Below are 57671 nucleotides of genomic sequence, written 5' to 3' on the forward strand. Positions count from 1 at the left end.
GGGCCTCTCTTCACGCCGCATCATCTTCCGCCACGCCCTGCCAAACGCCATCCTGCCGATCATTGCGATGATCGGCATCGATATCGGCCAGTTCATGGGCGGCGTGGTCGTCGTCGAGGCCGTCTATGGCTGGCCGGGTATCGGCCAGCTTGCCTGGCAGGCAATTCAGCAGGTCGACATCCCGATCATCATGGGCGTGACGCTGACATCGGCGCTCGCCATCGTCATCGGCAACCTGCTCGCAGACCTCATCGCGCCGGTCATCGACCCGCGTATCCGTACACGTTGACAGCAACCAAAGAAGGGGAACCAATATGTTCAAAAGCTGGCTTCGAATGACGACCATGGCAACGGTGGTGGCGCTGGCGCCGCTCTCCGTCATGGCACAGGATGCTCCCAAGCAGGGCGGCGACATTATCGTCACCTACAAGGACGATATCGCCACCCTGGACCCGGCAATCGGTTACGACTGGGTCAACTGGTCGATGATCAAGAGCCTCTATTCCCGCCTGATGGACTACGAGCCCGGCACGCCGAAGCTTGTTCCCTCGCTGGCGGAAAGCTTCACCGTTTCGGATGACGGCCTCACCTACACGTTCAAGCTCCGCAAGGGCGTGAAGTTCTCGAACGGCCGCGAAGTCGTCGCTTCCGACGTCAAGTATTCGATCGAGCGCGCCGTCAACCCGAAGACGCAGGGCCCGGGCGCCGGCTTCTTCGGCGCCATCAAGGGCTTCGAAGACGTCACCGGCGGCAAGTCCGAGACGCTTGCAGGCATCGAGACGCCTGACGCGGGTACCGTCGTCTTCACCCTGTCGCGTCCGGACGCAACCTTCCTGCACGTTCTCGCCATCAACTTCGCCTCCGTCGTTCCGAAAGAGGCCGTCGAGGCAGCAGGCGGCGATTTCGGCAAGAAGCCTGTCGGCTCCGGCACCTTCATCCTGAAGGACTGGACGATCGGCCAGAAGCTCGTCTTCGAACGCAACAAGGACTACTTCGTCAAGGACGTCCCGCATGTCGACAGCTTCACGGTCGAAGTCGGCCAGGAGCCGCTCGTCGCGCTCTTGCGTCTGCAGAAGGGTGAAGTCGATATCGCAGGCGACGGCATTCCGCCGGCAAAATTCCTCGAGATCAAGAATTCGGCCGATGGCCCGAAGATGATCGTCGATGGCGAGCAGCTGCATACCGGCTACATCACGCTGAACACCAAGGTGAAGCCCTTCGACAACGTCAAGGTTCGCCAGGCCGTCAACATGGCCATCAACAAGGACCGCGTCACCCGTATCCTGAACGGCCGCGCAACGCCTGCGAACCAGCCGCTGCCGCCGCTGATGCCGGGCTATGACAAGTCCTTCACCGGCTATACCTACGACGTTGCCAAGGCCAAGGCGCTGCTTGCCGAAGCTGGCTTCCCGGATGGCTTCGAAACGACGCTCTACTCGACCAACACCGATCCGCAGCCGCGTATCGCCCAGGCGATCCAGCAGGATCTGGCCGCCGTCGGCATCAAGGCTGAAGTCCGCGCACTCGCACAGGCAAACGTCATCTCTGCCGGTGGCACGGAAGGCGAAGCACCGATGATCTGGTCGGGCGGCATGGCCTGGATCGCCGACTTCCCGGATCCGTCCAACTTCTACGGTCCGATCCTCGGTTGCTCGGGTGCGGTTGCTGGCGGCTGGAACTGGTCGTGGTACTGCAACAAGGATCTCGACGCCCGCGCGGTCGCCGCAGACTCCATGTCCGACCCGGCCAAGGGCGCAGAGCGCACCGCTGCCTGGGGCAAGATCTTCACCGACATCATGGCCGATGCGCCGTGGGTTCCCGTGATCAACGAGCGCCGCGTCGTTGCCAAGTCGCTGCGCATGGGCGGTGCCGACAACGTCTATATCGATCCGACCCGCGTCATCAATTACGACGCCATCTACGTCAATCAATAAGCCCTGACGGGTGAACGCCCTCCCGGTTCTCCGGGAGGGCGGCCATAAGAACGAGGGAGACACACAAGATGTGCATTGCCTGCACCCACACCATTCACCGCGCCCAGCACAATTTCGGCTGGAACAAGGATTTTGCCCCGGCGGTCGTCGCCAAGCCGGGCGAGACGATCCATTTCGAATGCATGGATTCCTCGGGCGGCCAGCTCGGCCGCGATGCAACGCTCGATACGCTGCGCGATCTCGATTTCGGCAAGATCAATCCGGTTTCCGGCCCGGTCTACGTCGAAGGCGCGAAGCCGGGCGATGCACTGAAGGTGACGCTGCGCAAATTCATTCCGTCGGGCATCGGCTGGACGGCCAATATTCCGGGCTTCGGCCTGCTCGCCGACCAGTTCAAGGATCCGGCCCTGCATGTCTGGTCCTATGATGCGAACTCGATGGTTCCGGCACTCTTCGGCCCTGGCGGCCGCGTGCCGTTGAAGCCCTTTGCCGGCACGATCGGCGTTGCTCCGGCTGAACCAGGCACGCACTCCGTCGTTCCACCGCGCCGCGTCGGCGGCAACATGGACATCCGCGACCTGACGGCCGGTGTCACGCTCTACCTGCCCGTCGAGGTCGAAGGTGCGCTGTTCTCGATCGGCGATACGCACGCCGCACAGGGTGATGGCGAAGTCTGCGGCACGGCGATAGAAAGCCAGATGAATGTCGAAGCGACGATCGAGCTCGTCAAGGACGCCAAGCTTCAGACGCCCCGCTTCACGACCACCGAGCCGGTCACCCGCCATCTCGACAGCATGGGCTACGAAGTCACCACCGGCATCGGCCCCGACCTGATGACCGGCGCACGCGAAAGCGTCATGCGGATGATCGACCTGCTGACCGCCGAACACGGCCTGAACCCGGTCGATGCCTATATGCTCTGCTCCGTCTGCGGCGATCTGCGCATCAGCGAAATCGTCGACATGCCGAACTGGGTCGTTTCCTTCTACTTCCCAAGGATCGTATTTTCGTGACATCGCCTATGAACACCGCGCCGGTCCTTTCCGTCCGCAATCTCAGCGTCGATGCCCGCACGCCCGAGGGTCTGAAGCCGGTCCTGAGGGATGTCGGCTTCAGCCTCGCCAGCGGCGAAACGCTTTGCATCGCGGGCGAATCCGGCTCGGGAAAATCGGTCACCTCGCTCGCCATCATGGGTCTGCTGCCGAAGGCGTCGCTGCGCGTCACCTCGGGCAATATCCTGCTTGGCGAGCGTGACCTGCTGACGCTGTCGAACCGCGCCATGCGCGACGTTCGCGGCGGCGAGGTCGCCATGGTCTTCCAGGAGCCGATGACCTCGCTGAACCCGGTCATGTCGATCGGCGCGCAGCTGACCGAGGCGATTCGCGAACACCAGGGCAGCGAGAATGCCGAGGCGACGGCGCTGCAGATGCTCGACGCCGTGCAGATCACCGATCCGGCCCGCCGTCTCAAGCAATATCCGCATGAACTCTCCGGCGGCATGCGCCAGCGCGTGATGATCGCCATGGCGCTTTCCTGCCGCCCGAAGGTGCTGATCGCCGACGAGCCGACGACGGCGCTCGACGTCACCGTCCAGGCGCAGATCCTCAAGCTGATGCGCGAGCTGAAAACCGAGTTCGGCACCTCGATCGTCCTGATCACCCATGACATGGGCGTCGTCGCCGAAATGGCCGATCGCGTGCTGATCATGCAGAATGGCCGGATCGTCGAGCAGGGTCCGTCGCTTGATATCTTCAACCGGCCGCAGGAAAACTATACCAAGCAGCTGCTCGCCGCCGTGCCGCGTCTCGGCGCACTGGCCGGCACCGACGGCCCGCCGCGGATCACCCCGCGCAAGATCGAGCCGGAGCGCACGGGCCAGGCGCCGGTGATGAGCGTGCGCGATCTCAACGTTCACTATGGCAGCCCGGCAGGCCGTTTCTTCAAGGGCAAGCCGCAGGTTCAGGCCGTCAGCGGCGTCTCCTTCGACATCCAGCCTGGCCAGACGCTCGGCCTCGTCGGCGAAAGCGGCTCCGGCAAGTCGACGACCGGCAAGGCGGCGCTCGGCCTCATACCCTTTACCGGTGACGTGTTGATCGACGACCGGAATATCGCCGGCCTCGGCCAGCGCGAGATGCGCCCGGTGCGCCGTTCGGCGCAGATGATCTTCCAGGATCCCTATGCCTCACTCGACAGCCGCATGGCCGTCGGCGCCGCCATCGCGGAACCGATGGTCATCCACGGCATCGGCAACAAGAGCGAGCGGCAGGATCGCGTCGCCGAACTGCTGCGCCGCGTCGGCCTGACGCCGGATGCGGCAACCCGCTATCCGCACGAATTCTCCGGTGGCCAGCGCCAGCGCATCTGCATCGCGCGCGCCCTTGCGGTCGGCCCGAAGCTGATCGTCGCCGACGAGAGCGTTGCGGCACTCGATGTCTCGGTGCGTGCCAAGGTGCTCGACCTGATGCTGGAACTGCAGGAGCAGATGGGGCTTGCCTATCTCTTCATCTCGCATGACATGGCCGTCATCGAGCGCATGTCGCACCACGTCGCCGTCATGCGCGGCGGCAAGATCGTCGAGCACGGAACGCGCCGCGAAATCTTCGAGAACCCGCGGGATGAGTATACGCGGGCGCTGATTGCGGCCGTGCCGATCCCCGATCCCGAGGTCTACCAGAAGCGGGCACAGGCCCACGCCTGAAAATTCGCCGGGGTCTTTCGACCCCGGCGTTTTTCTTTCCGGTTACTGGCGCGAGGTCAGATCGTCGGGCAGTTCGGCATTGTGGTATTTGCGGTAGATGTCGCGCAGCACCTTGTTGTCGAAGTTGGTCTTGACCCATCCGTCGAGCCAGCCCTTCAGAGCGGTCTCACCCTTCGGGATGCCGATGCCGAGATTGGTTTCCTTCTGGGTGAACTTCACCTGCAGCGGATTGGCGGTCATCTTCTTGTTGATGCCGTTGATGACGGCCGACTGGCTGGACAGGATATCGACCTGGCCGGAGACGACAGAGGTGATCAGCGTCGCATCATCCTCGAAGCGGACGATATCGGCACCCTTGGCCTTGGCGGTGATGTCCTGGTCGTTGGTGGTGGCGCGCGTCACGCCGATGCGCTTGCCGTCGAGATCGGCATAGTCCTTGATCGCGGCGTCAGCCGGACCGGCAACCACGAGAGCGAGCGTCGCGTAGGGAACCGAGTAATCGATCGCCTTCTTGCGCTCTTCGGTGATGCCGAGCGACGAGACGACCATGTCGGCCTTGCCCGTCTGCACCGAGGGAACGCGGGCGGCGTTGGTGATTTCCACCAGCTCCAGCTCGACGCCGAGATCCTTGGCGATCAGCTTGGCGGTTTCGACATCCGAGCCGGTCGGCTTCAGGTTTTCGTCGACGAAGGAATATTCCGGAATGCCCATCGCCACGGCGATGCGGACTTTCCCGGCCTTCTTGATGTTTTCAAGCACGTCGGCATTGGCAACCGATGCAAAGGCCAGCAGGCTTGCTCCGGCGATGAGCGCCAGTTTCGAAATCATTCTCGTCGGCATATGAGTCTCCTCTCTCGTTTACCCGACCCCGCGGTTTCGCGCAGGTACTCCTCCTTGAGATCACAGCTCTTCGGCCATGAACTCCTTCAGTTCCGGCGTCTGCGGATTGGAGAGGATGTCTGCCCCTCCGGTCTCCCAGACCTTGCCGGTATGCATGTAGATGACGCGATTGGCGGCCCGCTTGGCGAAGCCCATCTCATGAGTGACGACGATCATCGTCATGCCGCCGCGGGCGAGATCTTCCATGACGCGCAGCACTTCGCCGGTCAGTTTCGGATCGAGCGCCGAGGTCACTTCGTCAAACAGCATCACCTTGGGCTGCATGGCGAGCGAGCGGGCGATCGCCACGCGCTGCTGCTGGCCGCCGGAAAGCTGTTCCGGATAGTTGTCGATCTTCTCCGACAGGCCGACCTTGGCGAGGACCTGCTTGGCGATCTCATGGGCCTGGTCCTTGCGCATGCTTTTCACGCGGCGCAGCGCCAGCATGATGTTTTCGGCGACGGTCATGTGCGGGAAGAGATTGTAGCTCTGGAACACCATGCCGATATCGCGGCGCAGCGCGCGCAGATCGAGCTTCGGATCCTCGACGCGGTGGCCGCAGACTTCGATCGTGCCGTCCTGGATCGTCTCCAGCCGGTTGATGCAGCGCAGCGCCGTGCTCTTGCCGGAACCGGATTGGCCGATCAACGCGACGACCTCGCCGGTATTGATCTCGAAGGACACGCCCTTCAGCACCTCGAGGGCACCGAAACGCTTGACAACATTGGTGAGTTTAACGGCGGCCGGCATTGAGTTTCCTCTCAAGCGAACGGCTCCAGACCGACAGCGGATAGCAGACGCAGAAGTAGAAGAGCGCTGCCACGCCGAAGACCAGGAACGGCTGGAACAGGGAGTTGTTGATGACCTGCGCGGCGCGCGTCAGCTCCAGGAAGCCAACTACGGATGCGAGCGAGGTGTTCTTGACGAGCTGGACGAGAAACCCGACCGTCGGCGGCGTGGCGATCTTCAGCGCCTGCGGCAGGATGACGTCGCGCAATGCCTGCCAGCGGGTGAGGCCCAGGCATTCGGCCGCCTCGAACTGCGTCTTGGCGATCGATTCCACCGCGCCGCGCCAGATCTCGCCGAGATAGGAGCTCGAATAGACCATCATGCCGAGACCGGCAGCAACGAGCGGCGGCACCGAGATGCCGAAGACGCCGAGGCCGAAATAGAGCAGGAACATCTGGATCAGCAGCGGCGTGCCCTGGACGATCTGGATGTAGACGAGCGCCGTGCGCCGCAGCCAGCGGAAGCGCGAGATGCGCGCCAGCATGACGAAGAAGCCGGCAATGCCGCCGAGAACGAAGGCCAGCGCCGAGAGCACCACGGTCCAGAGCAGGCCGTCCAGCAGGTAGAAGAGATGATTGGTCGAGAATGCGCCGAGCATCGTCACCTCACACGCCAAGCCCGAGCCGGCGGCGGCGCGGGAATGCAATGAGGCCGAGCCCGAAGAAGGCGGCGCGCATCAGATAGGTGATCGCGATATAGAGAAGCGCGACGACGAAATAGGTTTCGAGCGATCGGAAGGTGTTCGACTGGATGTTGTTGGCAACCCCCGTCAGCTCTTCGGCCGAAATCTGCGAGCAGATCGACGTCGACAGCATCATCAGGATGAACTGGCTGGAGAGCGAGGGATAGACGCGCTCGATCGCCGGCAGGAGGATGATGTCACGGTAGATCTGGAATTTCGAGAGACCGAGTGCCTCGGCCGCCTCGATCTGGCTCGGATGGATCGAATCCATGCCGGCGCGGACGATCTCGGCCGTATAGGCGCCGACATTGATGACCATCGCGAAGACCGACGCCGCGATGATCGGCAGGCGGAAGCCGATCGACGAGAGGCCGAAGAAGATGAAGAAGATCTGCACGATGAACGGCGTGTTGCGCACCGTTTCGATATAGACGCTGACGATGCCGCGCAGGATGGCGGAGTTCGAGCGGCGGGCGATCGCGCAGGCGACGCCGATGCCCATGCCGATGATCACCGAGAAAAGCGTGATCTCGATCGTCGTCAGTGCGCCGGACAGGAAATCCTGCCAGTAGGGCAAAAGCGCCCCGAAATCGAACTGATACTGCATAACTCCTCCGTGCGCGGCGGGTCAGGCCGGCGCCAATGCCTTATCGTGCGAGCCAGCCGCCATCGACGGGGATGACGGTGCCGTGGACGTAGTCGGATGCTGCCGATGCCAGGAATACGGCGGCACCGCCGAGTTCCGATGGCGTGCCCCAGCGTCCGGCCGGAATGCGCGCCAGGATCGCGGCGTTGCGATCCGGGTCTTCGCGCAGCGCCGTCGTGTTGTTGGTCGAGAAATATCCGGGCGCGATCGCGTTGACGTTGACGCCCTTGCCGGCCCATTCGCAGGCAAGCAGCCGGGTGATCCCGGCAAGGCCGCTCTTCGATGCGGTATAGGACGGGATGCGGATGCCGCCCTGGAAGGACAGGAGCGAGGCGATGTTGACGATCTTGCCGCTGCCCTTTTCCAGCATGTGGCGGCCAGCCGCCTGCGACAGGAAGAAGGCCGTCTTCAGATTGGTATCGATGACCGCATCCCAATCTTCCTCGGTAAAGTCGATCGCATCGGCGCGGCGGATGATCCCGGCATTGTTGACGAGGATATCGAGAGAGCCGAAGACCGAGGTGGTCTCGGCAACGATATCCTTGACCGGGGCGATCGTCCCGAGATCGGCCTTGATCGCGTGAAAACGCACACCTGCCTTGGTGACCAGCGCTTCGGTTTCCTCCATCGACGAGCGTCCGACGGCAGCGATTGAGGCGCCTGCCTCGGCGAGCGCGACGGCGATGCCCTGACCGATGCCGGTGTTGGCGCCGGTGACGATGGCGGTGCGCCCCGAGAGATCGAATGGATTGGCCATCGTTCTACCTCAGGTCTGCGATGGCGATATGGTCCATGTCGGTGAAGCTCTTGTTGTCACCGGCCATCGCCCAGATGAAGCTGTAGTTCTTGGTGCCGGCACCCGAATGGATCGACCAGGGCGGCGAGATGACCGCCTGCTCGCTGGCAACCAGCATGTGGCGGGTCTGCTGCGGCTCGCCCATGAAATGGAAGACGCGCTGATCGGCCTCCAGATCGAAATAGAGATAGGCTTCCATGCGCCGGTCATGCGTATGGGCCGGCATGGTGTTCCAGACGCTGCCCGCATCGATCATGGTGAAGCCCATGGTCAGCTGGCAGGACTGACAGACTTCCGGATGGATGAACTGGTAGATAGAGCGCTTGTTGGCGGTCGCCGCTTCGCCGGGCGTCAGGTGGCGCGCCTTGTCGCGCGTCAGAAGCACGGTCGGATGAACCTGATGCGCCGGAGTCGAGACCAGATAGAACTTGGCGGGCTTTGCGGCATCGGCGCTTTCGAAGCGGACATCCCCGGCGCCCTTGCCGACATAGAGGCAATCGTATTTCTGGAGCTCGTAGCTCTTGCCGTCGACGACGACGCGGCCGGCGCCGCCGACATTCAGCGCACCGAGTTCGCGTTCGGCGAGGAAGGTTTCCTGGCCGATTTCCCTCGGCGCGCCGAGCGAAAGGCCTTCGCCGAGCGGCGTCGCGCCGCCGATGACCATGCGGTCATAATGGGAATAGGTGAGCCGGATTTCGCCGCCCGCAAACACCGTCTCGACCAGGAAATGGCGGCGCAGCGTTTCGGTGTCGTAGCCGCGGACGGCTTCCGGATGGGAAGCGTGACGGACATCGATCTTCATTGATTTTTTCCCTTCTCTTCAATGGATGCCAAGGGAGATTTTGCATCCTCGATGAAATAGTTCGGATCCCAGATCTCGGCCTTCTCGACTTCGCCGAGCAGCTTGCCGAGATGGAAACCCATGGCGGCGGCGGCACCCGCCTTGTCGCCCGCCTTCATGCAGTCGATCACCGCCGAATGCTCCTCGATGACGCGGGCAAGACGGCCTTCCTGCGGCAGGGTCAGCAGGCGGTAGCGATCGGAATGGACCTTCACCTGCTGGATGATCGCCCAGATGCCGGGGAAGCCGGAGATATCGCTGATCAGCTTGTGAAAATCGTTGTCGACCACATGGAAGGCCGCGACATCGTCGTCGCGCACGCAAGCGCTGAGATCGGCCAGATTGCGCTCCAGCGAACGGATGCCGGCAGGCGTGATCTTCTCGACGGCGATCGAGACGGTCGTATCCTCCAGCGCCTTGCGCACCAGAATCGCCTCGTAGAGCGCCCGGCGCGGAATGCGCGAGACGAAGGTGCCGGACTGCGGAAAGACATCGACGAGGCCATCGTCGGAGAGACGCAGGATCGCCTCGCGGATCGGCGTGCGGCTGACGCCGAACTGCGCCTCCAGTTCCTTCTCGTTGAGCAGGTCCATCGGCTTGCGGCGCAGGGAAATGATGTCGTCGCGCAGCGCGTTGTAGACAAGCGTTGCGGCACGCGGGGCAGCCGCGCGCTGATGCGAGAGATGGGTGACGCCGGCGAGCGAGCGCTTCTTGCGGGCTTCGCTCATCGCGCCGCGCTCCGCATGCCAACAATCCTATGCCCGAGATTTTTCTCCACCCGTCGCCACCTCCCGTTGGCTTGGTAAGAAGTAGTATATTAGTATCCAACTTAGCGCAAGCGGGCGAAGGCAAAGACTTTTCCACAACGAAAAAGCCGCGGAGATCGCTCTCCGCGGCTTGGCTTTGCTATTATTTTTCAGGTACTTAAATTTCGGAAAGCCGGAAGCGGGCGACAATGTCGCCCTCGCACCACATCGGGAAATTCGTGCCCCACTTGTTGTTGTGGAGATTGAACCGGATGCCTTCCGCGAAGTCCGGGCGGGTCTTGCAGAAGGTCATGAAGTCCCAGCTTGCGGGTGCGGCGAGCGGCGTATCCAGAGGCTCGATCTGCAGCGCGCCGGAGCGTGCAGCGCCGACGGCCTGCAGCTGCGCCCCGCCGCTTTCGGCGATCGCATCCGAGTGATGCCAGAGCCCCATCTTGCGGAAGCTCCACTCCGTCTCGCCCGCGGGCGTGACGAAGAAGAAGCTTGCCTCCGGCATGCGGTTGGCGGGCTTGGCATGCAGCGTTAGCTGAATGGAAAGCGCACCGCCCTCATCCGAGAACCGCAGCGAAACATGCTTTGGCGACCCGTATGAAGCCGATGCGCGCTCGGGCAGCGAAAGCAACATCATGTTGCCCGTGGCCGCCTCGAGAACCGGTGAGAAGGATTGCGACAGCGCAGCGCCCGACTGGCCGAGCCCTGGCTTGTCATGATCGAGCACCGCCCATTCCTGCCGGTGCGTCAAATAGGTGTCCATATGCCTGCCGACATCGGCGGCATCGTAGCTTTCGTAGCGATAGCCGAGCAGAGCGCCGCCGCGGCCCGGAATCACCTTGCCCGAAGGCGTCCCGATCGAGGTGATATCGCCACTTTCGCTTTCAAGCTGGATCGTCCAGCCGCCAACTTTCAGCTCACTCTCTTTGCCCGAGATCGCAGGCAATGCAGGCGCAGCAAGTTCGCCAATCGCCTGCGTGGCTGCGGCAGCATCTTCGGGTTCCAGCATCGACACAGCCTTGCCGAGGTAATCGCGCTGCTCCTGCCAGGATTGCTCGGCATAGGCAAAGCGGTAGTCGTTCTTGCGCGCCGCCTCGAAATCCGGCCGCGACCAGGCCTTGTCGTCGCGCAGATAGGATTTGATATCGACTCCGCAGGTGTGTTCGGCGACCATCGCCAGCTCGCGGCCGAAGGCGAGCCGGCTTTTCGTCAGGCCGTCAGCGGCGAAGCGGTCGTAAAGCCGCTGTAAGGCGAGGAACTGCGCTGTCTTCTGCGGGTCGGTGGCGCTGCCGTGGATCCAGCTGTCGCCGAGCTCGATATCGACGACCGGAAAGCGCTGCCGCGCCTCCCAGAGGAGTGCGCCGTAATCTTCAAGTGTTGCCGCACGGATCACCGCATCCGGCTCTCGATGGCGGATTTCGCGCAGCGCTTCGGCCGTCTGCGGCACGCTTTGCGGGCCGATATTGTCGTTGGTATGGGCAAAGCTCAGCCCGTCCGCAAAGCCTTCCGGGAAATAGGTTTCGCCATAGGAGCGCTGATACATGACGACGACTTCCTCGCCGCCCGGCGCGCGCCAACGGAAGACGTCAGGCACTTCAGGCGGCGGCGAAGCAGTGTTGACGCCGAGATGCAGGAAGCGGATCCCGGCTTCGGCAAGCAGCGGCACCATGCCGAGCGTGTGGCCGGGCACATCGGTCATCTTCGCCGCAATCGTCTTCTTGCCGAAGCGCCGGTCGAGCTCCTGCGAATAGGAGAGCCCGGCGCGGAAAAGGTCGGGCGACATCAGCTCGGTATGCGTCGTGAACGGCAGGCCGTGCCAACGGATCAGCCCGCGCTCGATCGCCTCTTCGAGCTTCGCCACTTCGGCCGGAGAGCGCGAATTCAGATGATCCCAGATCAGCCAGGCGCCCGTCGTCCAGATGAACTTCGGCTCCTCGGGGTTCTCGGCATGGAAATGCGCGCCCGTCTCGATCGCCTGCGGGATGAACCGCTCGTGATACTGGCGGCGAACCTTCTCCGCGTGATCCGTGAAGCCGATATCCAGATGGGTCTTGAAGACCAGATGCACGCGCTTTTCTGACATGTCCATTCCGCTCGCTGGCCTCGGCAACCGCACCGGCCGCCTCGACATCTACGAGACAATGTAAACGTGTTCAAGCTGACTTTTGACGCAGGCTGCCGTGGCGATCGGTTGCGGAACCGCTTCTTTCATTGGAACAGACAAAATATCTTAGAATTACAGCGAAAGTGGCGCTCTAGCACACATAAATCCGCCTTTCGAAAATCTGTGTAATCGTATGCACAAAGCTCCGGGACGCTGTCAGCCGCCGCGGATCGAGCCACGCCAGACGAGCTCCGCGTGAAGCTTCAAGGTCTGCACTTGTGCCTCCTCGTCGGCCGCCCCCGGCGCCGCAAGGAAGGCAACCGCCTCCCGGGCGATGGCTTCGACGGGCTGGGCGAAGGTCGTCAGATCGTAGGAGGACCATGAGGCCTGCTCGATGTCATCGAAACCGGCAACGCAGAGCTGGTCGGGAACCGACATCATGAACTGATGGCGCGCCGCGTCCATCACGCCGCAGGCGAGGAGGTCGTTGGCGCAGAAGATCGCGTCTGGGCGCTCCTTGCGGGTCAGCAGGCGCTGGGCGACGACCTTGCCCGCCTCATAGCCGGTCGAACCAAAACGCTCGACGGCGACCTCCATGCCGAGTGCCGCCGCAGCCGCGACGAAGCCATGCTCGCGGGCCATCAGGCTCGGCGTTCCCACTTCCGAATTGGCGAAGGCGAGCCGCCGGCAGCCGGCGCGGACAAAGGCCGTCAGGATGCGGCCGGCCGCTTCCTGGTCGTCAAGATTAATCCTGAGCGGCCCCGGCTGGTCGTCGTCGCGGTTGATCAGCACCAGCCGCTGGCCGTTCTTCAGGCAGAGCTGGGTGATCGACTTGTCGGGCAGGCCGGAGAGAATGATCGAGGCATCGGCGCGGTAGCGGATCGCCTGCCGCAGCGCCCGGTCGACACTGCCGTCGGAACGGTCGGTATTGATCAGCATGGCGATCTTGCCGGAATTCTGCAGGTGCTGCGTCACGGCGCGGATCAGCGACGAGCGGTAGGGCGTACCCATTTCCGAAACGATGAGGCAGACGATACCGCTCTCGTTGCGCATCAGCCCGCGGGCGAGATGGTTGACGTGATAGCCGAGCGCCTCCGCGGCCTCCATCACCCGCTTGCGGGTTTCCGGCGCGACGCTTGCTCCCGGCGTAAAGGTACGCGACACCGCCGAGCGGGAAACGCCCGCCTTTTCCGCAACTTCCTGCGCGCTGACAAAGACTTTCGTGACCACCTGAATCTCCCCTTGCACGCGACTGTGCACGATATTGCAATTGCGTGCAATATCCACCTCCAGGACTTTTATGACAGTTTTGTGACAAAAGTGGTTGACAGGGTTTATTAGGTCATGCAGCATTTGCACACGCTTGCAAAGGCGATCGGCGTGGAGGCGCCGCCACATCCAGGAGGAAATAATGCGTTCAGCTAAAATTGCGGCAGCGATGCTCGCCGCGACTGTGTCTTTTGCTGCCTTTTCGGCCCATGCCGCCGGCAATCTCAACGTCATCTGCTCGGCCGACCAGGAAGTTTGCGACCTGATGAAGGGGCTGTTCGAGAAGCAGTCCGACATCAAGGTGAACATGGTGCGCCTGTCCGCCGGCGAGACCTATGCCAAGATCCGCGCCGAGGCCCGCAATCCGAAGACCGATATCTGGTGGGCCGGCACCGGCGACCCGCATCTGCAGGCAGCAGCGGAAAACCTGACGCTCGAATACAAATCGCCGCTCTTCGACCAGCTGCAGGACTGGGCCAAGAAGCAGGCCGAAAGCGCCAAGTACCGCACGGTCGGTGTTTATGCCGGTGCGCTCGGCTGGGGCTACAATACCGACATCCTGAAGCAGAAGAACCTCAAGGAGCCGAAGTGCTGGGCCGATCTGCTTGACCCGTCCTACAAGGGCGAAATCCAGATCGCCAACCCGAACTCCTCGGGCACGTCCTACAACACGCTGGCGACGCTGGTGCAGATCATGGGCGAGGACCAGGCATTCGATTATCTGACGAAGCTGAACGCCAACGTCTCGCAATATACCAAGTCCGGCTCGGCGCCTGTAAAGGCGGCTGCCCGCGGCGAATCGACGATCGGCATCGTCTTCATGCATGACGCCGTCGCCCAGACCGTCGAAGGCTTCCCGATCAAGGCGGTCGCGCCTTGCGAAGGCACGGGTTACGAGATCGGCTCGATGTCGATCGTCAAGGGCGCCAAGAACCTCGAAAATGCCAAGAAGTGGTACGACTGGGCACTCAGCGCCGAGGCGCAGTCGCACATGAAGGACGCCAAGTCCTTCCAGCTGCCGTCCAACAAGTCGGCCGAGGTGCCGAAGGAAGCGCCGAAGTTCGAGGACATCAAGCTGATCGACTACGACTTCGCGAAATACGGCAACCCTGACGTCCGCAAGGCGCTTCTCGCCCGCTGGGACAAGGAAATCGGCGCCAAGGCGAACTGATCCTCCTGAAACCGATGGCCGGGAGCCCAAAGCTGCCGGCCGCCATGCCTATACCGTGCTCAAGCGGGAGCGACCCCATGAAGAACCACAATCGCAGACTGGATATCGCTCTCGTCTTCGCCATTGCCGCCCTGATACTGCTCCCGTGGTATCGGATCGAAGGCGGCTTCTTCGGCCTTGGCTGGCTGTCTGATTTCCTGGGCGATCCCTCCACGGCGCCCGGCATCCTGCAGATCACCACCTATGGCCGATGGTGGCTCGCGATCGCCGTCGTCTTCGTTCTGCTTGGCGGCATCGCGCGCTTCCTTCCCGATCCGAAATCCCGCGCCACGCTGCTTGCCTGGGCAGGCGGCCTGGGAGTTCTTTTCCTGACGCTCGAAGGACTGGCGATCAACCTCTCCGGCTGGAGCTGGACATTCGCCGAAAACCTGTTCGGCGCGCTGCCTGACGGCCAGCCGTCGATGGGTGCGGGGGCCATCATCACCGGCCTCGTCTTCGTGTTCTTCTTCGCCTTCGGCCTTGCCGAACGCGGCGTGATGAAGGGCGACGCCTTCGTGGTCGGCGCCATCGCCATGCTGGTGTTCCTCGTCGCCATCTTCGTCTTCTATCCGGTCGGCAGCATGTTCGTCGGCGCGTTTCAGGATTTCGACGGCTCGTTCAATCCCAACGGCTTCCTGACCAATATCCAGGATTCCTCCGTCTGGAGCCTCGGCTGCGTTGTCGGCGGCGAACGCTGCGGCGTTGCCTGGCGCACCCTCTGGCTGGCGATCATGACGGCCGCCGGTTCGACGACGCTCGGCCTGTGCTTCGCGCTCGTCGCCACCCGCACCCGCTTTCCCTACAAGAAGGGTCTGCGGCTGCTGACGATCTTGCCGATCATCACGCCGCCCTTCGTCGTCGGCCTGGCGCTGACCCTGCTGTTCGGCCGCTCAGGTGTCGCGACACAGCTCATCTCCTCGCTGCTCGGCATCGAGCCCGGCCGCTGGCTCTATGGCCTCACCGGCATCTGGATCGCCCAGGTCCTCTCCTTCACGCCGATTTCCTTCCTCGTGCTGATCGGCGTCGTCGAGGGCGTCAGCCCGTCGATGGAGGAAGCGTCGCAGACGCTGCGCGCCGACCGCTGGCGCACCTTCTGGCGCGTCTCGCTGCCGCTGATGAAGCCCGGCCTCGCCAACGCCTTCCTGATCGGCTTCATCGAAAGCATGGCCGATTTCGGTAACCCGATGGTGCTCGGCGGAAGCCATGGCGTGCTGTCGACAGAGATCTTCTTCGCCGTCGTCGGCTCGCAGAACGATCCGGCCCGTGCTGCGGTGCTCGCCATGATCCTGCTCGTCTTCACCATGTCGGCCTTCATCGCCCAGCGCTTCTGGCTGCAGGGCAAGAGCTACGCGACGGTAACCGGCAAGGGCGATTCCGGCCAGCATATCGCGCTGCCGCGCGGCGTCTCGATCGCTGTTCACTCGCTGGTCATCCCCTGGGCGATTTTCACCATCGTCGTCTATGCGATGATCCTGTTCGGCGGCTTCGTGCGCACCTGGGGCCTCGATAATACCCTGACATTCGAACACTACATTCGCGCCTTCTCGATCGGGTTCCGTGATGACGGCGGCCTGGCGTGGACGGGGGTCGCCTGGAATTCTTTCTGGACGACAATGGAGATCGCCCTGATCTCCGCCCCGCTCACGGCCGCTGTCGGCCTGCTGACGGCCTACATCATCGTCCGCCAGAAGTTCGTCGGCCGGAACGTCTTCGAGTTCGCGCTGATGCTGAGCTTCGCGATCCCCGGCACGGTCATCGGCATCAGCTACATCATGGCCTTCAACCTGCCGCCGCTCGAAATGACCGGCACGGCGCTGATCCTGGTTGCCTGCTTCGTGTTCCGCAACATGCCGGTCGGCGTGCGCGGCGGCGTAGCGGCGATGAGCCAGCTCGACAAGAGCCTCGACGAGGCCTCGCTGACGCTGCGCGCCAACAGCTTCCGGACGATCCGCAAGGTCATCCTGCCGCTGCTGCGCCCGGCAATCACGGCGGCGCTCGTCTATTCCTTCGTGCGCGCCATCACCTCGATCAGCGCCGTCATCTTCCTCGTCAGCGCCGAATACAACATGTCCACGGCCTATATCGTCGGCCTCGTCGAGAATGGCGAATACGGCGTCGCGATCGCCTATTCCTCGGCGCTGATCGTCGTCATGGTCACGGTCATCGCCGGCTTCCAGTTCCTCGTCGGCGAACGCCGCCTGCGCCGCGAAAACCGCGTCGCGATGGCAGCGCCGGCCGCTACCGCATCCGCACCTCTCGGTCAGGAGAAAACCGCATGAGCAGCAACAAACCCGGTTCCGTCGTCTTCGAGAACGTGCGCAAGACCTTCGGCGCCTTCACCGCCATTCCCAACCTGTCGCTGACGATCGAGCCCGGCACGCTGGTGACCCTGCTCGGCCCGTCCGGCTGCGGCAAGACGACGACGCTGCGCATGCTTGCCGGTCTCGAGCACCCCTCGTCCGGCCGCATCCTGATCGGCGGCAAGGATGTGACAATGCTGCCGGCCAACGAGCGCGACGTCTCGATGGTGTTCCAGTCCTATGCGCTCTTCCCGCACATGACCTCGCTCGACAATGTCGCCTACGGCCTGGAATCGTCAGGCATGAAACGCAAGGAGGCGCGCGAGCGCGCCGAGGAAGGCCTGAAGCTCGTCGGCCTCGCCGGCATGGGGCAGCGCCTGCCCGCCGAACTCTCCGGCGGCCAGCAGCAGCGCGTCGCCGTCGCCCGCGCTCTCGTGCTCGAGCCCCAGGTTTTGCTGCTCGACGAGCCGCTGTCGAACCTCGACGCCCGCCTGCGCCGCCGGGTGCGCACCGAGATCCGCGAGCTGCAGCAGCGGCTCGGCTTCACCGCAGTCTATGTCACCCACGACCAGGACGAAGCGCTTGCCGTCTCCGACCAGATCATCGTCATGAAGGACGGCGAAATCGCCCAGAAGGGCGCGCCGCGCGATCTCTACGACCAGCCGGTCTCTGCCTTCATTGCCGACTTCATGGGCGAGGCGAATGTCGTGCCCTGCGATGTCATCGGCATCGACGGCGATCACGCGACGATCAATGTCGAAGGTCTCACCCATCGCATATCGGGCCGCAACATGCGCCCCGGCCCGGCACAGCTGGCGGTGCGCCCGAACGCCATCACGCTGGCGCCGAAGAATGGCGGCGCCTACAGCGGCAAGATCACCCACGCCGCCTATCTTGGCGACCACGTGGAATATGAAGTCAAAACCAGTAACGGCACGCTGTTCGTCGTCGACCCCGCAGTGGAAAGGGCCTTTGCGCCTTTGACAGAGGTGGAGATCGGCTTCAAGGATCGCGGCATTGCCATCATCGGCGGCTGAGTCCGCATTTCATCAAGGGAAGATTTTCATGACGTCGCATGTCGTACCCGGGCTCGAAGCGCGCCTCGCGCTGGCCGAAGCCGTGGCCCGTGAAGCGGGAGCCGTCGCGCTCGATTATTTCAAGCGCCGCGAAACGCTGGTCATCGAAACCAAGCGCGATCCGCAGGACGTGGTCTCGATTGCCGACCGCGAAGTGGAAAACCTGATCCGCAAACGCTTCAATGAGGCCTACCCCACCGATGGCGTTCTCGGCGAGGAATATGGCCTCGAATCCGGCACATCGGGCTTCACCTGGGTCGTCGACCCGATCGATGGCACCAGCCCCTTCGTAAACGGCATGCCGAACTGGTGCGTCTCGATCGGCCTGTTGCATGACGGCGTGCCCGTCGTCGGCGTCATCTCGGCGCCCTGCCACGACGAACTCTATGCGGCAGCGCTGGGCATGGGCGCGACGCTGAACGGCAACAAGCTCTCGCTCGATCCGTCCCGCACGATCCGCAACGCCGTGACCGGCATCGGCGCCAACAACCACGTCACGCCTGCCTTCGTCGGCAAGATGGTGGAAAGCCTGCTGGAAGCCGGCGGCAATTTCATCCGCAACGGCTCCGGCGCCCTCATGCTCGCCTATGTCGCGGCCGGCCGCCTCGTCGGCTATTACGAGCCCTATATGCACGCCTGGGACTGCATGGCCGGCTACTGCCTCGTCAAGGAAGCCGGCGGCTGGTACCATCCCTTCCCGACCGAAGGCGAACGCCTGACCAAGGGTGCGCCGGTTCTGGCAACGGCACCCGGCTCAACCGACGATCTGCGCAAAATCGCCGGTATTTAAGCGTTTTTGCATCTTTATCTGCCCAATCCGGCGTCATCGGCGCCGGATTTTTTGTGCGTAGCGAAATCCACAGCCCATCTTTTGTGCAATGCAAAAATTGCACAAAAAACCGCTTGACGATGCGAACCAATATGGTTTTGGATTGGACCAATAAGAAATTGGTTCGGACCATTCGACATGGATGAGACCACGGGGAACTCCAATTACGCTCTCGACAAGCTGCGTGCGCTGCTGCGCTCGGACAGCCTCGATGCCGACGGCAAGCTGCCGACTGAACGGGCTCTCTCGGAGATGCTCGACGTCAGCCGCCGCGCCATCCGCCGTGCCTTGGAAGTTCTGGAAGCCGAGGGACTGATCTGGCGCCGCCAGGGATCCGGCACGTTTGCCGGAAGGCGCCCCGACGGCTGGAGCGAGCATGTGGATTCGATCGTCGCCGGCACGGACCTGATGGAAATCATGGAAGTGCGCCTGCGCATCGAGCCACAGCTCGCTCAGCTTGCCGCCATCCGCGCCAAGAAGGCCGATGTCGAGCGCATGTATGAGCTCGTCAAGAAGATCTACGAAAGCACCGATGCCGATGGCCGCGAGCTCTGGGACGGCGCGCTGCACCGCCATATCGCCCAATCGGCCGGCAACCAGTTCTTCCTGACGATCTTCGACGTCATCAACCGCGTGCGCCAGGACGAAGCCTGGCAGACGATCCGCGAGCGGGCACGCGCCGCCAGCAAGACGCGCACGGTGACCTATGGACAGCACACCGCGATCGTCGACGCGATTGCCGCCCGCGACCCCGCGAGAGCCGGCGAAGCCATGCGCCAGCACCTGCTGACGCTGCAGGAGAGCCTGGTCCGCATGACCTCGCTCGACCACCAGATACCGGAGACCAAAGAAGAGCTCACCTGAAGAGCCGCCGGCAATGAAGCAAAAAAGAACCAGAGGAGAGTGAAATGAAGACCGCCAGTTTTGTGACGACCCTTCTAGCCGGGGCGCTCGTTGCCCTCCCATCCTTTGCCGCCGAGCTGAAGATCGGCCTGCAGGACGATGCCGACGTGCTCGATCCCGCGCAGTCGCGCACCTTCGTCGGCCGCATCGTCTATACCGCGATGTGCGACAAGCTTGTCGACGTCACCCCAGACCTGAAGATTGTGCCGCAGCTCGCCACCGAATGGCACTGGTCGGATGACGGCAAGGCGCTGACGATGAAGCTGCGCGAAGGCGTCAAGTTCCACGACGAAACGCCGATGAATGCCGCTGCCGTCGTCGCCACCATCGAGCGCAACATGACGCTGCCGGAATCGCGCCGCAAGAGCGAGCTGACCTCGGTCGAGAAGGTCGAAGCGACCGGCGAATACGAAGTGAAATTCACGCTGAAGAGCCCAGACGTCACGCTGCTCGCCCAGCTTTCCGACCGCGCCGGCATGATTGTTTCGCCGAAGGCCGCCAAGGAGCTCGGCGCCAATTTCGGCAATCACCCGGTCTGCGCCGGCCCCTTCAAGTTCGTTGAGCGCGTCCAGCAGGACCGTATCGTGCTTGAGAAGTTCCAGGACTACTGGAACAAGGACAATATCTTCATCGACAAGGTCACCTACCTGCCGATCCCGGATACGACCGTGCGCCTCGCCAACCTGCGCTCCGGCGATCTCGACATGATCGAGCGTCTGGCGCCGACCGACGCCGCATCCGTGAAGGAAGATTCGACCCTCACCTATGCCGACGCGATCGGCACCGGCTACATGGCGCTCTACGCCAATATCGGCAACGGCGCGCGCGCCGACAATCCGTTCGGCAAGGACAAGCGCCTGCGCCAGGCATTCTCGCTGGCGATCGACCGCGAAGCGCTGAACCAGATCGTCTATGAAGGCACGTCCGTTCCGGGCAACCAGTCCTTCCCGCCGAACAGCCCGTGGTTCGACAAGGACGTTCCGGTTCCGGCCCGCGATCTCGACAAGGCCAAGGCGCTCGTCAAGGAAGCCGGTTTCGATCGTGTGCCGATCGAGCTGCAGGTGCAGAACAACCCCGTGGCTTCGCAGATGATGCAGATCATCCAGTCGATGGTGGCAGAAGCCGGTTTCGACGTGACGATCCGCTCGACGGAATTCGCGACGCTGCTTTCGGAACAGACGGCCGGCAACTATCAGCTCAGCCGTTCCGACTGGTCGGGCCGCATCGATCCTGACGGCAACATCCATCAGTTCATCACCTGCAAGGGCGGCATCAACGATACGAAGTATTGCAATGCCGAGGTCGACAAGCTGCTGAACGAGGCCCGCGCCTCCACCGACGATGCGGTGCGCAAGCAGAAATACGACGCCGCCGCCGTGATCCTCAACGACGACCTGCCGATCATCTATCTCGGCCATAACTCGTGGATCTGGGCGCTGCACAAGAACGTCACCGGCTTCGTCGCCTCGCCGGATGGCATGATCCGCCTGACCGGCGTCAAGAAGGAAGGCTGAGCCTAGCAACCGCGGCGGCGGGTCCCTCCCGCCGCCTCTTGAGGCCCGTTCAGGATCGCTCACCATGTACACCTACATCGCCAAGCGGCTTCTCGTCGCCATTCCGACGCTGCTGATCATATCGGTCTTCGTCTTTTCGCTGCAGAAGCTCCTGCCCGGCGACCCCATCCTCGCCATGGCCGGCGAAGAGCGGGATCCGCAGGTCATCGAATATCTGCGTGAGAAATACCGGCTGAACGATCCGGTTCCCTACCAGTATGTCTCCTGGCTGGGCTCGGTGCTGCAGGGCGATCTTGGTATCTCACTCAGAACCAATCAGCCGGTTCTCGAGCTGGTCGCCGAGAAGCTTCCGGTGACGATCCAGCTCGCCATCATGTCGATGATCTTCGCCTTCGTGATCGGCGTTCCCATGGGCATTCTCGCGGCGGTGAAGAAGAATACGCTCTTCGACTATCTCGCAAACCTGATCGCGCTCTCCGGCCTCTCGATCCCGAATTTCTGGCTCGGCATCATGCTGATCCTGCTTGTCTCGGTGAAGCTCGGCTGGCTGCCGGCTTCGGGGTACGAGCCCTTCTTCAACGATCCGCTCCGTTCGATCCAGACGATGCTGATGCCCTCCTTCGTGCTTGGCAACGCGCTGGCGGCGACGCTGATGCGCCACACGCGCTCGGCGATGCTCAGCGTCCTCAGCGCCGACTACATCCGCACCGCCCGCGCCAAGGGGCTTTCGGAGCGCTCCGTCGTTCTCGAACACAGTTTCCGCAATGCCGTGCTGCCGATCGTGACGCTGAGCGCGCTGCTCTTCGGCGAGCTCTTGGCCGGTGCCGTCCTGACCGAGCAGATCTTCACCATTCCGGGCTTCGGCAAGCTGATCGTCGATGCCGTCTTCAACCGCGACTACGCCGTCGTCCAGGGCGTCGTGCTCTGCACCGCGATCGGCTTCATCATGATGAACCTCATCGCCGATATCCTGTTCGTCCTTCTCAATCCGCGCATGAGGGCCTCGCTATGACCGCCATCGATCAGGTTGCCGTCGCCACCGAGCAGCGCGTACCCAGCCGCGCCTGGCGCAAACTGAAGGCCAACAAGGGCGCGCTTGTGGGCCTCTGCATCATCGCCTTCTTCGCGATCCTGGCGGCCGCCGCGCCAATCCTGCCGATCCCGGATCCCAACGCCACCAGCTGGTCGGCGATCCGCAAGGCGCCATCGGCCGCCCACTGGCTTGGCACCGACGATATCGGCCGCGATATCCTCTCCCGCATGATCTGGGGAGGAGCGCAGGCCTCGCTGATGGCCGGCGTCTTCTCGGTAGCGATCTCCGTTTTCATCGGCGTACCCTTCGGGCTGCTTGCCGGCTATTTCGGCGGCTGGGTCGACCAGATCATCTCGCGCATCACCGAGGCCTTCCTCGCCATGCCGTTCCTGATCACCGCGATTGCGCTCGCCGCCTTCCTGGGGCCGAGCCTGACCAATGCGATGATCGCCATCGGCCTGTCGGCCATGCCGATCTTCATCCGGTTGACACGCGGCCAGGTTCTGGCGGTCAAGACCGAGGATTATGTCGAGGGTGCGCGCTCGATCGGCCTTCGCCATTTCAGCATCATCACCCGCTACATCCTGCCGAACGTCGCGGCACCGATCCTCGTCCAGGCAACGCTGACGGTCGCCACCGCGATCATCGCCGAGGCCAGTCTTTCCTTCCTCGGTCTCGGCCAGCAGCCGCCCGCCGCCAGCTGGGGCTCGATGCTGAACGTTGCCAAGAATTTTCTCTCCCAAGCCCCATGGATGGCGATGTGGCCGGGGGCGGCGATCTTCCTCGTCGTCATCGGCTTCAATCTCCTCGGCGACGGCCTGCGCGATGCGCTCGATCCGCGCGAAGCATGATCTCCTGAAAGGACATATGAAATGACCGCATTCACGACCCGTCCCGAAATCCTCGGCACATTCGGCGTCGTCACCTCGACCCACTGGATCGCCTCCGCCGTCGGCATGAGCATCCTCGAAAAGGGCGGCAACGCCTTCGACGCGGCTGTCGCCACCGGCTTCGTGCTGCAGATCGTCGAGCCGCATCTCTGCGGCCCGGGCGGCGACATGCCGGCGATCCTCTATTCGAAGAAGAAAGACAAGGTCGAGGTCATCTGTGCTCAGGGACCGGCACCGGCAGGCGCCACGATCGAGCATTACACATCCGAAGGCCTGAAGCTGATCCCCGGCGACGGGTTGCTCGCGACCGTCATCCCCGGCAGCTTCGACGGCTGGATGCTGATGCTGCGCGACTATGGCCGCCTGACCGTCCGCGAGGTTCTCGAGCCGGCAATCTATTACGCCGAAAACGGCCATCCGATGCTGCCCCGCGTCTCGGCCACCATCGCCGGCCTCGCCTCCTTCTTCGAGAAGGAATGGCCGACCTCGCACCAGACGTGGCTGCCCGGCGGCTCCGTTCCCGAGCCACTCTCCAATTTCAAGAACCCGGTTCTCGCCGAGACCTGGAAGCGGATCGTCGCCGAGGCGGAAGCCAAGCGCGATCGCGAGGAGCAGATCCAGGCGGCCCGCGACGCCTTCTATCGCGGCTTCGTGGCCGAAGCGATCGAGCGTTACGCCGGTTCGACCGCGGTGATGGATGCCAGCGGCACCAAGCACAAGGGCGTCATCACCGCCGATGACATGGCGAACTGGTCAGCGACAACAGAAGCGCCGCAGACCTACGACTATCACGGCTGGACGGTCGCCAAGATCGGCCCCTGGGGCCAGGGACCGGTCTTCCTGCAGACGCTGGCGCTCTTGAAGGGCATCGATATCGCCTCGATGGATCCGGCCGGTGCCGATTTCGTCCATACGGTCACCGAAGCGATGAAGCTCGCCTTCGCCGACCGCGAGATCTATTACGGCGACCCGAATTTCTCGAAGATCCCGGTCGAGTATCTGCTGTCCGACGCCTATAACGACGAGCGCCGCAAGCTCATCAAGCCAGAGGCATCGCTGGAGCTGCAACCCGGCATCGTGCCCGGCTTCGAAGACCAGTATGCACTGACGATGGACATGCTCGGCGTCACCTCGAAGACCGGTGCGGTCTATGAGCCGACTATGGCGCATCTGTCTGAAAAGCGTGGCGATACCGTCCATATCGACGTCATCGACCGCGAGGGCAACATGGTGTCGATCACCCCGTCAGGTGGCTGGCTGCAATCGTCGCCGATCGTGCCCGGCCTCGGCTTCTGCCTGAATTCACGCGCCCAGATGTTCTGGCTGAAGCCCGGCCTGCCGACCTCGCTTGCACCCGGCAAGCGGCCGCGCACGACGCTGACGCCGTCGCTGGCGCTCTACGAGGGCAAGCCGACGCTGGCCTTCGGCACGCCCGGCGGCGACCAGCAGGAACAGTGGCAGCTCTCCTTCTTCCTGCGCTATGTCCATCACAAGATGAACCTGCAGGCGGCGATCGACCAGCCGCTGTTCCACACCTCGCATTTCCCGGGCTCCTTCTACCCGCGCACCCGCGAACCGGGCAGCCTGATGGCCGAAGCGAATTTCGGCGAGGACGTGCTGGAGGCGCTGCGCAGGAAGGGCCACAAGCTGACGGTCGCCGATCCCTGGACGGTCGGCCGCCTGACCGCCGCGCGCCGGGATGCGGATGGCCTGTTGCGGGCAGCGGCAACGCCGCGGCTGATGCAGGCCTATGCGGTGGGGAGATAACCGTGACCTACTCGATCGTCGCCCGTGACCCCGATAGCGGCCATCTCGGCATCGCCGTCGCCAGCCGCTTCTTCGCCGTCGGCGGCATCGTCCCGCATATCCGCGGCGGCATCGGCGCGGTGGCGACGCAGGCCTTCGTCAATCCGCTGAATGGCGTCGACGGTCTTGCGATGCTCGCCGCCGGTCAGGCGCCGGAGGCGATCGTTGCCGAACTTGCCGCGCGCGACGAAGGCCGCGACCAGCGGCAGTTCCACATGATCGACGCGACGGGGCGCAATGCCGCCTTTACCGGCGAGAAATGCATCGACTGGGCCGGGCATCTGGTCGCCGAAAATGTCTCGGTGGCCGGCAACATGCTGGCCGGTCCGCAGGTGATCGCGGCCACGCTCGAGACCTTCCAGGAGACTGCGGGCAAGCCGCTCGCCGAAAGGCTGCTAGAAGCCATGCAGGCCGGCGAGGGTGCCGGTGGCGACAAGCGCGGCAAGCAATCCGCCGCGCTCGTGATCTATCGCGACCAGGATTATGCCTGGCTCAACATCCGCGCCGACGACCATGCCGATCCGCTGGAAGAGTTGCGGCGGCTCTATGCCGTCGCCGGTGAACGCTATCTGCATGTCGCCGAAACGATGGCGACCCGTGAAAGACCGAGCGGCATGATCGACCGTCGCGAGATCGACGCGAAGATCGCCGCACTGGAAGCCGCCCGCCTTGCCGATGGCCGACCCTCGGCCTCCTTTGCCACACCGCTCAAGAGCTAAGACCGAACCATGAAGCAGGAACAGGATATGGGTGAAGCTGCAAAACCGGTGCTTTCGGTCAACAACCTGACCACGTCGTTTCTGGTCGATGGCGCCTGGAGGCCGGTCGTGCGCGACGTCTCCTTCGACGTCATGCCCGGCGAGACCGTGGCGATCGTCGGCGAAAGCGGCTCGGGCAAGAGCGTCACCTCGCTGTCGATCATGCGCCTGCTTGCCAAGAAGCAGAGCCGCATCGAGGGCAGCATCCTCCTGAACGGCAAGGATATCCTGTCGCTGTCCGAGAGGGAGATGCGCCGAGTACGCGGCAACGATGCGGCGATGATCTTCCAGGAGCCGATGACATCGCTGAACCCGATCTTCACGATCGGCCGCCAGATCTCCGAAGCGCTGACCTGCCACGGCGAGATGACCAAGAGCGAGGCGCGCGCGGAGACCATCCGCCTGCTCGAAAAGGTCCGCATCCCCAATGCCTCGTCGCGCTTCGACGAATATCCGCACCAATTCTCCGGTGGCATGCGCCAGCGCGTGATGATTGCCATGGCGCTCGCCTCGCGCCCGAAACTCCTGATCGCCGACGAGCCGACGACGGCGCTCGACGTGACGATCCAGGGCCAGATCCTCGACCTGATCAAGCTGTTGCAGGAAGAGGAAGGCATGTCCGTTCTCTTCATCACCCACGACATGGGCGTCGTCGCCGAGATTTCCGACCGCACCATCGTCATGTATCGCGGCGAGGCTGTCGAAACCGGTGCGACCGACGACATCTTCCATCGCGGCAGGCATCCCTATACCCGCGCCCTGCTCTCGGCGGTGCCGCGGCTGGGCTCGATGACCGGCCAGAAATGGCCTCTCCGCTTCCCCGTTGTCGATACCGCGACGGGCGAGCGCAGCGAACCGGTCGCCGTTGCCGACACCGTCGATCGCGGCAAGACACCGATCCTCGAAGTCAAGAACCTGACGACGCGCTTTGCCATCCGCGGCGGCATTTTCGGCAGCCGTACGGGCGCGATCCATGCCGTCGAGGACGTGTCCTTCGATCTCTTCCAGGGCGAGACGCTGTCGCTGGTCGGCGAATCCGGCTGCGGCAAGTCGACGACGGGACGCTCGATCACCCGGCTGATCGAGCCGAATGCCGGCAAGGTCAATCTCGACGGCTACGACGTCACCGGCCTCGATTCCTCGAGCCTCCGGCGGATGCGCCGCAGCATCCAGATGATCTTCCAGGATCCCTTCGCCAGCCTCAATCCGCGCATGACCGTCGGCGCCACCGTCAGCGAGCCGATCGTGGCGCACGGCCTCGGCACGCGGGCGCAGGCGCGGGAAAAAGGCCGCCGATCTCCTCGAGCGCGTCGGCCTGAAGGCCGATATGATGGAGCGCTACCCGCACGAATTTTCCGGCGGCCAGCGCCAGCGCATCTGCATCGCCCGCGCGCTTGCGCTCGATCCGAAAGTCATCGTCGCCGACGAGAGCGTTTCGGCGCTCGACGTGTCGATCAAGGCGCAGGTCTGCAATCTCCTGATGGACCTGCAGCAGAGCCTCAACCTCGCTTTCCTGTTCATCTCGCATGACATGGCGGTCGTCGAGCGTGTCAGCCACCGCGTCGCCGTCATGTATCTCGGCGAGATCGTCGAGATCGGGCCCCGCGGGGCGGTGTTCGGCAATCCGCAGCATCCCTATACGAAGAAGCTGATTTCGGCGGTCCCGGTTCCCGATCCGGCGCGCCGCGGCATCAGGCGCGGCCTCTCGACGGACGAGCTGAAGAGCCCGATCCGGCCGCTTGGCTATGTGCCGCCGAAGCGGTGCTACAAGAGCGTCAGCGAAGGCCATCTGGTTCAGGTCGAGGCCTGAACCAGCGGGTTCCGGCCCCGCCCGGATTTGTTCCGGCCTCCAAATATTAAATCCCTGTAATGCTTACGGTTTTGCAATGAAACCGTAATGAACATTTAATTTGTAAAGTGACGTCAGGCGGCGCATATCAGTTCTCAAGCGCTAATTCTTCACGAAGCCTAGTAAACACCGCCAATAATGGCGATTTTATCTTCGATCGCGAAGAATTCGTGTATTTCGCCCGACGCCCGCGTTCCCGGCATGGAACCAAGACGCCGCTTAGCAACGATTTGCAAGGGACCATTCGCCATGTCCAAGATTCTCCTCAAGCACCGCACAGCAGCGCTTCTGGGTGCAGCCCTGATTGCAGGCACCGCAGCGCTTCCCTTCACCATCAATGCCGCGACCGCTGTCGCAGCACCGGCCGAAATCGGCGGCACGCTTGCCTCCGGCGGTTCGTTCGCGCCGATCGTCGATGCCGACAAGCCTGCCGTCGTCACCGTCACCACGACCATGAAGGCGACTGACGCCAGCGACCAGCAGTCGCCGATGGACGAGCAGTTCCGCCAGTTCTTCGAGCAGCAGGGCATCCCCTTCCCGCACCAGGCACCGAAGAATGAAGGCGGCCAGCATGCGATGGCTCTCGGCTCCGGCTTCATCATCAGCCCTGACGGCGTGATCGTTACCAACAACCACGTCATCGACAATGCCATGGACATCAAGGTGACGCTGGATGACGGCACCGAACTGCCGGCCAAGCTGGTCGGCACCGATCCCAAGTCCGATATCGCCGTCCTGAAGATCCAGGCGCCGAAGCCGCTCGCCACCGTCGCCTGGGGTGATTCCGACAAACTGAAGCTCGGCGACCAGATTCTGGCGATCGGCAACCCATTCGGCATCGGCACGACCGTGACTGCCGGTATCGTTTCGGCCCGTGGCCGCGACCTACATAGCGGCCCCTATGACGACTTCATCCAAATCGACGCACCGATCAACCATGGCAACTCCGGCGGCCCGCTCGTCGACCGCGACGGCCATGTCGTCGGCATCAACACCGCCATCTACTCGCCGAATGGCGGCAGCGTCGGCGTCGGCTTTGCGATCCCCTCCGATGAAGCCAAGATGATCGTCGCCAAGCTGCAGAAGGATGGCTCGATCGAGCACGGTTATCTCGGCGTGCAGATCCAGGCCGTGACCAAGGATGTTGCCGATGCCGTCGGCCTCAGCGATGCCCAGGGCGCTCTGGTCGCCGCCGTCTCCGGCGATACGCCTGCCGCCCGCGCCGGCATCAAGACCGGCGACATCGTGACCGCCGTCGGCGGAGAAGCCGTCAAGACGCCGAAGGACCTGTCGCGCCTCGTTGCCGACATGAGCCCCGGCGCCAAGCAGACGATGACCGTCTGGCGCGATGGCAAGAGCACCGACCTGAACGTGACGATCGGCGGTAACGACGACGGCCAGAAGCAGGCCGCAGCCGACGAAAGCGACGGCAAGACCCAGAGCGGCCCGAGCATCGGCGTCGGCCTTGCCGACCTGACGCCCGATGCCCGCCAGGAACTGAACCTGCCGCGCAGCATCAACGGCGCCGTCGTTGCCAGCGTCAACCCCGACAAGCCGGCCGCTGCCGCCGGCATCCAGACGGGCGACGTGATCGTCTCGGTCAACGACAAGCCGGTGCACGACGCCAGCGATGCCAAGGCCGCCGTTGCGAGCGCCGCCAAGTCGGGCCGCAAGTCGGTGCTGCTGCTGATCGAGCGCGGTGGCAACAAGACGTTCGTGGCCGTGCCGTTCTCCGCCGCCTGAGAGGCGCCAAGCCGCGACGAGACGCCCCGCACCCTCATGCGGGGCGTCTCACTATTCCACAGCTTCCCCACCTCGGCGCTTGACAGCGCCGTTTTGTGACCGCAATATGAAACCGGTTTCAATCGTGCTTGGGGGAGCGATCGTGCGGTTCGACCTTTCGATCCTTTTGCCGCATCTCGGCTTTCTCGGCAAAGGCGCGTTGCTGACGGCGGAAGCCTGCGCGCTGGCGCTGCTCGGCAGCGTCATCATGGGCGCCTTCGTGGCGATCGCCCGCACCTCGTCGTCGCAGACGCTGCGCCGCGTTGCCTTCGTCTATGTCGACATCTTCCGCAACGTGCCGTTCATCGTGCAGCTGTTCTTCTTCTATTACGGCCTGCCGGAACTCGGAATTTATATCGATGCCTTTACGACAGGCGTCGTGGCCCTATCGATCGCCGGCGGCGCCTATGCCTCCGATGTCATCCGCGCCGGCATCCTGGCGATCGATCCCGGCATCATCGAGGCGGCCGAAGTCAGCGGTCTGTCGCGCCGCGTCACCTTCACCAAGATCGTCCTGCCGATCGCGCTCAGAACCTCGATCCGCCCGCTCGGCTCGGTGCTGATCAACCTGATCCTGACCTCCTCGATCCTCTCGACCATCACGCTGAACGAGCTGACCGGCTCGGCGCAGATCGTGGTATCGCAGACCTACCGCCCGTTCGAGGTCTATGTCGTACTGCTCGTCGCCTATGCCGTCCTGACCTACCTGGTGTCGCTCGGCATCACCCTTCTTCACCGCCGCCTCAACCGCGACATGCTGGAGGCCGCAAGCTGATGCGCTATACAGATTTCACCTCCTTCGATCTCGTGCTCCTGGCCCAGGGCCTCGGCGTCAGCGTCGCGCTTTTCCTCGGCACCTCGCTGATCGGCCTGCTGATCGGGCTACTGTGGGCCGTCGTGCGCTTCTACCGCGTGCCGGTGCTGATGCCTGTCGTCACCTTCCTGGCCGAACTCCTGAAAAACTCGCCGGTGCTGGTGCAGCTCTTCCTGGTTTTCTTCGGCCTGCCGGCGCTCTTCCATATCCGCATCACGCCGGTCACGGCCGCGACGATCACGCTGTCGGCCAATACCGCCGCCTTCGTCTATGTCATCGCGGTCTCGGCGATCGAATCCGTCGGCCGCGACCAGATCGAGGCCGCCCGCGTCTTCGGCCTGACGCGCTGGCAGGTTCTGCGCCATGTCGTGGCGCCGCAGGCGATGGCCTTCGCGATCGGCCCGCTTATCGCGCTGCTCGTCAACCAGCTGCAGGTGACATCGCTGATCTCCGTCATCGGCGTCGTCGATCTCACCAAGATCGGCAATATCCTGAACCTGCGCACGCTGAAGCCGTTCATCGCCTGGACTGCCGTCGGCCTGCTCTATTACGCGACGGCAAAGCTGGTCGCGCTTCTCGGCACCCGTTTCGAAAACCGCCTCAGGGCCCATAGCGCCTGGAGAGGGCTCTGACATGCTCAAAGTAGAAAACGTCAAGAAAGCGTTCGGCTCGACCACCGTCCTCGACGGTGTGGACCTGACGATCAATCCAGGCGAAGTGGTCTCGATCCTGGGATCATCGGGTTCCGGCAAGTCGACGCTGATCCGCTGCATCAACGGACTGGAAAAGCTGAACGCCGGCCGCATCCTCGTCGACGACTTCGATGTCGGCAAGCCGAAGGAACTGACCGAGGCCCGCAAGCGCTCGGCCACGGTCTTCCAGCTCTTCAATCTCTATCCGCATATGACCGTGCTCGGAAACGTCACGCTGGCGCCGATCGAGGTCCTGAAGAAGCCCCGCGCCGAAGCCGAGGCGACCGCCCGTGCACTCCTGCAATCCGTCGGCCTCGGCGAGCGCGCCGATGCCTATCCGGCCCAGCTTTCCGGCGGCCAGCGCCAACGCGTCGGCATCTGCCGGGCGCTTGCCATGCAGCCGCGCTACCTCTTGCTCGACGAAGTGACGAGCGCGCTCGACCCGGAGATGACGGCAGAAGTTCTGGCGATCCTCGCCAAGCTCGCCGAAGAGGGCACGACGATGCTCTTCGTCACCCACGAGATCGAATTTGCCCGGCAGATTTCCGACCGGATCGTCTTCCTCGACAAGGGCAAGCTGCTTGTCGACCTGCCGACCGAACAGTTTTTCGCCGCCGATGGCGGCATGGCGCAGCCCCGCGTTGCCCAGTTCCTTTCCAAGATGCGTAAAGATTAGAGGTTTTTCATGCTGCTCATCGCCAACAAAGAAGCCTGGCCGGGTTTTGCCCACACGGTCGACATGCTGCGCAGCGGCGCCAACAGCCTCGACGCCATGGTCGCAGGCATCGGCAAGGTCGAGAGCGAAGTGAAGGTCCGCAGCGTCGGCTACGGCGGCTGGCCGAACATGATCGGCGACATGGAGCTCGATGCCGCCGTGATGGACGGCACGACGCGCGATGTCGGCTCGGTCGGCGCCGTGCCGAACACGTTGCCGGTCGCCAAACTCGCCCATGAAGTCATGAAGCGCCTGCCGCATGTCATGCTGACCGGCAACGGCGCCCGCCGCTTTGCAAGTGAAATCGGTTTCCCGGAAGACGACGTGCTGTTCGAAGACAGCAAGCGCGTCTGGTGGGAGCGGCTGGAGAAGGAAGTCGCGCCTGAAGACCTCGCAAAATTCCCCAACATTCCCCTGGCGCCGCTCAGCAAGGCGATCACCGATCCCGAGCGCGTCCGCGACACCACCGTCTTCCTCTCCGCCGATGCCGCCCGCGGCATTCACGCGGCAACCTCCACCTCCGGCTGGGCCTGGAAATATCCGGGCCGCCTCGGCGACTCGCCGATCCCGGGCGCCGGCTTCTATGCCGACAGCCGCTATGGCGCCGCCGCCTGCACCCATACCGGCGAGATGACGATGCGCTGCTCAACCTCGCGCACCATCGTTCTCGCCATGAAGCTCGGCTATTCGCTGTCCGACGCAATCGCGCTCGCCGTCGAGGAGCTTAACGAACTGGATACCGGTTTCCTTGCAGGTGTCGTCATTCACGCGGTTGACGCAAAAGGAAATCATGAAGTGGTGAATTTCAGATGCGAGGGCGAAATCAGCTACTGGCTCTGGGAGGATTCGATGTCCGAACCGGAATTGCGGGCGGCGAAACAGGCATAATCAACGAAGAGGGAATGGAACAATGAAACGCTTACTCACCGCGATCGCTGCGATCGCCGTCGTCGCAGGCTCGGCTCTGCCGTCCTTCGCCGGCATGCTCGATGATATCCGTTCGCGCGGTACGATCCGCATCGGCGTCTCGCTCGGCGGCGAGCCGATCGGCTTCCGCGACGACCAGAACAATCCCGTCGGCTACGACGTCGATGTCGCCAAGCGCCTGGCCGAGAAGATCGGCGTTCCCGTCGAATTCACCGACGTTTCCGGCGATGCACGCATCTCGATGCTCGTCTCCGGCCAGATCGACGTGGCGATCGCCAATACCTCGGCAACGCTCGAGCGCGCCAAGGTCGTCAATTTCTCGATCCCCTATAACCGCGCTGGCCTGCGCATCATCGTGCAGAAGGATGCTGGCATCAAGGATCTGAAGGATCTCGCCGGCAAGAAGATCGTCGTCGGCCGCGGCACGACGGGCGAAACCTTCCTGAAGACAGCCGTTCCGGATGCCGAACTGGTCTATGTCGACCAGTTCGCGCCTGACGGCGTGCTGCAGCTGCAGCAGAAGCGCGTCGACGCTGCTATCGAGGACTCCTCGCTGCTCGATTACCTCGCCACGAAGAACCCGGCGCTGGTCACCCTGGCAGGCCTCTACTCGAACGACCCGATCGGCATGGCCGTCGCCAAGGGCGACCCGGAATTCGTCCGCTGGCTCGACATGTTCGTCTCCGATTACATCCAGTCGGGTGCTTACGAAGCGAACTACAAGAAGTGGTGGGGTCCCGAAGCCAACCCGCCAGCTCTGAACCCGCAGTGGTAAAGCAGGAAGGCCGCCCCTCGGGGCGGCCTTTCTCGTTACGACGTCGCCCGCAGCACGAAGCGGGTGGGAACCGAGATTGGCGGCTGGCCGGAGCGGAAGCCTTCGGGGTCGGCGATGAAATCGACGACGTGGCGGACATAGTCGGATTTGTCGTAGCCGATCGAGGAAATCGGATAGGCGTCAAAATCCGTCAGCGACAGGTTGTCGAAGCCGTAGAGGCGGAAGCGTGGCGGCTTGTTGCCCGGAAAATCGGACCGGCAGACATCGAGGATGCCCATCGCCATGGCATCCGATGTACAGAAGATCGCGTCCGGACAGTCGTTACCCGTCAAGACGGCCGCCGCCGCATGGCCGCTCGCATAGGAATAATCTCCCTGGACGGTGCGCACGAGCTCAATCTTGTGCTGCTCGAAAGCCTTCTGGTAGATGCCGATACGGCTGTGCTCGACCGGCGAGGAGGCGCGGCCGGTGACGAGGCCCGCGGTCCTGACCCGCTTGCTGGCAGCATCTGCCACCGCCTGGAATATCCCCGTCGCCTCGTCGGGCATGACGACGGGCGAGAGATGGTCGTGCAGACCGTTCAGCATCACGACGAGATCCGAACGGAACATCTTCCGCACCGTCACTGCATCGGCGAAATCGGAAAAGACCAGCGCGGCATCCACATGATAGGCGACGCCGTTGCGCAGGAACTCCTCGACGCGCGCCACCGAGCCGATGCGGATCAGGATCACCTGCTTGCCGATCGACTGGATCTGGTCGATCAGCCGGTCGAAGAGATCGAGGTCGGAAAGGTCGTGGATGTGGTTGACGACCACGGCGACGAGATTGACGGTCTTGGTCGTCAGGCTCTGGGCCAGCAGATTGGGCTTGTAACCGAGGGTGTTCGCCGCCTCGATCACCCGCTCGCGCTTGTCTGCCGAAACCGGCCTTGGCTCCGTCGACAGCGCCCGGCTTGCAACCGCTCGGGAGACCCCCGCCAGCCGCGCCACATCGGCAATCGTCGGAGCAGCGTCACGGCCGGTCGGTGCTTTCATCGTCAATCGCTTCCCCGCATTTTCGTATCGGCGCCACCGAAGATGGCGACCATTTCCGGCAAACTGCCAGATTGCGCCGTGCTTCGCAATCATGCCCAAATGGGTCAGGCCGCCGGGCTGCGAAAGCCTAGAGCCAGGAGGCTGCCGTTTTCGGCAGACGCCCTTCCGGATCGATGGCGCGAAGCTCGGGCGAACCGGGCGTATTCCAGCGCCAGAGGGCGACGCAGGTTCCACCCGGCGATATGAAGGAAGGGTAGATGACGCCATCGAAGCCGTCGGCGATCAGCTGTTCGCGCAGACGGTGCATCGCGGGAATGCGTCCGGCGTCAAGCTCCTGGCGCCATTCGCAGCGGTGGATATCCGCTGTCTCGCCATAGGATTCGAGAACTGCCGGAGCGGTCGTGTCCGCAAGCCGCGCACCGGCCAATTCCAGTTGGGCGATGATCGCCGGATGCTGGACGAAGCCTTGATTATACTCGGCCCAGGCGGTCGAAAGCTCGCGAGCGGCATAGATCGCCGGCGCGCCCACCGGATTCCAGCGCCCGCCGAAGCGCGCCGCTCCCTCGCCGGAGAGCGGCGCGAAAGCCCAGCGCGGGACGAAGGCCCGCCAGAGCTGGAGGATATCGCCGGAATTCCGGTCAGGCATAGACGCCTGATCGAACCGCTTCGAGATAGGCGAGAACCTTACCGGACTTGCCTTCAGCGACAAGATCGAACGCGGTCTTGCCGCCCCAGCCGGGGATCGGCTGATGCTTGAACCAGATCACGGCGCGATTGTCGTCTCCCGCCATCTCGCTGGCCATCGAGAGGATGCGCACGACATTGCTCAGCGCACCGTCGACCTTGCGGGCACTGGACTTCGCCGTCAGCGTGTTGCGCGCCACACCGATCAGCTTCGCGAGCTCCGCCAGCGTCACGCCGAGCTGATCGGCAACGCGGCGCGCCGAGAGAAAAGCCGATTGGCCATCGCCGAAGCGGGCCGCAGCAATGTCGAGACCGATAGCTGCCATGGTGATGATCCTAGCATATTTTGACAGTCGCTCGTTCAAAGTATGCTCAGATCGCGCTTAATTCAAGCGCAAGGCGACCTCACCACCGCCAGGATGGCGCACGCTTCTCGAAAAAGGCAGTGACGCCTTCCTGGGCTTCCGCCGTCTCCCAGGTATCGGCGAGCTGCTCAATCACCCGGTCGATGACCTCGTCGGTGATCGGGTTCCCCAGCGATTTCAGAAGCGCCTTGGCGCGGGATGCGGCCTCGGGCGAGGCCTGCAGCAGATGGGCGATCTCCACATCGACGGCCTCGTCCAGCACATCGGCCGGGACGGCGCGGTTGACGAGCCCGATTGCCGCTGCCTCCTGGGCATCGATGAGCTTGCCCGACATGAACAGCCCGCGGGCCGCCGAGACGCCGATCCGGGCGATGATGAAGGGGCTGATGGTTGCCGGGATGATGCCGAGACGCACCTCCGTCAGACCGAATTTCGCAGTGTCGGCGGAGATTACCAGATCGCAGACGCTGAGGAGCCCGACGCCCCCGCCGAAGGCGTTGCCGTTGACCTTGGCAATGACCGGTTTCCGGAGATCGTCCAGCGCCCGGTAGGTCATGGCCAGCCGCCGCGCCTCGGCAATCCGCCCGGCCCGCGTCGCCGTGAACTGATCGCGCATCCAGCCAAGGTCGCCGCCCGCGCAGAAGCTCTTGCCTTCTCCCGACAGCACAACGGCGCGCACTGCGGGATCGGCGGACAGTTTGGCGGTGACGGCGATCAGCTCGTCCATCATCAGCGATGACAGCGCGTTGTGCTTCTCCGGGCGTGCCAGCGTCACATGGGCAACGCCGCCCTCGACCGTGACATGAAGCGTTTCGAAACTCATCCATCACTCCTCAGGCCACGCGCAAAGCGGGCCACATTCTCAAGCGTATCGAGCCGCAAGCCGGTCTCGATCCCTTTCGTCTGCAGATGGCGGGCAACGGCGAGCGTATCGACATTGCCTTTTGCGCCCGGCGCATAGGGGCAGCCGCCCAGGCCGCCGATCGAGGCGTCAAAGACGGCGAGGCCGCGCTCAAGCGAAACATCAATGTTTTCAAGAGCTCGGCCTGACGTATCGTGGAAATGCCCGGCCAGCATCGACGCCGGGGCTTCCCCGAGCACGCTCGCCAGCATCCGGTCCACCGCCTCCGGCCGCCCGCGGCCGATCGTGTCGCCGAGGCTGATCTCGAAACAGCCGAGGCGGCGGAGTTCCGCCGCAACTCGGGCTGCGGCTTCCGACGCCACTGCGCCCTCATAGGGGCATTCGACGACGCAGCTGACATAGCCGCGCATCGGAATGCCGGCCTCGCGGCTCGCGTCGGCGACCGGTCTGAAGCGCTCGATGCTTTCGGCGATCGAGCAGTTGATATTGCGCTGAGAGAAGGTTTCAGAGGCCGACGCGAAGATGGCGATCTCGCCGGCATCGGCGGCGACCGCTGCCTCAAAGCCCTTCATATTCGGCGTCAGCACGGCATAGCGTGTCCCGGCCCGCCGCTTGATCCCGGCCATGACGGCAGCGGCATCGGCGAGCTGTGGCACCCATTTGGGGCTGACGAAGCTCGTCACTTCGATGCGTTCGAAACCGCAATCGGAGAGCATGTCGACCAACCTGATCTTGTCGGCAGTCTCGACGAAACGCGCCTCGTTCTGCAGGCCGTCGCGCGGCGACATCTCGACGATGGTCACGCGGGGCGGGGTCATTCCTCGGCGGCCTTCAGGCTGACGAGCAGCGCGCCTTCCGACACCTGCTGTCCTTCGCTGACGGCGACATTCTCGACCACCCCGTCGCGCGGCGCGGCGAGCGTCAGCTCCATCTTCATCGCTTCCATGACGACGAGCGGATCGCCCTTCGAAACCGTGCCGCCCGCGACCGCCCGGACGATCTTCACGAAACCCGGCATCGGCGCGATCAGCCGGTCGCTGCCTGCCCCTTCGGAAGCCGCGGCCGACAACGGATCATCGAGATCGAAGACATGAACCGCGCCATCGAAGCGCAGGCTGAGATGACCGCCATGACGACTGACCTCGACGAAGACCTGACGGCCATCCGCCTCGACCTGCACACCCCCGCCATCACGCCTGACGATGCGGACAGGGATGACCCGCTGGCCGTTGTGGACGGCGAACATGTCGAAGCCGCGCGCAACAACGCGCAGGCTGGAGACGTCGCCCGCATGATGCAGCGTCACGATGCGCTGCATCTCGCTCCAGAGCTGCCAATGCCCGAGCGTTTCCCAGGGATCGCTGCCCGCCTGCCTGGCCTCCAGCGAGAGAACGGCGGCAAGAGCGATTGCCGTTCCACTGGGCTCGGCGGCAGCCGTCAGCATTTCGAGATTGCGATCGATCAACCCGGTATCGGGATGACCGCCGGCGAAATCATCCTGGCGCGTCAGATTGGCGAGGAAGGCAAGGTTGCTCACCGTTCCCTCGATGCGGGTCGCCTCCAGCGCGTGGCGCAGTCCGGTCAGTGCCGCCTGGCGGTTCGGGCCATGGACGATCAGCTTGGCGATCAGCGGATCGTAATGTGTGGAAATGCGGTCACCGGCGCGCACCCCGGCATCGACGCGGACGCCGGTCTCGGGAAAGGCCAGCCGCTCGATCTTGCCAGTTGCCGGCAAAAAGCCTTTCGCGGCATCCTCGGCATAGACGCGCGCCTCGAAGGCCCAGCCATTGATCGCAAGCTCGGCCTGCTTCTTCGGCAGCGGCTCTCCGGCCGCCACCCGCAGCTGCCATTCGACGAGATCGACGCCTGAAATCGCTTCGGTCACGGGATGCTCCACCTGCAGGCGGGTGTTCATCTCCATGAAGAAGAAGCGATCGGGCCAGAGGCCATCCGAAACGTCGGCGATGAACTCGACCGTACCCGCGCCGCGATAATCGATCGCCCGCGCTGCCCGTACGGCCGCCTCGCCCATCACGCGGCGCATCTCCGCCGTCATACCGGGTGCCGGCGCCTCCTCGATCACCTTCTGATGACGGCGCTGCAGAGAGCAGTCGCGTTCGAAGAGGTGGACGGCATTGCCGTGGCGGTCGCCGAAGACCTGCACTTCGATATGACGCGGCCGCAACAGATATTTCTCGATCAGCACCGCATCGTCGCCGAAGGCGGCCGCCGCCTCGCGCCGGGCGGCATCGAGGGAGGCGGCAAAATCCTGCGCATCGTCGACGCGGCGCATGCCCTTGCCGCCGCCGCCCGCCCGCGCCTTGATGAGAACGGGGTAGCCGATCTCGGCTGCCCGCACAGCGAGGAAATCCGGATCCTGATTGTCGCCGTGATAGCCGGGAACGACGGGAACACCCGACTGCTCCATCAGCGCTTTGGCCGCGTCCTTCAGGCCCATCGCGCGGATCGCCGAGGGCTGCGGGCCGATGAAAGTCAGGCCGGCCGCTTCGACAGCTTCGGCAAACGCAGCATTTTCAGACAGAAATCCGTAGCCGGGATGGACGGCCTGGGCGCCGGAGCGCTCGGCAGCGGCGATGATCCGCTCGATCGAGAGATAGCTTTCCTGCGCCGGTGCCGCGCCGATGCGATAGGCTTCGTCGGCAAGCTCGACATGCAGCGCGCCGCTATCGGCATCGGAATAGACGGCGACGGTCTTTATGCCCATGCGCCGCGCGGTGCGGATGACGCGGCAGGCGATTTCACCCCGGTTTGCGATGAGTATCTTGTCGAACATGATAGCCTCACATTCTGAACAGGCCGAAGCGCGTTTCTTCGATCGGGGCATTCAACGCCGCCGACAGCGACAGCCCAAGCACATCGCGGCTCCTTGTGGGATCGACGATCCCGTCGTCCCAGAGCCGCGCCGAGGCATAGAGCGGATGGCTCTGGCTTTCGAAACGGTCGAGCACCGGCCGCTTGAAGGCTGCTTCCTCTTCTGCCGTCCATGGCTTCCCAGCGCGCGTCAACGCCTCGCCGCGCACGGTCGCCAGCACGCCCGCAGCTTGTTCGCCGCCCATGACGGAGATGCGGCTGTTCGGCCAGGTCCAGAGGAAGCGCGGCGAGAAGGCACGGCCAGCCATGCCGTAATTGCCGGCACCGAAGGAGCCGCCGATCAGCATGGTGATCTTCGGCACCTTCGTCGTCGCCACCGCCGTCACCAGCTTGGCGCCGTTCTTGGCGATGCCTTCCGTCTCGTATTTGCGGCCAACCATGAAGCCGGTGATATTCTGCAGAAAGACCAGCGGAATCTTCCGCTGTGAGCAGAGCTCGACGAAATGCGCGCCCTTCAGCGCCGATTCCGAGAAAAGCACGCCATTATTGGCGATGATGCCGACCGGCATCCCGTGGATATGGGCAAAGCCGCAGACGAGCGTTGCCCCATAGCGCGCCTTGAACTCGTCGAACCGCGAGCCGTCGACGACGCGGGCAATGACCTCCCGGACATCATAGGGCGTGCGCAGATCGGCAGGCACGATCCCGGCAATTTCGGCCGGATCGTAAAGCGGCGGCTCCGGCGCCTGCAGTTCCATATCCGTCCGCTTGGGACGGTTGAGCGCGGCGACACTGCGGCGGGCCAGAGCGAGCGCATGTGCATCATCACGCGCCAGATGATCGGCCACCCCCGACAGCCGTGTATGGACATCGCCGCCGCCAAGGTCCTCGGCAGAGACGACCTCACCCGTCGCCGCCTTCACCAGCGGCGGACCGGCAAGAAAGATCGTGCCCTGCCCCTCGACGATGATCGTCTCGTCGGACATGGCAGGCACATAGGCGCCGCCTGCCGTACAGGAGCCCATGACGACGGCGATCTGCGGAATGCCTGCCGCCGACATGTTTGCCTGATTGAAGAAGATGCGGCCGAAATGATCGCGGTCGGGGAAGACCTCGTCCTGATTCGGCAGATTGGCGCCGCCTGAATCGACGAGATAGATGCACGGCAGATTGTTCTCGGCGGCAATCTCCTGCGCCCTGAGATGCTTCTTGACCGTCATCGGGTAATAGGTGCCGCCTTTGACCGTCGCATCGTTGCAGACGATCATGCATTCGCGGCCCATCACCCGGCCAATCCCGGTGATCAGCCCCGCCGACGGCGCATCGCCGTCATACATGCCATGGGCAGCAGTCGCCGCAACCTCAAGAAACGGCGTCGCCGGATCGATCAGCCCCATGACCCGATCGCGCGGCAACATCTTGCCACGCCCGATATGCCGCTCCCGCGCCGCCTGCCCGCCGCCATTGGCCGCCAGCCGGACAGCGTCGTCCACAACCTTGCTCGCCTCGCCCATCGCCGCGCGATTGGCCTTGAAGGCTTCGGAATTGGTGGAGATTTCGGATCGGAGTACGGTCATTGACCACCTCCAAATGATACCATATTATGATACCATGCATGCGAAACTTTTGTCGGATCGGGGCTGGGGGGACCTGACTTGCACAAGGCCCATCGCAATACGCTCAAGGCGATTTTCTCGGAACCTGTCAGCGGATCGATCAAATGGCGTGACATCGAAGCTCTGCTCGTTGCGCTGGGCGCGAATGTTTCGGAAGGAAGCGGCTCACGGGTGCGGTTTACGCTCAGCGGTTCGTCGCTGTTGATCCACCGTCGGCATCCTTCGCCGGACACGAAGAAATACGTGGTACGCACGGTCAGGGAGTTCCTGACGAATTCGGGAATAAAGCCATGAAAGCCTACAAGGGATATACCGGGTCGGTCGAATTCGACGAGGACGACATGGTCTTTCACGGGCGCGTCGTCGGCATCAAGGACATCGTCACCTTTGAAGCCGAGACGGCGCAGGACCTCGTCAAGGCCTTTCACGACAGCGTCGAGGACTACCTGGCCTTTTGCGCCGAAACCAAGCAGGAGCCGGAAAAACCCTTCTCCGGAAACCTGTCGCTGCGTATGTCGCCGAGCCTTCACAAGCAGGTGGTGCGCGCTGCCGGCAACAAGGCTCAATCGGTCAATCAATGGATCACCGACACGCTGAGCGAAGCCGCAACCCGCGACGCCCAATCCGCTTCCAGCACAGTGAGAAGCTGAACCGCCGTGCCTCATGCCGTCTCCGCAAAGAGTTCGCGCCCGATGAGCATGCGGCGGATTTCCGAGGTTCCGGCGCCGATCTCGTAGAGCTTGGCATCGCGCAGCAGCCGTCCCGCCGCGTAGTCGTTGGTGTAGCCGTTGCCGCCGAGCGCCTGGATCGCTTCGAGCGCCATCGCCGTTGCCTTTTCAGCAGCGTAGAGAATGCAGCCGGCTGCGTCCTTGCGGGTGGTCTCGCCGCGATCGCAGGCGGCAGCGACGGCATAGACATAGGCGCGCGCCGTGTTCATCGTCACATACATGTCGGCGAGCTTGCCCTGCATCAGCTGGAATTCGCCGATCGCCTGGCCGAACTGCTTGCGCTCGTGCAGATAGGGCACGACGATATCCATGCAGGCGGCCATGATGCCGAGCGGGCCGGCTGAGAGGACGACGCGCTCGTAATCGAGGCCGGACATCAGCACTTTCACGCCACCGCCGACGGTGCCGAGAACGTTTTCTTCCGGCACTTCGCAATCGGCAAAGATCAGCTCGGAGGTATTGGAGCCGCGCATGCCAAGCTTGTCGAGTTTCTGGCCGGTCGAGAAGCCTTTGAAGCCCTTCTCGATCAGGAAAGCGGTGATGCCGCGCGGGCCGGCTTCGGGATCGGTCTTGGCATAGACGACGAGAACGTCCGCATCCGGGCCGTTGGTGATCCACATCTTGTTGCCGTTGAGCACATAGCGGTCGCCACGCTTCTCAGCCCTCAGCTTCATCGAGACAACATCGGATCCCGCACCGGGTTCGGACATGGCGAGCGCGCCGACATGCTCGCCCGTTACAAGCTTCGGCAGATATCGCTGCTTCTGCCGGGCGCTGCCGTTGCGATTGATCTGGTTGACGCAGAGATTGGAATGGGCGCCGTAGCTGAGTGCCACCGAGGCCGATGCACGGCTGATCTCCTCCATCGCCACGCAATGGGCGAGATAGCCGAGAGCGGCCCCGCCATATTCCTCACCCGCCGTGATGCCGAGCAGGCCCATATCGCCGAGCTCACGCCAGAGCGGCATCGGAAAGGCATTGTTGCGGTCGGTCTCGTCGGCGAGCGGCGCGATCCGTTCGCTGGCAAAGCGCCTAACGGCATCGCGCAGCGCTTCGATTTCATCGCCAAGCGCAAAGCTCAGGCCACCTGAATACATCCGGCTCTCTCCCTCAGACCCACTCCGCTGCTCTTCGAACACGGAGCGGGTTTATCTCCCAATTGTCAGACCGTCGCCTATGCGGCGTCCGGCATACGTGCCGGCTCACCCGATGTTTCGTAAGCCTTCAGACGCGTCTCGACCTGATCCATGATCGTCCGGGCGGCCGCCTCCTTGACCGGCCCGTAGCCGCGAATCTCATCGAACAGCGTCAGAATGGCAAGAGCCTCCGCTTCGTTGCCGCCGTCGAGCTTGGCAAGCACGCGGGCCGCCACCTTCTCGTAATCGGAAATCAGCCGGCGCTCGAACTTGCGCTCATGCAGGTAGCCGAAGGGATCGAGTGCGGTGCCGCGCAGGCTCTTGAAGCGAGCAAGACCGCGCAGCAGCGGCAGGATCCAGGCGCCGAACTCCCGCTTCTTCGGCCGGCCGTTCGGATCCTTGCCCGAGAGAACCGGCGGGGCGAGGTTGAAGACAAGGCGGAAATCGCCCTGCATCTCCTCGCGCATCTTCGCCTCGAAAGCCGGATCGGTGAGCAGCCGGGCCACTTCATACTCGTCCTTGTAGGCAAGCACCCGTGAATAGGTGACGGCAGCGGCGAAGGGAACCTTGTCCGAGAGACCTGCCTTTGCCGCGGCAGCCTTCGCACCCTCAACAAGAGCGCCGAAGCGGGCGGCAAGCCGGTCATCCTGATAAGCGGTAAGATGCGCCTTTCGATGGGCGACGACCTCGGCGAAGGACATGTCGGCGAGCGTCCTGCGCTCTTCCTTCTCGCCCATTGCGGCGCGGACGGCTTCCGGATCGTGGGCGAGAAGACGCCCCCAATTGAACGAGGCGCGGCTTGCCTTGACGGCCACGCCGTTCAGCTCGATCGCCTTTTCGATCGATTCCAGCGACAGCGGCACCAGACCTGACTGCCAGGCAAAGCCGGTCAGCAGGATATTGGTATTGATGCCGTCGCCCGTCAGGGCGGTCGCTGCATGGCCGAAATCGAGGAACACCGAGCGGTCGCTGACGGTCTTGGCGATCGTGTGCATGACGGAGCCGGTCTTGAAATCGAAGTCGCGATTGCGGACGAAATCGGCAACCGGCATCAAACCTGTATTGACAATCGCGGTGGTGCGCTCGGTCTTGCAGAGCGTGATCGCATCCTTCGAGGCGCCGACGACGTCATCAGCGGCCAGCAGCAGATCCGCGCCGCCATTGACGATACGCGGCGAGGTCACGTCCTTCTGCTCGCGGCCGATGCGCAAATAGCTCATCACCGCGCCGCCCTTCTGGGCGAGGCCGGCCATATCGAGGATCATCGGCACCTTGCCGTCGAGATGGGCGGCCATGCCGAGCACGGCACCGATCGTCAGGATGCCGGTCCCGCCGACGCCGGCAATCGCGATATTCCAGGGGCGGTCGCCGATCTCGGGGATGACGGGCATCGGAATGTCGGCATCGACGGGTTCGACCGCCTTGCGCTTCTTGCGCTCGCCACCCTTCACAGTGACGAAGGAGGGGCAGAAGCCCTTCACGCAGGAAAAATCCTTGTTGCATGTCGACTGGTTGATCTGCCGCTTGCGGCCGAATTCGGTTTCGAGCGGCTCGACCGAGATGCAGTTCGACTGCACCGAGCAATCGCCGCAGCCTTCGCAGACGGCTTCATTGATGAAGACGCGCTTGGCCGGATCCTCCATCAGGCCGCGGCTGCGACGCCGGCGCTTTTCGGCCGCGCAGGTCTGCACATAGACGATCGCCGAGCAACCCGGTGTTTCCCGCAGCTTCAGCATGACCGGATCGAGATGATCGCGGTGCAAAACGATGACGCCGGGGGCAAGTTCCGGCGCCACATAGGCATCCGGATTGTCCGACAGCAGATAGATCGGCGAGACGCCCTCGTTATGGAGCTGCTTGGTCATCAGCTGCGGCGTCATGTAGCCGTCGATCTGCTGGCCGCCGGTCATGGCGACGGCGTCGTTATAGAGCAGCTTGTAGGTGACGTTGACCTTGGCGGCGACCGACTGGCGGATCGCCAGGATGCCGGAGTGGAAATAGGTGCCGTCGCCGAGATTGACGAACATGTGCTTCTCGTCGGTGAAACGGGCGATCGCCGTCCAAGGCACACCTTCGCCGCCCATCTGCGTGAAGGTCTCGGTATTCCGGTCCATCCAGGTGACCATGTAGTGGCACCCGATACCGGCCGTCGCGCGGCTGCCTTCCGGCACGCGCGTCGAGGTATTGTGCGGACAGCCGGAGCAGAAGAACGGCGTGCGCTGCAGCGGCGGCACATGGCTGCGACTGATCTGGCCGCGTTCGGAGAGATAGGCGAGCTTGTCAGAAATCCGCCGGTGCAGCGAGGAATCCATGTCGAGCTTGAGGATGCGCCCGGCGATGGCGCGGGCGACCGCCCCGACCGTCAGCGCGGCGGAGAGACTGAGATAGGGTTTGTCATGCTCGTCGAACTTGCCGACAATGCGCGGGCGAACATCGGCGCGCCAGTTGAAGAGCTGCTGCTTGATCTGGTTTTCGATGATCTCGCGACGCTCCTCGATGACCAGCACCTCGTCGAGACCTTCCGAAAAGTGGCGCACGGCCTCCGGCTCCAGCGGCCAGGGCATGCGCACCTTGAGAATGCGGATGCCGATCGCTTCCATCTCGGCACGGCCGAGCTCCAGCTCGCGCAGCGCCTGCAGCACGTCTTCATAGGCCTTGCCCGAGGAGATGATGCCGAAGCGGGCGCGCGGTGCGTCATGGGTGATCTCGTCGACGCGGTTGGCGCGGGCAAAGGCGATCGCCGCATAGGCCTTGTAGGTCTGCAGGCGATCGTCCTGGATCAGCGGCGGATCCGGCCAGCGGATGTTGAGGCCGCCGGGCGGCAGCTCGAAATCGCTGGGTATGATGAACTGGCGCTTCTCGCCGGAGAGGTCCACGGCCGCCGTGGTCTCCACCGTATCGGCGATGAACTTCATGCCGACCCAGCAGCCGGAATAGCGCGACATGGCAATGCCGAGCAGGCCGTATTCGATGAATTCGTGGATGGAGGACGGATAGAGAACCGGAATGACCGCCGACATGAAATCATGGTCGGTCTGGTGCGGCACGGTGGACGACTTGGCCGAGTGATCGTCACCGGCAAAACAGAGCACGCCGCCATGTTTCGAGGTGCCGGCGGCATTGGCATGTTTCAGCACGTCGCCGGAGCGGTCGACCCCCGGACCCTTGCCATACCAGATGCCGAGAACGCCATCCTTGTTGGCGCCAGGCGAAAGCCCCGCCTGCTGGCTGCCCCAGACGGCGGTCGCCGCCAGATCCTCGTTGATCCCCGGCTGGAAGGTGATCTGATGCCGATCGAGATAGCGCTGCGCCTTCATCAGCTGCTGGTCGTAGCCGCCGAGCGGCGAGCCGCGATAGCCGGAGATGAAGGCGGCCGTATTCAGCCCGGCCGCATGGTCGCGGCGCATCTGAACCATCGGCAGGCGAACCAGCGCCTGCAATCCCGACATGAAGACCCGGCCTTCGTCGGCCGTATATTTATCGTCGAGCGATACACTCGTCGCCAGCATCTGCTCTCCTCCCGAGATCGCAGTGGTGAACCATGACGCCTGGGGAGGGCTCCTCTTCCGCTCCCTCGGCATGTGATGCTGATAGTATCATTCCAGTTGCGGAATTTCCGGGCCAAGAATGGCGCGGCCGCGCATCTTTCGAAAATTAGAATGTGCCATCACGACATTTTTGCAATGGCTGGCCTTCGGCAATTGACCTGGCGCCTGCCATCTCGCCATATCAATCGAGCCCGATTTGGAGCGGGCATCGGAGGAAACATGGCCATTACGCTTGCACCCGTCGCCCTGCCCGACTTCGGTCCTCTCGGCGAGCAGCCGCAGATCCCGGCAACCACCTATGCCACCCGCGCCGACGCGGCGCTGAAAGCGGCGGGCACGGATTGGCTCGTCGTCTATGCCGATCGCGAGCATTTCGGAAACATCATGCACCTCTCGGGCTTCGAGCCGCGCTTTGAAGAGGCGCTGCTGCTGCTCGGCAAGGGCGGCAGGCGGGTCGTCATCACCGGCAATGAATCCGAGAGCTATACCGTGCTTGCCGGACTGCCCGATATCGAGGTGCTGCGCGCCCAGAGCTTCAGCCTGATGGGCCAGGACCGCTCGCAGAACCCGCGCCTCGCCGACCGGCTGAAGGATGCGGGGATCAAGGCGGGCGACAGCATCGGCCTCGTCGGCTGGAAGTATCTATCTGCCGAGGAAGATGACGATTACGCCCAAAGTTTCTTCGTCCCCGATTTCATCGTCAAGGTGCTGAGCCGCATCATCGGCGGCGAAGGCCGGCTCATCGATCGAACCGAGGTGCTCATGCATCCGGAAACCGGCCTGCGTGCCGTGGTCGATGCCGACCAGCTCGCGGCCTTCGAATGGGCGGCGGCGCGTTGCTCGACGGCGCTCTGGCGTGTCGTCTCCGGCGTTCGCGAAGGCGATACGGAATTCGAAGCGCTCGGGCGGCTCGGCTACGAAGGCGATCCGCTGAACGTTCACACGATGTTTGCCTCCGTCAGCAAGGGCGAACATATCGTCGGTCTGCGCAGCCCGACGGCGCGAAGGCTGAAACGAGGGGACGGTGTCACCACGGCGCTCGGCTATTGGGGCGCACTCTCATCACGCGCGGGATTGCTTGCCGATCACGACGACGATTTCCTCAAGCCCTCAAAGGCTTATTTCGAGGCGCTGATCACATGGTACGAGACGGCGGGCTTCGGCGTATCCGGCGGCGAGCTCTTCGAAGCGGTCACCGGCAAGCTGAAATCGGCGGGCCTGAATTCCGCGCTCAATCCCGGCCATCTCGGCAGCCACGAGGAATGGCTGCATTCGCCGGTACGCCCGGGCTCGACGGATCGCCTGCGCTCCGGCATGCCGTTCCAGGTCGATGTCATCCCCGTGCCGATGCCGGCCGGCTGGGCACTGAACTGCGAAGACGCGATCGCCTTTGCCGACGAAGCCTTGCGGGCGGGAATCCAGAAACGTTACCCCGCGATGCATGCCCGCATCGCCGCCCGCCGCGCCTTCATGGCCGACAAGCTGGGCGTGGCGCTGAAGGACGACATCCTGCCACTCTCCTCGACGCCGCTCTATCTCTCGCCCTTCTGGCTGAAGTCGGGGAACGTGCTGGTGCGAAGCTAGGCCGCTAGAAGCTCGCCGAAAGGTTGGCCTGCGCAGCACTTGACTGCAGGCCTTTGCCGAACTCGCCGGAATAGCTAAGCGTCAGGCGGGCCGTCTTCGTGACCTTGGCGGAAACGCCAAGCCTGACGACTGCCGCATCCTCCGGCATCGTGACGCCATCGATGATGAAGGGCGAGCCACCGGCAAAGGCGAAGCTCGAAGACGGCGTGACGTCACCGGCAATATGCCGCCAGCCGAGCATGCCGGTGAAGGAGAGCGGAAGATCGTTCGCCTGCCAGTCCATCGACCAGCGGATGCCAATCGTCGAAGCGAAGATCGCTTCGCTGTCGCTTGCTCCCGATAGCGCAGCCGCCCCGCCACTTTCCTGGAAGGCGTCTGTATCGAGATTGACATAGACGAGGTTGGCGAAGGGCTGAAGCTTGATGCCGTCGAGTTCACCCGTCCAGGAAAGGTCGGCAAAGACCTGCGACGTCGCACTCGCATAATCGGCGGAGAGCTGGTCGGTGAAGCTTCCGAAGGCGATGTCTCGGCGGGTCGATATATCGTTGTGCGAATAGATCGCTCCGCCAACGAGGTTCACAGCGCCGAACTGACCCGATGCATAGAGACCGGCGTGATAGGAATCCGTTTCTGCCTGCTGCGGGGCGCCGTGGCTGTAGCCGAGCATGGCGCCGAGGCGCCATTGATCCGAGATCGGGCCGTCGGCGCCGAACATGACGCCCGCGACATTGCCGTCGAAGCCCGCCGCATTGCCATCTCCCGACCAGAGGTTCGATGCGTAGAAGCTGGAGCTCCAGTACCGCACGCCGTCCTTCTGTCTTGCGGGATCGAGGGCGATCTCGTCGAGGACGGCTTCGCGCGCGAAGCGGCTTTCCCAGAGAAGCGCACTTTCGAGCGAGGCATGGCTCTCGCCGCTCAGTTGTGTAAATGCGTCATTGGCGGTCTGAGCATCGAGCGGCAGGATGGCGGAATAGAGCGCGTTTGCGCCGCCGAGCGCCTCAACTGCCGCTGCGGTCGCCCGCCCGTTTTCCGTCTCCGCGACATCGGCGAACTGCACCGCATTGCGGTCCAGCGCCAGGTCGATCGCGGTCGCGCCATAGGTCAGCGTCGGCGACAGGAAGACGAAGTTGCTGGTGATGTCGTCGAAGGTGCCGGTGATGCCCGAACCGCTCAGGATCGTATAATTGTTGGTCAGCCCGTAGCTGCCGCCGGTGCTGCGGATATCCAGCGTGCCGCCGTCGATAACGACGGCGCCCGAGGCGTTCACGGTATCGGAGAGGCTACCGCCGCTGACATCCACCTGATAGGTCGAATCGGTGCGGAATGTGACGCCGCCGTTGACCGTCAGAGCCGCAATGCCCGGACCGGGCGAGAGCACCCCGCCTGTATTGACCGAAAGCGCACCGACCGCGCCGCTGCCGGAGAGGAGCCCGTCGTCGTCGACATCGACGGCTCCCGAAATCGTCCCGTCATTGATCAGCGAACCGCCCGCTACCCGTGCCGATCCGGTGATCGTGCCGGTGTTGGAAAAGGTGCCGTCATTGTTAACGAGCTCGGCCACCGTTCCGTCGTTCGATGCCGTGCCGGAATTGGTGACCCTGCCGGCGACGGCGCCGCTATTGTTGATGAAGCTGCCGGCCGCGCCGATATCGATATCGGCCAGGGTCGCGTTGTTGACCGCGGTACCGCCGGTCACCGTCGTCATGCCGGTGACGGTGCCGCCGGCATTGTTGGTGAAAGTGCCGCCCTCATTGCGGAGCGAAGCGATCGTCCCGGCATTCGTAACGGTCCCGGAGTTCCTGATATTGCCTGCCGTGGCACCGCTATTGTTGACGAAGGCGGCGACCGCCGCGACATCGGCATCGGTAATGACGAAATTGTTGGTCACTGTGCCGCCGGTGACGACGGTGTTGCCGGTGACCCTGCCACCGGCATTGTTGGTGAAGCTTCCCGCTGTGTTGGTGACCGAGGCAACCGTTCCGGCATTCGAGCTCGTTCCGGCGTTGGTAACCGCCCCCGCGGTCGCGCCGCTCGCATTGCTGAATGTGCCGTTCGCCCCGACATCGACGGCATTCAACGTCGCATTGTTGGTAACCGTGCCGCCCGTGACAACAGTACCGCCGGTGACGACGCCGCCGAAATTGTTGGTGAAGGTCCCGCCTTCGTTTCGAAGCGAGGCGATGGTCCCGGCATTCGACGTCGTACCGGCATTCCTGACATTGCCTGCCGTCGCGCCATTATTGTTGACGAAGGCCGCCACGGCCGCGACATCGGCATCGGTGATGACGAAATTGTTCGTCACGGTGCCACCGGAGACCGTCGTCTTTCCCGTCACCCTGCCGCCGGTATTGTTGGTGAAATTTCCGCCCGTGTTGGTGAGATTACCGATCGTCCCGGCATTGGATGCCGTGCCTGCATTGGTCACCGACGTAGCGGTGCCGCCCGTGTTGTTGACGAAGGTGCCGCCGGACGAAACATCGACGCCATCGATAACGCCGTTGTTCGACAGCTGGGTACCGGAGCCGACCACGCCGCTGTCGAGCGTGCCGTTGACGGTGACATTGCCGTTGTTCAGCATCAGTCGGCCATTGAGATCGCCATCGACCGACAGGCTGCCGCCATTGAGATCGACATCGGAATTCAGGACGCCACCGGCATTGATGCTGACGCTGCCCGAATTGATCGTGCTGCCGCCGGTCGCCGTCAATGTGCCGGTATTGGTGATGGTGACGTTGCCGCCATCGACATCGAGCTTGTCGACCGTCACGCCATTGGTGACCTGCGGCGATCCGGTATCAACGGTTGCAGTGTCCGTGGGACCGGGAGCAGACGGGGTCCAGTTTGCCGAGTTGCTGAATTCGTTATCCGCGCTTCCCGACCACGCCGACTGCGCATAGCCATGGCCAGGCACGGCAGCGGAGACCAGTGCCGTGAAGAGGCCGAGACGGCGCGAAAATGCCGGAAGCAGAGGTTTCATCTTTGGATCGGCCGGTGCTAGCGCGCACCGCCGTGGAGCGGCGGTACGGTTAACAACTCCTATCCAAGCGTGGTTAACGAAGTCTTACGTTTTTCGCCTTCCGGCTGAAATCCAAGCGCAATCTCAAGCCGTCAGGCGGCGGCGCGACATGATCACCAGACGGCGTTCCCACCAGATCAGGATCAGGCTGGAGCCGACGATGAGGGCCGCTCCGGCGACGACATTCAGCGTCGGAATTTCGGCCCAGATCAGGTAGCCGTAGAGGAATGCCCAGATCAGACCGCTATATTCGATCGGCGCGAGCGTCGAGGCCGGCGCATAGCGGAAACCTTCATAGAGGATGTACTGACCGGCGGCGCTGATGCAGCCGAGCCCGATCATCAGCGTCCAGCCGAAGAGGTCGGGCGTCTTCCAGACGAAGGGCAGCGCCGCGCCGCAGACGACGGTGAACAGCACGCCGGTGGCCAGCATCTGGTTGACCGTGCTTTCCGTGCGGCTGACGAGGCGCACGAGGATGGTGCTCCACGCCCAGCAGAAGCCGGCGAAAAACACCATGCTCGCCGGAATGAGGCTCGGGGCCTCGGCAGGATCGGCGGCCAAGACGACACCGACGAAACCGCCGATGCAGGCCAGCCAGCGGATCGGCCCGACATTTTCCCTGAGAATGAAGATCGACAGCACGACGGTGATCACGGGCGCGCTGAAATACATCGTGGTGATCTCGGCAAGCCCGAGATGGCGGGCCGCAGAATAGTAGGAAAGCCAGGCGCCGAGCATCAGCACCGCGCGCAGCAGAACGGAACTTCTGTGCGGGCTTTTCAGGATCGACGGATGCCGGTTGCGATGGATGAAGAAGGCCGAGAAACCGACGATCATCACGCTGCGGATGAACAGGATCTGCGGCACGGCATAATCGGCTACCAGCCATTTGACGACGGCGTCCTGGATGGCGAACAGCGAATAGCCGATGCACGCAAGGGCTATTCCCACCAGCGGGGATGGCGCCTCATCGGTCGATCTGGAAAACATGGAAGGCCTGCGAAGGAATGCATGAGCGGACGGCCCGGACTAGCAAGAGCCGCCTGCGTTTACAATGCAAGGAATAGCCCTCCGCGAAGATTTGATCAGTTGATCTTCACGCCCTTCGATCGCATGCGTGAAACCGTTTCCCGTTCGGCCCGCTTGCAGCGCATCGGCGGCAGGCCGCGATCCATCAAATCCATGTCTTCGAGCACCATGTCGCCCATCTTCGTGAAGGCGCTATCGAGCGCTCCGGCACGGTGGGCCGAGCGGATGAAGCCCTTGAGCTTGCGGACGGGATGATCCAGCGGCAACGGCTCTTCCGGATAGACATCGCTTGCCGCCACGATATGGCCGGAGGCGACGGCTGCCATCAGTGCATCGAAATCGACGACATCGGCGCGGCTGAGCAGGATGAAGGCCGCCCCCTTGCGCATGCTGGCAAAGGCCTCCGCACCGAGGAAACCCTTGTTTTCGCTGGTCACGGCCGCGACCACAAAGACGAAATCGCTCTTTGTCAGCACGTCTTCGAGGCTTGCCGCCTCGACATTGCTTTCTTCCAGGATCGATTTCGGCTGCCAGGGATCGAAGACCCGGACCTTGGCGCGGAAGCCTGACAGCACCCGCCGCAGCGCCTTGCCGAGATCGCCGAAGCCGACGATGCCGATCTCCGATCCGGCGATCAGCCGGGCGCTGGCATTGCCCTCGCCGCCCCAGAGCTCTTTGCCTTCGCGGAAGGCGACATCGGCATCGACGATGCCGCGCGCCAGCGAAAGCGCGAAGCCGAGGCCGATCTCGGCCACCGGCTCGGCGAAGACCTGGCCGGTCGTCACCACATGGATGCCGCGCTGGAAGAGAATGTCATAGGGCATGTTGTTGATCAGATTGCTTTCGACATTCAGCACGCAACGCAGCGAGGTCATCCGCGCCAGCGTCTCCTCCGAAAGCGGCGGCTGACCGATGATGTAGCGGGCCCTGCCGAGCACGCCATCGCCAAGACCGGCGATATTCTCCGGGTCCGCCTCGACGATCTCGTACTTATCATGAAGCACGCGACGCGCCGCGTCGCTGAAGATCAGGTCGAGCGTGCGCGGCTCCGGTGCGCTGATCGCCAGCGGCTTTTCGGTCTTGGTCATTCCATCCTCCTCCCGCAGCCGGTCACGGCTGCACAATCTCAATTCGCGCCTCACGCTCTCCGGCTACAACAGACAAGCGCTCTGCCTGCACGATCTGCGGCCAATCCTCCGCCCGCGCCAGCACGACCGGACAGCCGATGCCATAGAGCGCCTCAGCGACCATCGCGCCGGTCACGACGATCGCGTCCCGCTTCAACAGGATGATGCCTGAAGGCGCCGTTTTCAGCCGGATCGCTTCGGCGAGCACCGAGCTTCCCGAACTCGATCCCCGTCCGGCTTCCATGACCAGGATAGACCCGCTGATCGACTGGCCGCTCTGCGGATGCCACTGGTCAATGATCCGGCCGGTCGCGGAATCGACGCCGCCCCAGAAGCTCAAGGGTTCGGCCAGCACGAACGCCGGCGCTGCCGCGCTGCCTTCCATGAGCGTCGTTGCGGAAAAACGCGTCACAGCCGCACCACCTTGCCCGCCCGGGCCGAAGCCATGCATTCTGCCAATGAGCCGAAGGCGACGTCGACGCCGATATTGCCCGGCGCATAGTAAGCCCATTTGCCGGAATTGGTCATGACGGCGCCCGACATGTCGCGGATGATCGCCGTCACATAGGTGCAGGTATCGATGACGAGCGTGATGCCCGCGGCTTCCAGCCTCGCGCGCCAGCTGCGGTTCTCGAGTTCGGCTAGAACCTCGCGGTTCGTGTTGATATAGATGTCGGTCGCCGCCTTCTCGTCCGTCAGCAGCGGCATCAGCCGTTCGAACTCGCCGATCGAGAAATGCGGCGTGCCCATGCTGACCGCGGCAAGGGGCGTACCCTCCGCCACCGTCGAGAGATTGCGGATCGTCTCGCGGATATCATCGCGACTGAGACGGATGATCTCCACCGGCTCTTTTCCGCCGCAGGCTGCCTCAAGCGTCGGCGCTTCCGGCGTCAGCCCGACGGCATGGAAAAGCGCCACGGCACCCGCCGACGCGGCAACGGCGCCCAGCGCCTTCAGATCATCCTCGGAGCTTTCCTTCGGCAATCCGCTGATAACCGGGATCCTGTCGCCGCAGCGGCGGCCGATGGCGTGACCGGCCGCAACGCAAATCGATCCGGCATCGCCGTCGGGAAAGGCTTTGACATCGATCAGCACGGTGGCGCGGCGGTTCTCCGTGACATGCAGCCCGTAATAGGGCGCCCGGCCGGTCAGTGCGCAACAGAGATCGATGAAATCCCCGTAGCGATTGGTGCGGGCGCCGAGCACGGAATTGGCAAAGACGATAGCATTGGATTCCGCCCAGGCGATCTGCGCGCCGAAGCGGGGCCGGAAGATCGTCTGGTAGGGGGCGCAGGTGAAGGTGGGCACGCAGCCGAGCTCTTCATGCGCCTTCATCAGCCGCGCGCCGTTGCGGCCAAGCTCCGCTTCGCCGCGAAACAGTTCGGGATGGATCAGATCGACAGAGCCGACATTCAGCGTCGTCGGCACCCGGACGCGCCCGCCCCATGAGACCATACGCTCGACGAAATCGAGGCTGACCTCGCCGAGATAGAGACAGCCGTCGATATGGGCCGCTTCGATATCCACCAATTCCTGAGCGCCGACGGCTTCGGCAAAGCGCACCAGAAGCCGCATCGCAAAGGCCGCCGCCTCGCCGTGGCGGCCATCGAGAAGGGCGTGATCATCGGGGGAAAGCTGGAGTGAGGAATGCATGGCGGCGACGCTATCAGGTCGTCCCGCGGGAGAGAAGATGGCTTGCGAATTCGACCAAAGCCGCACTCGACAAAACTGTCATAAACACTATGTCACAAAACCTTCACAATTTCATTTGCCAGTTCGTTTCTTTTCGTTTTGTATGCGTAAAGTTTCGCAACGAAACCGGCCGGTGAGATCGAGGAGGATCTGCGCCGGCAAGCCGTGACCGGCTGAAACGGCGCGGCAGGACACTTAGGGAGGAACCATGTCCATTCGTTTCATCGCCGCATCGGCGGCAACCGTCACCCTGTCGCTCTCCTTCGCGTCGAGCGCTTTCGCGGTGACCGAACTGCAGTGGTGGCACGCCATGGCGGGCGCCAATAACGAGGTGGTCAACCAGCTCTCCAAGGAATTCAACGACAGCCAGAAGGACTACAAGATCGTTCCGGTCTTCAAGGGCACCTATCCGGAGGCCCTGAATGCCGGCATCGCCGCCTTCCGCGCCAAGCAGGCGCCGGCGATCCTGCAGGTCTTCGATGCCGGCAGCGGCGTGATGATGGGCGCCGAAGGCGCGATTATGCCGGCGGCCCAGGTTCTCGAGAAGGGCGGCTTCAAGTTCGACAAGTCGGAATATCTGCCTGGTATCGCCGCCTATTATTCGAAGCCGGACGGCACCATGCTGTCCTTCCCCTACAACTCGTCCTCGCCGATCCTCTATTACAACAAGGACACCTTCAAGAAGGCCGGTCTCGACCCGGAAAACCCGCCGAAGACCTGGCCTGAAGTGTTCGAGGCCGCCAAGAAGATCAAGTCGAGCGGCGCCTCCTCCTGCGGTCTGACGTCCACCTGGCTGACCTGGATCCAGACCGAGAACCTCGCCGCCTGGAACAACATCTCCTACGGCTCGAACGAAAACGGCCTCGGCGGCACCGATGTGAAGCTCGCCTTCAACTCGCCGCTCTTCGTCCAGCATTTCCAGTCGATCGCCGATCTCGCCAAGGATGGTACCTTCCGCTACGGCGGCCGCACCTCCGAGGCCAAGCAGCTCTTCACCTCCGGTGAATGCGGCATCATGACGGAATCCTCAGGCGGCCTCGGCGACATCATCAAGTCGGGCATGAACTACGGCATCGGCCAGCTTCCCTACTATGAAGGCGAAGGACGTCCGCAGAACACCATTCCGGGCGGCGCCAGCCTCTGGGTCTTCGCCGGCAAGAGTGACGAGGAATACAAGGGCATCGCCCAGTTCTTCCACTTCCTGTCGCAGACCAAGATCCAGGCACGCCTCCACCAGGTCTCCGGCTACATGCCGGTCACCATGGCCGCCTATGAGGACACCAAGAAGTCCGGCTTCTATGAGAAGAACCCGGGCCGCGAAACGCCGATCCTGCAGATGATGGGCAAGGCTCCGACCGAAAACTCCAAGGGTGTGCGCCTCGTCAACCTGCCGCAGGTGCGCGACATCATGAACGAGGAATTCGAGGCGATGCTCGCCGGCAAGCAGGATGCAAAGGCTGCCCTCGACAAGGCCGTCGAACGCGGCAATGCCGCAATCCAGCAGGCGATCGGCCAGTAAGTTACGGCGCAATGCCGCCCGCAGCTTCGGCCGCGGGCGGTCCCTTCATGCCAAGGAGATCGCCGTGCAGCGCGTCGTCTTTCCGAACAAGATCCTTCCCTATTTCCTGGTGGCCCCGCAGATCATCCTCACGGTGGTCTTCTTTTTCTGGCCGGCCAGCCAGGCGCTCTACCAGTCGATGCAGCGCGAAGACCCCTTCGGCCTGAAAAGCGGCTTCGTCGGCTTTGCGAATTTTCGCGATGTATTGGCCGATCCCAACTATCTGCATTCGCTCTACGTCACCGTCGTCTTCAGCGTTCTGACCGCGCTGCTGTCGATGGTCGTGGCGCTGGCCCTGGCGACGGCCGCCGACAAGGTGGTGCGCGGCCAGACCTTCTATCGCACGCTGCTGATCTGGCCCTACGCCGTGGCGCCCGCCGTCGCCGGCATGCTGTGGCTCTTCATGTTCAATCCGGCCATGGGCACTTTCGCCTATATCCTGCGCCGCAACGGCTTCCTCTGGGATCCGCTTCTGAACGGCAACCAAGCGATGACGCTGGTCATCGTCGCGGCCGCCTGGAAGCAGATCAGCTACAATTTCCTGTTCTTCGTCGCCGGCCTGCAGGCGATCCCGAAGTCGCTGATCGAAGCGGCCGCAATCGACGGCGCCCGCGGCAGCCGCCGCTTCTGGACGATCGTCTTCCCGCTACTGGCGCCGACCACCTTCTTCCTGCTGGTCGTCAACACCGTCTACGCCTTCTTCGATACCTTCGGCATCATCCATTCGGTGACCGGCGGCGGCCCGGCGAAGGCGACGGAAACGCTGGTCTACAAGGTCTATAACGATGGCTTCGTGAACCTCAATCTCGGCTCGTCCGCGGCACAATCCGTGATCCTGATGATCATCGTCATCGCGCTGACGGCTTTCCAATTCCGCTTCGTCGAGAAGCGCGTGCATTATGCGTGAGGGCCTGAAATGATCGAAAAACGCCCAATCGCCAGCCTCATCGGCCACCTGATGCTGATCATCGGCATCATCATCGTCGCCTTCCCGATCTATTACACCTTCATCGCCTCGACGATGACCTCTGCCGAGATCATCAAGCCGCCGATCTCGTTGCTGCCCGGCAGCCACTTCACCGAGAATTACAGCGAGGCGCTGTTTGGCGGCGTCGAGCGCGCCGTCGGCGTCAGTCTGGAACGGCTGCTCTTCAACACCTTCGTGGTGGCGATCCTGATTGCCGTCGGCAAGATCCTGATCTCCTTCCTGTCGGCCTTCGCGGTGGTGTTCTTCCGCTTCCCGCTGCGCATGGTGTTCTTCTGGATGATCTTCGTGACGCTGATGCTGCCGGTCGAGGTGCGCATCCTGCCGACTTACAAGGTCATCGTCGATCTCGGCCTGATCGATACCTATGCAGGACTGACCCTGCCGCTGATGGCCTCGGCGACCGCAACCTTCCTGTTCCGGCAGTTCTTCCTGACGATCCCCGGCGAATTGCTGGAGGCGGCGCGTATCGACAATGCCGGACCGTTCCGCTTCATGCGCGATATCCTGCTACCGCTGTCGCGCACCAATATCGCCGCGCTCTTCGTGATCCTGTTCATCTATGGCTGGACGCAGTATCTCTGGCCGCTGCTCGTTACCAATGAC

At 63.3% G+C, this 57671-nt stretch carries 50 protein-coding genes and 1 pseudogene (2 of these 51 running past the window's edge); 27 read left to right on the top strand and 24 right to left on the bottom strand.

What is annotated here, in order from left to right; genetic code table 11:
• The 4 genes from ABIE40_RS20595 to ABIE40_RS20610 all read left to right on the top strand — a co-directional run.
• Positions 1-289 carry the 3' end of an ABC transporter permease gene (locus ABIE40_RS20595; RefSeq protein WP_112714421.1) on the top strand. 632 nt of this gene lie to the left of the window's left edge, so 289 of the gene's 921 nt are visible here — the last part of the coding sequence; the start codon falls outside the window, past its left edge; its stop codon occupies positions 287-289.
• A 25-nt stretch (positions 290-314) separates the two neighbouring features.
• Positions 315-1934 (top strand): ABC transporter substrate-binding protein, encoded by a 1620-nt coding sequence (locus ABIE40_RS20600; protein ID WP_130280229.1) that lies wholly within the window; start codon positions 315-317, stop codon positions 1932-1934.
• A 68-nt stretch (positions 1935-2002) separates the two neighbouring features.
• A complete protein-coding gene (locus ABIE40_RS20605) occupies positions 2003-2947 on the top strand; it encodes an acetamidase/formamidase family protein (RefSeq protein WP_199625545.1) in 945 nt (314 codons plus the stop codon).
• A gap of 8 nt (positions 2948-2955) precedes the next feature.
• Positions 2956-4632, top strand: a complete 1677-nt coding sequence (locus tag ABIE40_RS20610) for an ABC transporter ATP-binding protein (protein ID WP_199625889.1) — start codon at positions 2956-2958, stop codon at positions 4630-4632.
• A gap of 42 nt (positions 4633-4674) precedes the next feature.
• Here the strand turns inward: ABIE40_RS20610 and ABIE40_RS20615 are convergent, their stop codons facing one another.
• The 9 genes from ABIE40_RS20615 to ABIE40_RS20655 all read right to left on the bottom strand — a co-directional run bounded on the left by ABIE40_RS20615 (position 4675) and on the right by ABIE40_RS20655 (position 13354).
• A complete protein-coding gene (locus ABIE40_RS20615; protein ID WP_130280233.1) occupies positions 4675-5472 on the bottom strand; it encodes a transporter substrate-binding domain-containing protein in 798 nt (265 codons plus the stop codon).
• Between the two features lie 60 nt (positions 5473-5532).
• Positions 5533-6261 carry an amino acid ABC transporter ATP-binding protein gene (locus tag ABIE40_RS20620; RefSeq protein WP_112714431.1) on the bottom strand — a complete coding sequence of 243 codons (729 nt, stop codon included), beginning with the start codon at positions 6259-6261 and terminating at the stop codon, positions 5533-5535.
• Entirely contained in the window at positions 6245-6898 is a 654-nt protein-coding gene (locus tag ABIE40_RS20625) for an amino acid ABC transporter permease (protein WP_112714433.1), read from the bottom strand. The genes ABIE40_RS20620 and ABIE40_RS20625 overlap by 17 nt, the downstream gene beginning before the upstream one ends.
• 7 nt (positions 6899-6905) lie before the next feature.
• Positions 6906-7589 carry an amino acid ABC transporter permease gene (locus ABIE40_RS20630; protein WP_112714435.1) on the bottom strand — a complete coding sequence of 228 codons (684 nt, stop codon included), beginning with the start codon at positions 7587-7589 and terminating at the stop codon, positions 6906-6908.
• A gap of 40 nt (positions 7590-7629) precedes the next feature.
• Entirely contained in the window at positions 7630-8385 is a 756-nt protein-coding gene (gene kduD / locus ABIE40_RS20635) for a 2-dehydro-3-deoxy-D-gluconate 5-dehydrogenase KduD (RefSeq protein WP_199625546.1), read from the bottom strand.
• 4 nt (positions 8386-8389) lie between these two features.
• The gene (gene kduI / locus ABIE40_RS20640; protein WP_199625547.1) at positions 8390-9226 is read right to left on the bottom strand and encodes a 5-dehydro-4-deoxy-D-glucuronate isomerase; all 837 of its coding nucleotides are present in this window, start codon (positions 9224-9226) and stop codon (positions 8390-8392) included.
• The gene (locus ABIE40_RS20645) at positions 9223-9993 is read right to left on the bottom strand and encodes a GntR family transcriptional regulator (protein ID WP_199625548.1); all 771 of its coding nucleotides are present in this window, start codon (positions 9991-9993) and stop codon (positions 9223-9225) included. Before ABIE40_RS20645 ends, kduI begins: the two co-directional genes overlap by 4 nt.
• Positions 9994-10189: 196 nt before the next feature.
• The gene (locus ABIE40_RS20650; RefSeq protein ID WP_199625549.1) at positions 10190-12103 is read right to left on the bottom strand and encodes a DUF5054 domain-containing protein; all 1914 of its coding nucleotides are present in this window, start codon (positions 12101-12103) and stop codon (positions 10190-10192) included.
• Between the two features lie 237 nt (positions 12104-12340).
• Positions 12341-13354 (bottom strand): LacI family DNA-binding transcriptional regulator, encoded by a 1014-nt coding sequence (locus ABIE40_RS20655; protein WP_199625550.1) that lies wholly within the window; start codon positions 13352-13354, stop codon positions 12341-12343.
• Positions 13355-13535: 181 nt separating this feature from the next.
• Between ABIE40_RS20655 and ABIE40_RS20660 the strand changes: the two genes are divergently transcribed.
• The 11 genes and pseudogenes from ABIE40_RS20660 (at position 13536) to ABIE40_RS20710 (ending at position 27522) form a co-directional block, all read left to right on the top strand.
• Complete coding sequence (locus ABIE40_RS20660; protein WP_199625551.1) at positions 13536-14564, top strand: ABC transporter substrate-binding protein; 1029 nt, start codon at positions 13536-13538, stop codon at positions 14562-14564.
• 77 nt (positions 14565-14641) lie between these two features.
• Positions 14642-16882 carry an ABC transporter permease gene (locus ABIE40_RS20665; protein ID WP_199625552.1) on the top strand — a complete coding sequence of 747 codons (2241 nt, stop codon included), beginning with the start codon at positions 14642-14644 and terminating at the stop codon, positions 16880-16882.
• Positions 16879-17940 (top strand): ABC transporter ATP-binding protein, encoded by a 1062-nt coding sequence (locus ABIE40_RS20670; protein ID WP_112714451.1) that lies wholly within the window; start codon positions 16879-16881, stop codon positions 17938-17940. The genes ABIE40_RS20665 and ABIE40_RS20670 overlap by 4 nt, the downstream gene beginning before the upstream one ends.
• A gap of 28 nt (positions 17941-17968) precedes the next feature.
• Positions 17969-18769, top strand: a complete 801-nt coding sequence (locus ABIE40_RS20675) for an inositol monophosphatase family protein (protein WP_130280249.1) — start codon at positions 17969-17971, stop codon at positions 18767-18769.
• A 177-nt stretch (positions 18770-18946) separates the two neighbouring features.
• Positions 18947-19672 carry a FadR/GntR family transcriptional regulator gene (locus tag ABIE40_RS20680; protein ID WP_148194650.1) on the top strand — a complete coding sequence of 242 codons (726 nt, stop codon included), beginning with the start codon at positions 18947-18949 and terminating at the stop codon, positions 19670-19672.
• A gap of 44 nt (positions 19673-19716) precedes the next feature.
• The gene (locus tag ABIE40_RS20685) at positions 19717-21225 is read left to right on the top strand and encodes an ABC transporter substrate-binding protein (protein ID WP_112714457.1); all 1509 of its coding nucleotides are present in this window, start codon (positions 19717-19719) and stop codon (positions 21223-21225) included.
• Between the two features lie 64 nt (positions 21226-21289).
• A complete protein-coding gene (locus ABIE40_RS20690) occupies positions 21290-22237 on the top strand; it encodes an ABC transporter permease (protein ID WP_130280253.1) in 948 nt (315 codons plus the stop codon).
• On the top strand, positions 22234-23109 hold the full coding sequence (locus tag ABIE40_RS20695; protein WP_354541091.1) for an ABC transporter permease: 876 nt from the start codon (positions 22234-22236) through the stop codon (positions 23107-23109). The genes ABIE40_RS20690 and ABIE40_RS20695 overlap by 4 nt, the downstream gene beginning before the upstream one ends.
• 21 nt (positions 23110-23130) lie before the next feature.
• The gene (locus tag ABIE40_RS20700; protein ID WP_199625553.1) at positions 23131-24915 is read left to right on the top strand and encodes a gamma-glutamyltransferase family protein; all 1785 of its coding nucleotides are present in this window, start codon (positions 23131-23133) and stop codon (positions 24913-24915) included.
• Positions 24916-24917: 2 nt separating this feature from the next.
• Positions 24918-25673, top strand: coding sequence for a DUF1028 domain-containing protein (locus ABIE40_RS20705; RefSeq protein WP_199625554.1), 756 nt, complete (start codon positions 24918-24920; stop codon positions 25671-25673).
• A gap of 27 nt (positions 25674-25700) precedes the next feature.
• A pseudogene (locus ABIE40_RS20710) lies at positions 25701-27522 on the top strand (ABC transporter ATP-binding protein).
• 158 nt (positions 27523-27680) lie between these two features.
• On the opposite strand, the gene ABIE40_RS20715 reads toward ABIE40_RS20710, so the two are convergent.
• The gene (locus tag ABIE40_RS20715; RefSeq protein ID WP_354541092.1) at positions 27681-27812 is read right to left on the bottom strand and encodes a hypothetical protein; all 132 of its coding nucleotides are present in this window, start codon (positions 27810-27812) and stop codon (positions 27681-27683) included.
• On the opposite strand from ABIE40_RS20715, the gene ABIE40_RS20720 reads away from it, so the two are divergent.
• The 6 genes from ABIE40_RS20720 (at position 27811) to ABIE40_RS20745 (ending at position 33266) form a co-directional block, all read left to right on the top strand.
• Entirely contained in the window at positions 27811-29304 is a 1494-nt protein-coding gene (locus tag ABIE40_RS20720; RefSeq protein WP_199625556.1) for a DegQ family serine endoprotease, read from the top strand. The genes ABIE40_RS20715 and ABIE40_RS20720 overlap by 2 nt on opposite strands.
• A gap of 142 nt (positions 29305-29446) precedes the next feature.
• Positions 29447-30118 carry an amino acid ABC transporter permease gene (locus ABIE40_RS20725; protein ID WP_199625890.1) on the top strand — a complete coding sequence of 224 codons (672 nt, stop codon included), beginning with the start codon at positions 29447-29449 and terminating at the stop codon, positions 30116-30118.
• Complete coding sequence (locus ABIE40_RS20730; RefSeq protein WP_199625557.1) at positions 30118-30789, top strand: amino acid ABC transporter permease; 672 nt, start codon at positions 30118-30120, stop codon at positions 30787-30789. The genes ABIE40_RS20725 and ABIE40_RS20730 overlap by 1 nt, the downstream gene beginning before the upstream one ends.
• A 1-nt stretch (position 30790) precedes the next feature.
• Positions 30791-31525, top strand: a complete 735-nt coding sequence (locus ABIE40_RS20735) for an amino acid ABC transporter ATP-binding protein (RefSeq protein ID WP_199625558.1) — start codon at positions 30791-30793, stop codon at positions 31523-31525.
• 9 nt (positions 31526-31534) lie between these two features.
• Positions 31535-32452: a glycosylasparaginase gene (locus ABIE40_RS20740; protein WP_199625559.1), complete on the top strand. Its 918-nt coding sequence runs from the start codon at positions 31535-31537 to the stop codon at positions 32450-32452.
• Positions 32453-32474: 22 nt separating this feature from the next.
• A complete protein-coding gene (locus ABIE40_RS20745; protein ID WP_199625560.1) occupies positions 32475-33266 on the top strand; it encodes a transporter substrate-binding domain-containing protein in 792 nt (263 codons plus the stop codon).
• 35 nt (positions 33267-33301) lie between these two features.
• Here the strand turns inward: ABIE40_RS20745 and ABIE40_RS20750 are convergent, their stop codons facing one another.
• The 7 genes from ABIE40_RS20750 to ABIE40_RS20780 all read right to left on the bottom strand — a co-directional run bounded on the left by ABIE40_RS20750 (position 33302) and on the right by ABIE40_RS20780 (position 40623).
• On the bottom strand, positions 33302-34303 hold the full coding sequence (locus ABIE40_RS20750; protein WP_199625561.1) for a LacI family DNA-binding transcriptional regulator: 1002 nt from the start codon (positions 34301-34303) through the stop codon (positions 33302-33304).
• A 127-nt stretch (positions 34304-34430) separates the two neighbouring features.
• Complete coding sequence (locus ABIE40_RS20755) at positions 34431-34976, bottom strand: RES family NAD+ phosphorylase (RefSeq protein ID WP_502944820.1); 546 nt, start codon at positions 34974-34976, stop codon at positions 34431-34433.
• Positions 34942-35313, bottom strand: a complete 372-nt coding sequence (locus ABIE40_RS20760) for an antitoxin Xre/MbcA/ParS toxin-binding domain-containing protein (RefSeq protein WP_199625563.1) — start codon at positions 35311-35313, stop codon at positions 34942-34944. Before ABIE40_RS20760 ends, ABIE40_RS20755 begins: the two co-directional genes overlap by 35 nt.
• A 79-nt stretch (positions 35314-35392) precedes the next feature.
• On the bottom strand, positions 35393-36175 hold the full coding sequence (locus ABIE40_RS20765) for a crotonase/enoyl-CoA hydratase family protein (RefSeq protein ID WP_199625564.1): 783 nt from the start codon (positions 36173-36175) through the stop codon (positions 35393-35395).
• Entirely contained in the window at positions 36172-37032 is an 861-nt protein-coding gene (locus ABIE40_RS20770) for a hydroxymethylglutaryl-CoA lyase (RefSeq protein WP_199625565.1), read from the bottom strand. The genes ABIE40_RS20765 and ABIE40_RS20770 overlap by 4 nt, the downstream gene beginning before the upstream one ends.
• On the bottom strand, positions 37029-39008 hold the full coding sequence (locus ABIE40_RS20775; protein ID WP_199625566.1) for an acetyl/propionyl/methylcrotonyl-CoA carboxylase subunit alpha: 1980 nt from the start codon (positions 39006-39008) through the stop codon (positions 37029-37031). The genes ABIE40_RS20770 and ABIE40_RS20775 overlap by 4 nt, the downstream gene beginning before the upstream one ends.
• A gap of 7 nt (positions 39009-39015) precedes the next feature.
• On the bottom strand, positions 39016-40623 hold the full coding sequence (locus ABIE40_RS20780) for a carboxyl transferase domain-containing protein (protein WP_199625567.1): 1608 nt from the start codon (positions 40621-40623) through the stop codon (positions 39016-39018).
• Positions 40624-40701: 78 nt separating this feature from the next.
• Between ABIE40_RS20780 and ABIE40_RS20785 the strand changes: the two genes are divergently transcribed.
• Entirely contained in the window at positions 40702-40956 is a 255-nt protein-coding gene (locus tag ABIE40_RS20785; protein WP_199625568.1) for a type II toxin-antitoxin system HicA family toxin, read from the top strand.
• Positions 40953-41312 (top strand): type II toxin-antitoxin system HicB family antitoxin, encoded by a 360-nt coding sequence (locus tag ABIE40_RS20790; RefSeq protein ID WP_112714497.1) that lies wholly within the window; start codon positions 40953-40955, stop codon positions 41310-41312. The genes ABIE40_RS20785 and ABIE40_RS20790 overlap by 4 nt, the downstream gene beginning before the upstream one ends.
• 11 nt (positions 41313-41323) lie before the next feature.
• Here ABIE40_RS20790 and ABIE40_RS20795 read toward each other — a convergent pair whose 3' ends face one another.
• Together ABIE40_RS20795 and ABIE40_RS20800 are read right to left on the bottom strand one after the other, a co-directional pair.
• Positions 41324-42487, bottom strand: a complete 1164-nt coding sequence (locus ABIE40_RS20795; protein ID WP_199625569.1) for an isovaleryl-CoA dehydrogenase — start codon at positions 42485-42487, stop codon at positions 41324-41326.
• Positions 42488-42564: 77 nt separating this feature from the next.
• Complete coding sequence (locus tag ABIE40_RS20800; protein ID WP_199625570.1) at positions 42565-46035, bottom strand: indolepyruvate ferredoxin oxidoreductase family protein; 3471 nt, start codon at positions 46033-46035, stop codon at positions 42565-42567.
• Positions 46036-46293: 258 nt separating this feature from the next.
• Here ABIE40_RS20800 and ABIE40_RS20805 point away from each other — a divergent pair, with 258 nt between their 5' ends.
• Positions 46294-47658: a Xaa-Pro aminopeptidase gene (locus tag ABIE40_RS20805; protein WP_199625571.1), complete on the top strand. Its 1365-nt coding sequence runs from the start codon at positions 46294-46296 to the stop codon at positions 47656-47658.
• 4 nt (positions 47659-47662) lie between these two features.
• Here ABIE40_RS20805 and ABIE40_RS20810 read toward each other — a convergent pair whose 3' ends face one another.
• From ABIE40_RS20810 to ABIE40_RS20830, 5 genes are all read right to left on the bottom strand, one after another.
• Entirely contained in the window at positions 47663-50635 is a 2973-nt protein-coding gene (locus ABIE40_RS20810) for an autotransporter outer membrane beta-barrel domain-containing protein (RefSeq protein ID WP_199625572.1), read from the bottom strand.
• A gap of 123 nt (positions 50636-50758) precedes the next feature.
• Positions 50759-51664 (bottom strand): DMT family transporter, encoded by a 906-nt coding sequence (locus ABIE40_RS20815; RefSeq protein WP_199625573.1) that lies wholly within the window; start codon positions 51662-51664, stop codon positions 50759-50761.
• A 95-nt stretch (positions 51665-51759) separates the two neighbouring features.
• Complete coding sequence (locus ABIE40_RS20820; protein ID WP_199625574.1) at positions 51760-52791, bottom strand: hydroxyacid dehydrogenase; 1032 nt, start codon at positions 52789-52791, stop codon at positions 51760-51762.
• Between the two features lie 22 nt (positions 52792-52813).
• Positions 52814-53242, bottom strand: a complete 429-nt coding sequence (locus tag ABIE40_RS20825) for an aconitase X swivel domain-containing protein (protein WP_354541093.1) — start codon at positions 53240-53242, stop codon at positions 52814-52816.
• Positions 53239-54483, bottom strand: a complete 1245-nt coding sequence (locus ABIE40_RS20830) for an aconitase X (protein ID WP_199625576.1) — start codon at positions 54481-54483, stop codon at positions 53239-53241. Before ABIE40_RS20830 ends, ABIE40_RS20825 begins: the two co-directional genes overlap by 4 nt.
• Before the next feature lie 247 nt (positions 54484-54730).
• Between ABIE40_RS20830 and ugpB the strand changes: the two genes are divergently transcribed.
• The 3 genes from ugpB to ugpE all read left to right on the top strand — a co-directional run.
• A complete protein-coding gene (gene ugpB / locus ABIE40_RS20835; protein ID WP_199625577.1) occupies positions 54731-56041 on the top strand; it encodes a sn-glycerol-3-phosphate ABC transporter substrate-binding protein UgpB in 1311 nt (436 codons plus the stop codon).
• 64 nt (positions 56042-56105) lie between these two features.
• Positions 56106-56987, top strand: coding sequence for a sn-glycerol-3-phosphate ABC transporter permease UgpA (ugpA, locus tag ABIE40_RS20840; protein ID WP_112714517.1), 882 nt, complete (start codon positions 56106-56108; stop codon positions 56985-56987).
• Positions 56988-56996: 9 nt separating this feature from the next.
• Positions 56997-57671 carry the 5' portion of a sn-glycerol-3-phosphate ABC transporter permease UgpE gene (gene ugpE, locus ABIE40_RS20845; RefSeq protein ID WP_112516416.1) on the top strand. It continues 174 nt past the right edge of the window, so the window shows 675 of its 849 coding nt (coding positions 1-675); it begins with the start codon at positions 56997-56999; its stop codon lies off the right edge, out of view.

Origin of the sequence: Rhizobium sp. OAE497 (assembly GCF_040546565.1) — a bacterium.
Taxonomy (GTDB): Bacteria; Pseudomonadota; Alphaproteobacteria; order Rhizobiales; family Rhizobiaceae; genus Rhizobium.

Bases quoted from the DNA above. Each gene is read 5' to 3' on its own strand.
- ABIE40_RS20600 (WP_130280229.1), top strand. From the start codon at position 315: ATGTTCAAAAGCTGGCTTCGAATGACGACCATGGCAACGGTGGTGGCG.
- ABIE40_RS20605 (WP_199625545.1), top strand. From the start codon at position 2,003: ATGTGCATTGCCTGCACCCACACCATTCACCGCGCCCAGCACAATTTC.
- ABIE40_RS20610 (WP_199625889.1), top strand. From the start codon at position 2,956: ATGAACACCGCGCCGGTCCTTTCCGTCCGCAATCTCAGCGTCGATGCC.
- ABIE40_RS20615 (WP_130280233.1), bottom strand. From the start codon at position 5,472: ATGCCGACGAGAATGATTTCGAAACTGGCGCTCATCGCCGGAGCAAGC.
- ABIE40_RS20620 (WP_112714431.1), bottom strand. From the start codon at position 6,261: ATGCCGGCCGCCGTTAAACTCACCAATGTTGTCAAGCGTTTCGGTGCC.
- ABIE40_RS20625 (WP_112714433.1), bottom strand. From the start codon at position 6,898: ATGCTCGGCGCATTCTCGACCAATCATCTCTTCTACCTGCTGGACGGC.
- ABIE40_RS20630 (WP_112714435.1), bottom strand. From the start codon at position 7,589: ATGCAGTATCAGTTCGATTTCGGGGCGCTTTTGCCCTACTGGCAGGAT.
- kduD (WP_199625546.1), bottom strand. From the start codon at position 8,385: ATGGCCAATCCATTCGATCTCTCGGGGCGCACCGCCATCGTCACCGGC.
- kduI (WP_199625547.1), bottom strand. From the start codon at position 9,226: ATGAAGATCGATGTCCGTCACGCTTCCCATCCGGAAGCCGTCCGCGGC.
- ABIE40_RS20645 (WP_199625548.1), bottom strand. From the start codon at position 9,993: ATGAGCGAAGCCCGCAAGAAGCGCTCGCTCGCCGGCGTCACCCATCTC.
- ABIE40_RS20650 (WP_199625549.1), bottom strand. From the start codon at position 12,103: ATGTCAGAAAAGCGCGTGCATCTGGTCTTCAAGACCCATCTGGATATC.
- ABIE40_RS20660 (WP_199625551.1), top strand. From the start codon at position 13,536: ATGCGTTCAGCTAAAATTGCGGCAGCGATGCTCGCCGCGACTGTGTCT.
- ABIE40_RS20665 (WP_199625552.1), top strand. From the start codon at position 14,642: ATGAAGAACCACAATCGCAGACTGGATATCGCTCTCGTCTTCGCCATT.
- ABIE40_RS20670 (WP_112714451.1), top strand. From the start codon at position 16,879: ATGAGCAGCAACAAACCCGGTTCCGTCGTCTTCGAGAACGTGCGCAAG.
- ABIE40_RS20675 (WP_130280249.1), top strand. From the start codon at position 17,969: ATGACGTCGCATGTCGTACCCGGGCTCGAAGCGCGCCTCGCGCTGGCC.
- ABIE40_RS20680 (WP_148194650.1), top strand. From the start codon at position 18,947: ATGGATGAGACCACGGGGAACTCCAATTACGCTCTCGACAAGCTGCGT.
- ABIE40_RS20685 (WP_112714457.1), top strand. From the start codon at position 19,717: ATGAAGACCGCCAGTTTTGTGACGACCCTTCTAGCCGGGGCGCTCGTT.
- ABIE40_RS20690 (WP_130280253.1), top strand. From the start codon at position 21,290: ATGTACACCTACATCGCCAAGCGGCTTCTCGTCGCCATTCCGACGCTG.
- ABIE40_RS20695 (WP_354541091.1), top strand. From the start codon at position 22,234: ATGACCGCCATCGATCAGGTTGCCGTCGCCACCGAGCAGCGCGTACCC.
- ABIE40_RS20700 (WP_199625553.1), top strand. From the start codon at position 23,131: ATGACCGCATTCACGACCCGTCCCGAAATCCTCGGCACATTCGGCGTC.
- ABIE40_RS20720 (WP_199625556.1), top strand. From the start codon at position 27,811: ATGTCCAAGATTCTCCTCAAGCACCGCACAGCAGCGCTTCTGGGTGCA.
- ABIE40_RS20715 (WP_354541092.1), bottom strand. From the start codon at position 27,812: ATGGCGAATGGTCCCTTGCAAATCGTTGCTAAGCGGCGTCTTGGTTCC.
- ABIE40_RS20730 (WP_199625557.1), top strand. From the start codon at position 30,118: ATGCGCTATACAGATTTCACCTCCTTCGATCTCGTGCTCCTGGCCCAG.
- ABIE40_RS20735 (WP_199625558.1), top strand. From the start codon at position 30,791: ATGCTCAAAGTAGAAAACGTCAAGAAAGCGTTCGGCTCGACCACCGTC.
- ABIE40_RS20740 (WP_199625559.1), top strand. From the start codon at position 31,535: ATGCTGCTCATCGCCAACAAAGAAGCCTGGCCGGGTTTTGCCCACACG.
- ABIE40_RS20745 (WP_199625560.1), top strand. From the start codon at position 32,475: ATGAAACGCTTACTCACCGCGATCGCTGCGATCGCCGTCGTCGCAGGC.
- ABIE40_RS20750 (WP_199625561.1), bottom strand. From the start codon at position 34,303: ATGAAAGCACCGACCGGCCGTGACGCTGCTCCGACGATTGCCGATGTG.
- ABIE40_RS20760 (WP_199625563.1), bottom strand. From the start codon at position 35,313: ATGGCAGCTATCGGTCTCGACATTGCTGCGGCCCGCTTCGGCGATGGC.
- ABIE40_RS20765 (WP_199625564.1), bottom strand. From the start codon at position 36,175: ATGAGTTTCGAAACGCTTCATGTCACGGTCGAGGGCGGCGTTGCCCAT.
- ABIE40_RS20770 (WP_199625565.1), bottom strand. From the start codon at position 37,032: ATGACCCCGCCCCGCGTGACCATCGTCGAGATGTCGCCGCGCGACGGC.
- ABIE40_RS20775 (WP_199625566.1), bottom strand. From the start codon at position 39,008: ATGTTCGACAAGATACTCATCGCAAACCGGGGTGAAATCGCCTGCCGC.
- ABIE40_RS20780 (WP_199625567.1), bottom strand. From the start codon at position 40,623: ATGACCGTACTCCGATCCGAAATCTCCACCAATTCCGAAGCCTTCAAG.
- ABIE40_RS20790 (WP_112714497.1), top strand. From the start codon at position 40,953: ATGAAAGCCTACAAGGGATATACCGGGTCGGTCGAATTCGACGAGGAC.
- ABIE40_RS20795 (WP_199625569.1), bottom strand. From the start codon at position 42,487: ATGTATTCAGGTGGCCTGAGCTTTGCGCTTGGCGATGAAATCGAAGCG.
- ABIE40_RS20800 (WP_199625570.1), bottom strand. From the start codon at position 46,035: ATGCTGGCGACGAGTGTATCGCTCGACGATAAATATACGGCCGACGAA.
- ABIE40_RS20805 (WP_199625571.1), top strand. From the start codon at position 46,294: ATGGCCATTACGCTTGCACCCGTCGCCCTGCCCGACTTCGGTCCTCTC.
- ABIE40_RS20810 (WP_199625572.1), bottom strand. From the start codon at position 50,635: ATGAAACCTCTGCTTCCGGCATTTTCGCGCCGTCTCGGCCTCTTCACG.
- ABIE40_RS20815 (WP_199625573.1), bottom strand. From the start codon at position 51,664: ATGTTTTCCAGATCGACCGATGAGGCGCCATCCCCGCTGGTGGGAATA.
- ABIE40_RS20820 (WP_199625574.1), bottom strand. From the start codon at position 52,791: ATGACCAAGACCGAAAAGCCGCTGGCGATCAGCGCACCGGAGCCGCGC.
- ABIE40_RS20830 (WP_199625576.1), bottom strand. From the start codon at position 54,483: ATGCATTCCTCACTCCAGCTTTCCCCCGATGATCACGCCCTTCTCGAT.
- ugpB (WP_199625577.1), top strand. From the start codon at position 54,731: ATGTCCATTCGTTTCATCGCCGCATCGGCGGCAACCGTCACCCTGTCG.